53 protein-coding genes and 1 pseudogene (1 of these 54 only partly in view) are annotated in these 57531 nt (G+C 65.2%); 31 read left to right on the forward strand and 23 right to left on the reverse strand.

Annotated features, from left to right (window positions below):
• Window positions 1-104, reverse strand: a 104-nt coding sequence (locus B7Z66_07600) for a DUF768 domain-containing protein (GenBank protein OYV76644.1), incomplete at its 3' end; no start/stop codon positions are given.
• 419 nt (window positions 105-523) lie between these two features.
• Between B7Z66_07600 and B7Z66_07605 the strand changes: the two genes are divergently transcribed.
• Window positions 524-850: an anti-sigma factor gene (locus B7Z66_07605; GenBank protein OYV76645.1), complete on the forward strand. Its 327-nt coding sequence runs from the start codon at window positions 524-526 to the stop codon at window positions 848-850.
• Window positions 851-1627: 777 nt separating this feature from the next.
• Here the strand turns inward: B7Z66_07605 and B7Z66_07610 are convergent.
• The 3 genes from B7Z66_07610 to B7Z66_07620 form a co-directional block, all read right to left on the reverse strand.
• Window positions 1628-2122, reverse strand: a complete 495-nt coding sequence (locus tag B7Z66_07610; protein OYV76646.1) for a hypothetical protein — start codon at window positions 2120-2122, stop codon at window positions 1628-1630.
• A 90-nt stretch (window positions 2123-2212) separates the two neighbouring features.
• Complete coding sequence (locus tag B7Z66_07615) at window positions 2213-2722, reverse strand: adenosylcobalamin biosynthesis, GlcG-related protein (GenBank protein OYV76647.1); 510 nt, start codon at window positions 2720-2722, stop codon at window positions 2213-2215.
• 411 nt (window positions 2723-3133) lie between these two features.
• On the reverse strand, window positions 3134-3511 hold the full coding sequence (locus tag B7Z66_07620) for a peroxiredoxin (GenBank protein OYV76648.1): 378 nt from the start codon (window positions 3509-3511) through the stop codon (window positions 3134-3136).
• 698 nt (window positions 3512-4209) lie between these two features.
• Here B7Z66_07620 and B7Z66_07625 point away from each other — a divergent pair.
• The 6 genes from B7Z66_07625 (at window position 4210) to B7Z66_07650 (ending at window position 9521) form a co-directional block, all read left to right on the forward strand.
• A complete protein-coding gene (locus B7Z66_07625) occupies window positions 4210-5148 on the forward strand; it encodes a multidrug ABC transporter ATP-binding protein (GenBank protein ID OYV76695.1) in 939 nt (312 codons plus the stop codon).
• Window positions 5145-5906 (forward strand): sugar ABC transporter permease, encoded by a 762-nt coding sequence (locus B7Z66_07630; protein OYV76649.1) that lies wholly within the window; start codon window positions 5145-5147, stop codon window positions 5904-5906. The genes B7Z66_07625 and B7Z66_07630 overlap by 4 nt, the downstream gene beginning before the upstream one ends.
• 166 nt (window positions 5907-6072) lie before the next feature.
• Window positions 6073-6876 carry a hypothetical protein gene (locus B7Z66_07635; GenBank protein OYV76650.1) on the forward strand — a complete coding sequence of 268 codons (804 nt, stop codon included), beginning with the start codon at window positions 6073-6075 and terminating at the stop codon, window positions 6874-6876.
• Window positions 6877-7054: 178 nt separating this feature from the next.
• Complete coding sequence (locus B7Z66_07640; protein ID OYV76651.1) at window positions 7055-7387, forward strand: peptidase M4; 333 nt, start codon at window positions 7055-7057, stop codon at window positions 7385-7387.
• Between the two features lie 146 nt (window positions 7388-7533).
• The gene (locus B7Z66_07645) at window positions 7534-8196 is read left to right on the forward strand and encodes a DNA-binding response regulator (GenBank protein ID OYV76652.1); all 663 of its coding nucleotides are present in this window, start codon (window positions 7534-7536) and stop codon (window positions 8194-8196) included.
• Window positions 8193-9521: a hypothetical protein gene (locus B7Z66_07650; protein OYV76653.1), complete on the forward strand. Its 1329-nt coding sequence runs from the start codon at window positions 8193-8195 to the stop codon at window positions 9519-9521. The genes B7Z66_07645 and B7Z66_07650 overlap by 4 nt, the downstream gene beginning before the upstream one ends.
• A 57-nt stretch (window positions 9522-9578) precedes the next feature.
• On the opposite strand, the gene B7Z66_07655 is transcribed toward B7Z66_07650, so the two are convergent.
• Entirely contained in the window at window positions 9579-10214 is a 636-nt protein-coding gene (locus B7Z66_07655; GenBank protein ID OYV76696.1) for a hypothetical protein, read from the reverse strand.
• 65 nt (window positions 10215-10279) lie between these two features.
• Window positions 10280-11104: a hypothetical protein gene (locus B7Z66_07660; GenBank protein OYV76654.1), complete on the reverse strand. Its 825-nt coding sequence runs from the start codon at window positions 11102-11104 to the stop codon at window positions 10280-10282.
• A gap of 284 nt (window positions 11105-11388) precedes the next feature.
• Here B7Z66_07660 and B7Z66_07665 point away from each other — a divergent pair, with 284 nt between their 5' ends.
• From B7Z66_07665 to B7Z66_07720, 12 genes and pseudogenes are all read left to right on the forward strand, one after another.
• Window positions 11389-12180: a hypothetical protein gene (locus B7Z66_07665; GenBank protein ID OYV76655.1), complete on the forward strand. Its 792-nt coding sequence runs from the start codon at window positions 11389-11391 to the stop codon at window positions 12178-12180.
• Window positions 12181-12338: 158 nt separating this feature from the next.
• Window positions 12339-12911, forward strand: a complete 573-nt coding sequence (locus tag B7Z66_07670) for a hypothetical protein (protein ID OYV76656.1) — start codon at window positions 12339-12341, stop codon at window positions 12909-12911.
• A 180-nt stretch (window positions 12912-13091) separates the two neighbouring features.
• Window positions 13092-13643: a 3-methyladenine DNA glycosylase gene (locus B7Z66_07675; protein OYV76697.1), complete on the forward strand. Its 552-nt coding sequence runs from the start codon at window positions 13092-13094 to the stop codon at window positions 13641-13643.
• A gap of 39 nt (window positions 13644-13682) precedes the next feature.
• Window positions 13683-14438, forward strand: a complete 756-nt coding sequence (locus tag B7Z66_07680) for a chromosome partitioning protein ParA (GenBank protein ID OYV76657.1) — start codon at window positions 13683-13685, stop codon at window positions 14436-14438.
• A 223-nt stretch (window positions 14439-14661) separates the two neighbouring features.
• Complete coding sequence (locus tag B7Z66_07685; GenBank protein ID OYV76658.1) at window positions 14662-16044, forward strand: hypothetical protein; 1383 nt, start codon at window positions 14662-14664, stop codon at window positions 16042-16044.
• Window positions 16041-17045: a hypothetical protein gene (locus B7Z66_07690; GenBank protein ID OYV76659.1), complete on the forward strand. Its 1005-nt coding sequence runs from the start codon at window positions 16041-16043 to the stop codon at window positions 17043-17045. Before B7Z66_07685 ends, B7Z66_07690 begins: the two co-directional genes overlap by 4 nt.
• Before the next feature lie 9 nt (window positions 17046-17054).
• A complete protein-coding gene (locus B7Z66_07695; GenBank protein ID OYV76660.1) occupies window positions 17055-20099 on the forward strand; it encodes an acriflavine resistance protein B in 3045 nt (1014 codons plus the stop codon).
• A gap of 679 nt (window positions 20100-20778) precedes the next feature.
• Window positions 20779-21101, forward strand: a pseudogene (locus B7Z66_07700) (hypothetical protein).
• Between the two features lie 15 nt (window positions 21102-21116).
• Window positions 21117-21662, forward strand: coding sequence for a hypothetical protein (locus B7Z66_07705; GenBank protein ID OYV76661.1), 546 nt, complete (start codon window positions 21117-21119; stop codon window positions 21660-21662).
• A gap of 72 nt (window positions 21663-21734) precedes the next feature.
• Window positions 21735-22871, forward strand: a complete 1137-nt coding sequence (locus B7Z66_07710) for a L,D-transpeptidase (GenBank protein OYV76698.1) — start codon at window positions 21735-21737, stop codon at window positions 22869-22871.
• A gap of 198 nt (window positions 22872-23069) precedes the next feature.
• On the forward strand, window positions 23070-24911 hold the full coding sequence (locus tag B7Z66_07715) for a DNA helicase RecQ (GenBank protein ID OYV76662.1): 1842 nt from the start codon (window positions 23070-23072) through the stop codon (window positions 24909-24911).
• 189 nt (window positions 24912-25100) lie between these two features.
• Complete coding sequence (locus B7Z66_07720; protein ID OYV76663.1) at window positions 25101-25556, forward strand: DUF188 domain-containing protein; 456 nt, start codon at window positions 25101-25103, stop codon at window positions 25554-25556.
• A 171-nt stretch (window positions 25557-25727) separates the two neighbouring features.
• Here the strand turns inward: B7Z66_07720 and B7Z66_07725 are convergent, their stop codons facing one another.
• Genes B7Z66_07725 through B7Z66_07735 form a run of 3 tightly spaced genes read right to left on the reverse strand, consistent with a single transcriptional unit; the run spans window position 25728 to window position 27536 of the window.
• Window positions 25728-26498 (reverse strand): hypothetical protein, encoded by a 771-nt coding sequence (locus B7Z66_07725; GenBank protein ID OYV76664.1) that lies wholly within the window; start codon window positions 26496-26498, stop codon window positions 25728-25730.
• Window positions 26495-26896: a biopolymer transporter ExbD gene (locus B7Z66_07730; GenBank protein OYV76665.1), complete on the reverse strand. Its 402-nt coding sequence runs from the start codon at window positions 26894-26896 to the stop codon at window positions 26495-26497. The genes B7Z66_07725 and B7Z66_07730 overlap by 4 nt, the downstream gene beginning before the upstream one ends.
• Entirely contained in the window at window positions 26883-27536 is a 654-nt protein-coding gene (locus tag B7Z66_07735) for a flagellar motor protein MotA (protein OYV76666.1), read from the reverse strand. Before B7Z66_07735 ends, B7Z66_07730 begins: the two co-directional genes overlap by 14 nt.
• A 478-nt stretch (window positions 27537-28014) precedes the next feature.
• Between B7Z66_07735 and B7Z66_07740 the strand changes: the two genes are divergently transcribed.
• Window positions 28015-29274: an ATP-dependent RNA helicase RhlE gene (locus B7Z66_07740; protein OYV76667.1), complete on the forward strand. Its 1260-nt coding sequence runs from the start codon at window positions 28015-28017 to the stop codon at window positions 29272-29274.
• 513 nt (window positions 29275-29787) lie between these two features.
• Here B7Z66_07740 and B7Z66_07745 read toward each other — a convergent pair.
• A complete protein-coding gene (locus B7Z66_07745; protein OYV76668.1) occupies window positions 29788-29991 on the reverse strand; it encodes a cold-shock protein in 204 nt (67 codons plus the stop codon).
• Window positions 29992-30023: 32 nt separating this feature from the next.
• Between B7Z66_07745 and B7Z66_07750 the strand changes: the two genes are divergently transcribed.
• Window positions 30024-30224, forward strand: a complete 201-nt coding sequence (locus B7Z66_07750) for a hypothetical protein (GenBank protein OYV76669.1) — start codon at window positions 30024-30026, stop codon at window positions 30222-30224.
• A gap of 262 nt (window positions 30225-30486) precedes the next feature.
• On the opposite strand, the gene B7Z66_07755 is transcribed toward B7Z66_07750, so the two are convergent.
• Window positions 30487-31380 (reverse strand): hypothetical protein, encoded by an 894-nt coding sequence (locus tag B7Z66_07755; GenBank protein OYV76670.1) that lies wholly within the window; start codon window positions 31378-31380, stop codon window positions 30487-30489.
• Between the two features lie 458 nt (window positions 31381-31838).
• Here B7Z66_07755 and B7Z66_07760 point away from each other — a divergent pair, with 458 nt between their 5' ends.
• Window positions 31839-33065, forward strand: a complete 1227-nt coding sequence (locus tag B7Z66_07760; GenBank protein ID OYV76671.1) for a hypothetical protein — start codon at window positions 31839-31841, stop codon at window positions 33063-33065.
• A 74-nt stretch (window positions 33066-33139) separates the two neighbouring features.
• On the opposite strand, the gene B7Z66_07765 is transcribed toward B7Z66_07760, so the two are convergent.
• From B7Z66_07765 to B7Z66_07790, 6 genes are all read right to left on the reverse strand, one after another.
• A complete protein-coding gene (locus B7Z66_07765) occupies window positions 33140-34033 on the reverse strand; it encodes a fructokinase (protein OYV76672.1) in 894 nt (297 codons plus the stop codon).
• 134 nt (window positions 34034-34167) lie between these two features.
• A complete protein-coding gene (locus B7Z66_07770) occupies window positions 34168-35169 on the reverse strand; it encodes an oxidoreductase (protein OYV76673.1) in 1002 nt (333 codons plus the stop codon).
• 185 nt (window positions 35170-35354) lie between these two features.
• Window positions 35355-38402 (reverse strand): transporter, encoded by a 3048-nt coding sequence (locus tag B7Z66_07775; protein OYV76674.1) that lies wholly within the window; start codon window positions 38400-38402, stop codon window positions 35355-35357.
• Window positions 38402-39448 carry a hypothetical protein gene (locus tag B7Z66_07780; protein OYV76675.1) on the reverse strand — a complete coding sequence of 349 codons (1047 nt, stop codon included), beginning with the start codon at window positions 39446-39448 and terminating at the stop codon, window positions 38402-38404. Before B7Z66_07780 ends, B7Z66_07775 begins: the two co-directional genes overlap by 1 nt.
• A 1-nt stretch (window position 39449) precedes the next feature.
• On the reverse strand, window positions 39450-40877 hold the full coding sequence (locus B7Z66_07785; GenBank protein ID OYV76676.1) for a hypothetical protein: 1428 nt from the start codon (window positions 40875-40877) through the stop codon (window positions 39450-39452).
• On the reverse strand, window positions 40874-41398 hold the full coding sequence (locus tag B7Z66_07790) for a hypothetical protein (protein ID OYV76677.1): 525 nt from the start codon (window positions 41396-41398) through the stop codon (window positions 40874-40876). Before B7Z66_07790 ends, B7Z66_07785 begins: the two co-directional genes overlap by 4 nt.
• Window positions 41399-41814: 416 nt before the next feature.
• Here B7Z66_07790 and B7Z66_07795 point away from each other — a divergent pair, with 416 nt between their 5' ends.
• The 4 genes from B7Z66_07795 to B7Z66_07810 all read left to right on the forward strand — a co-directional run bounded on the left by B7Z66_07795 (window position 41815) and on the right by B7Z66_07810 (window position 46729).
• Window positions 41815-43977, forward strand: coding sequence for a hypothetical protein (locus tag B7Z66_07795; protein ID OYV76678.1), 2163 nt, complete (start codon window positions 41815-41817; stop codon window positions 43975-43977).
• Between the two features lie 110 nt (window positions 43978-44087).
• Window positions 44088-44756, forward strand: a complete 669-nt coding sequence (locus B7Z66_07800) for a rhombosortase (GenBank protein ID OYV76679.1) — start codon at window positions 44088-44090, stop codon at window positions 44754-44756.
• A gap of 230 nt (window positions 44757-44986) precedes the next feature.
• A complete protein-coding gene (locus B7Z66_07805) occupies window positions 44987-46381 on the forward strand; it encodes a protoporphyrinogen oxidase (protein ID OYV76680.1) in 1395 nt (464 codons plus the stop codon).
• Window positions 46382-46486: 105 nt separating this feature from the next.
• Window positions 46487-46729 (forward strand): thioredoxin family protein, encoded by a 243-nt coding sequence (locus B7Z66_07810; GenBank protein OYV76699.1) that lies wholly within the window; start codon window positions 46487-46489, stop codon window positions 46727-46729.
• Window positions 46730-46732: 3 nt separating this feature from the next.
• Here B7Z66_07810 and B7Z66_07815 read toward each other — a convergent pair whose 3' ends face one another.
• Window positions 46733-47020: a hypothetical protein gene (locus B7Z66_07815; GenBank protein ID OYV76681.1), complete on the reverse strand. Its 288-nt coding sequence runs from the start codon at window positions 47018-47020 to the stop codon at window positions 46733-46735.
• Window positions 47021-47183: 163 nt separating this feature from the next.
• Here B7Z66_07815 and B7Z66_07820 point away from each other — a divergent pair, with 163 nt between their 5' ends.
• Together B7Z66_07820 and B7Z66_07825 are read left to right on the forward strand one after the other, a co-directional pair.
• Window positions 47184-49841 carry an aminopeptidase N gene (locus B7Z66_07820; protein OYV76700.1) on the forward strand — a complete coding sequence of 886 codons (2658 nt, stop codon included), beginning with the start codon at window positions 47184-47186 and terminating at the stop codon, window positions 49839-49841.
• Window positions 49842-49941: 100 nt separating this feature from the next.
• Window positions 49942-50229: a hypothetical protein gene (locus tag B7Z66_07825; protein OYV76682.1), complete on the forward strand. Its 288-nt coding sequence runs from the start codon at window positions 49942-49944 to the stop codon at window positions 50227-50229.
• Window positions 50230-50372: 143 nt separating this feature from the next.
• Here B7Z66_07825 and B7Z66_07830 read toward each other — a convergent pair whose 3' ends face one another.
• The 3 genes from B7Z66_07830 to B7Z66_07840 all read right to left on the reverse strand — a co-directional run bounded on the left by B7Z66_07830 (window position 50373) and on the right by B7Z66_07840 (window position 52999).
• Window positions 50373-50837, reverse strand: coding sequence for a hypothetical protein (locus tag B7Z66_07830; protein OYV76683.1), 465 nt, complete (start codon window positions 50835-50837; stop codon window positions 50373-50375).
• A gap of 320 nt (window positions 50838-51157) precedes the next feature.
• Window positions 51158-52198 carry a hypothetical protein gene (locus B7Z66_07835; GenBank protein OYV76684.1) on the reverse strand — a complete coding sequence of 347 codons (1041 nt, stop codon included), beginning with the start codon at window positions 52196-52198 and terminating at the stop codon, window positions 51158-51160.
• 90 nt (window positions 52199-52288) lie between these two features.
• Window positions 52289-52999: a hypothetical protein gene (locus B7Z66_07840; GenBank protein ID OYV76685.1), complete on the reverse strand. Its 711-nt coding sequence runs from the start codon at window positions 52997-52999 to the stop codon at window positions 52289-52291.
• Window positions 53000-53179: 180 nt separating this feature from the next.
• On the opposite strand from B7Z66_07840, the gene B7Z66_07845 reads away from it, so the two are divergent.
• Window positions 53180-54409 carry a hypothetical protein gene (locus tag B7Z66_07845; protein OYV76686.1) on the forward strand — a complete coding sequence of 410 codons (1230 nt, stop codon included), beginning with the start codon at window positions 53180-53182 and terminating at the stop codon, window positions 54407-54409.
• A 55-nt stretch (window positions 54410-54464) separates the two neighbouring features.
• Entirely contained in the window at window positions 54465-55016 is a 552-nt protein-coding gene (locus tag B7Z66_07850) for a hypothetical protein (protein OYV76687.1), read from the forward strand.
• Window positions 55017-55028: 12 nt separating this feature from the next.
• Here B7Z66_07850 and B7Z66_07855 read toward each other — a convergent pair whose 3' ends face one another.
• Entirely contained in the window at window positions 55029-55229 is a 201-nt protein-coding gene (locus tag B7Z66_07855) for a hypothetical protein (protein ID OYV76701.1), read from the reverse strand.
• Window positions 55230-55819: 590 nt separating this feature from the next.
• Here B7Z66_07855 and B7Z66_07860 point away from each other — a divergent pair.
• Entirely contained in the window at window positions 55820-57148 is a 1329-nt protein-coding gene (locus B7Z66_07860; protein ID OYV76688.1) for a hypothetical protein, read from the forward strand.
• Between the two features lie 51 nt (window positions 57149-57199).
• Here the strand turns inward: B7Z66_07860 and B7Z66_07865 are convergent, their stop codons facing one another.
• Window positions 57200-57531 carry the final stretch of a hypothetical protein gene (locus B7Z66_07865; GenBank protein ID OYV76689.1) on the reverse strand. Its footprint extends 916 nt past the window's final position, so only the last 332 of its 1248 coding nucleotides appear in the window; its start codon lies beyond the right edge, outside the window; it ends in the stop codon at window positions 57200-57202.

The following is a 57531-nucleotide window of genomic DNA, read 5'->3' on the forward strand; positions in this document are numbered from 1 at the left end:
AGCCGCCCTGCCCGCGCTTCGTGGCTCTCGATGTCGGGATTGGCGCCGGGAGGAATGTTTTCCTCGATCCAGGTCTCAGCCCACCTCAGGAATCGCTTGCTCATGACTGCCCACCCATCTCCCGCGTCGTTTTCGGGACCGATTTTCCGGGACACTGTGACCCACCCGATATTTCGGCCCGAGTAAATAAAAGCTTACTGCATAGCATTAACTGCCTCAATAGTCGGTCGGTAAAGAATGGGGTCCTTCTGGGTTCCTTCGAATCGTAAAGATCAAATGACTTGTGTGCGTGGCTAAATCACTTTACGAGGTATGGTCTTTGTGGGCACTATTCGGAAAACAAGGGAAAGTGCGGCTGTGTTATTCCTAAACCAAACGCATAACGAATCGGGCAAAGGGACGCGCCGCCATTTGGCGGTTTTGAAGCCCGGGTTTTTTTATCAAGGTTCGGCGGATTCGTTTGGCCTTCGTTAGCGGCGCGCCCCTTACCGTAACGTTATGTTGCATCAGTCAAAGGAGAGCGATGGTGATTAACCTTGAAGGTGTAGTTTCGGCGAATTGGCGCGACGTTCCCGCGAAGGAAATATTTCCAGGGATTCGTATGCGTATCCTCTGGCAGGGTACGAACGGCTCGAAGGCCAAAATTCTCGAAATCGACCCTGGCGCAAAATTCACGATCCTCGATACGCACTCTCCCGGCCCTGAAGAAGTCTTCGTGGTATCTGGTGTGTTTAACGATGGTGTCGACGATTATCCGGCTGGTACTTTCATTCACAATCCCGCTGGTTCAGCGCACGTTCCTCAGTCAAAGCAAGGCTGCGTAATCTTCGTGTTCTTTCCTGAGGGTTGAGTCCATGAAACATAACCCTGCGCTCAAGCGGGAGTGCGCAAAAGCGCGCCGCCCCTTAACTTCGCGTTAAGTTTTAGGAGAGAAAATCCCATGCCTATTGACCCGTCTTCATTCGACCAGAACGAAGCGTGGATTCTATTCCGCTTAAACGGTGCACCTATTCGTACAGAAGCAGACGGAGATTTCAATGCTATGGCAATCATGGAGGTGACTTCGGGGATGATCTTCGGCATGGAATTGGTCCCGATTGCGCACAAAGAAATCTCAGAACTCCAAGCACGGAAACTCCTAAATTCTTCAGCCAATCAGGCGGGTGGCCGGCCGGTGTCTCTTTTTATTGCTACTGAAGAACAAGCGGCTCAAATTTCCACAGCCGCGGAAACAATGAAAATTGAAGTAAAGCGCGTCGCTGCAAGTGATTTTTCAGAAATTACGAAGGAGGCAAGAGATGGCTTCGCCAATCATGTTTCCTGTGGCAGCGCGCCATGAAATCTAACAAGGCGCCGAACCCCACGCAGAACTGGGACGCCGTTCTGTACCCTACGCGCCTGCGGCGCTCCGGCGCGGGTAACCTTCGGCGTTGGGAAACCAGAAGGTGGGGACCGTCCACCAGTGGGCTTAGTGCGGCACGCGGCAGGTCCGTGCCCGCAACACCGGTTTGAGCTGCCGGTGTCGGAAGGGCATGAGGATCAATGGGCCAGAGTAATTGAACGATCATGCATCCAAGTACTCCGGCCCGTTGTTTTCCCCAGTGACATTACGAAGTTTTCGCGATACTCAGGGCTTCAGATAATTGTAGCCGTGATCCTGAAGTTGCATGATGCGCACGAGGCCGCCCGGGACTACGACCGCGGAAGGCAATAGCGGCGGAAGGTGGCCGGTTTTCTTCTCGATGCTCAGCATTGTGGCGTGACATGCGTCGAACTCGACCCCGGCTGCTGAAAGGCCAGCAACCCGCTGCGCGTCCGGGCTGTTCTTGAACAGCATCTTGAGCCCCGGTCCGTAGGCTACAACGACTACCTGAATCTTGTCTTGTCCAAAATATTTGATCACGTTATGAACGTTGTTCAATACCAGGCCCCAGCGTCCGGGGTCGCCCTGGCTTACTTGAATTACCAGATGCTGCTTGGCGAATGGGATCTCCTTGACGACCTGGGCCTTGTTGAAATCGTAGTTCTTGAATAGCGACCAATCTTCGGCCCGGGCTGTTTGCAGCCACGTCAATGCTACCAAGGATATAATTGCAGGTAACGCGATGCGGATCGCTTTCATTTGTTGTCCTCCATGGGTGATATTATTGGTGATATTACTGTTGGGTATCACTCGGCTCGGCTTTATCAAAGATCTACCCAGAAAACGGGCTTACTGCATCTCAAGCGCCTGATGCACGGTCTTAAGCCCGGCAGCCGCACAGTCTTCGTCGGTTTGCGCGCTCGGGGTGCCGCTGACGCCTATCGCCCCGTAGAAAACGCCACCGGCTTCTATGGGTATAGACCCTCCCACGAACAGCAGGTGCGCGCCTGCGTAGCTCAAGGGTGCGTGACGGGTCTCCTTCTGCATTACCGTGCCTTTGGCGTTAAACATCGCACTGGTATAGGCCTTGTCGTAACTGATTGCCAACGACAACGGCGCCGCAATTGTATCCCGCAGGACAACTTGGGTTATGCCGTTGCGATCAACTACCGTTGCTGTTACTTGGAAGCCTTTATGCCGGCATGCGGAGATCGCGCCGCGCGCCATCTTCAGGGCTGTGCCTAGCGTAAGGCGCGCAACCGTGACCGTGAGCGGCTTATCTGCCCGAGTGGTACCCGGGGCCAGCGATATTGCCGAAGCCGCGAGTATCGCGATGCGTACCTTTGCGCTATTCTTCAATGGCCTCTCCTGACAGGCACGGATCTTTCGTGCGCGGTACGCACAGCGAGAGTTGTTCAACGTCAGTGTGTGTTCCGCGCGCTGGCGTCTTGCGGAAAGACGCCGCAGCCGGATAAATATTCCGTGCAACACGCGGGAGCCGACCGTTACGCTGTACCACGACGGCGCCTACTTGCCCTGGTCCGCCGGTACCCTCCGCGGTGCCCATCGCCTTACGGGGCGGGAACAGTCGGCGCGCGGCTACTCGGCCACGTTGACCGGTAGGTTTATGCAGGTGCTTGGGGCACCAGCGGGCATATCCAGGCCGGGGCGCATGGGGATATGGCGTACCAACGATAGTCCCAGCCCCTGCGTTGTAATGAGGGTGGCACTATAACTTATGGTCCCGAGCCTCATTGTTCCACTGCTGCGCTACCAAGTGAGCACCCGTCCCGCCGCGCCCAGGCTCGGTAGTGCCTGGGTGGGCGTGAGCAACGGCATGGGCTGGGCGAGATCCTCCGGTGTCATCCCGTTGAGATCGAGGGACTGAGCGCAGCCAATGAGTTGCACGCCGTTGTCGACGGCGAGCTTCATGAAGTCCGCAACGCTCTTGCCGCCTTCGAGCGGGAAGATACGCTCGGCTACGCCGGACTTGAGCAGTTTAGTCGCGGGGCCGGTAAAATAGAGGATCACGTTCTGTTCCCCGGCCGCGGCTGCGGCGGCGAGGAAGAACGCAGAAGGAAGCCGCATGGGGTTTTCCGGTCCTGTGATGAGAATGATTACCAAATCTGGGGTTTCTTCCGAGGGCATGAGCGTGCCTCCTGTAGGCTGCGGGTTGTGAGATAGCCAGCACTCCGTGAGTGGTGGCTACACTAGAACCTATCTCAAATGCATCTTGGTCGCCCTACGGCGTTGCGGACCCTGCTGCGGTGCTCATTACTGGGTGTAAACTGCGTTCCTCGCAGGGCCCGCGCCTTGCCTGAACGCCCGATCTGCGATTTTGAGATAGGTTCTAATAATAGATCCATCGTCGCGAGATTGGTGCCATGGCGATCAACGCGATCCGACGCGTAGCGCGACATGGCTAAAATGTCAGGCTGTTCGCCAGCGTATAGATCCCCATGATCACACCCCCTATGCTTTTAAGTCCCCAGCGGTTTCCGGGAAACATGCGAGGTCCGGCCTATGCTTGGCGAACAAGGCGCCAGCGTAGCTAAACGACCACGCTTTCAGGAACTTCATACCCATGATTCCTCTGCAAGGTCGGGGCGACAAGCACATGGCTCGCACAACCAACGCCGGCTTCACCCGAGCCTTGACCCGATGGCGCCCAATCGGTTTTACTTCAATGCGTTGCGCTAGACTAACGCAGCCTGACGATAGTAGGAAGAGATTCCGTTTATCGCGTCGGGCGGTACTGTTCAAACAGGCAGGTCCGGCTCTCGATAAAGGGGCGTGATGAATCAAGGTGGCGTGTTCTCTGTCGCTGTGCGTAGGATGTGGTGCTGATGGCGAAGTCCACGGAAGCGATCGTGTCCGTCGTCAACCTGTCCAAGACCTACGCCAATGGTTATCAGGCGCTGAAGAATGTCAGCCTGGAAATCGAGCGCGGTGAGATTTTGGCCCTGCTAGGTCCGAATGGCGCCGGCAAGACCACCTTGATCTCAATTATCTGCGGAATTGTAAGCGCAAGCGGCGGCACAGTAACGGTGGGTGGGCATGACATTGTCACAGGTTATCGAATAACACGTAGCATGATCGGCTTGGTGCCCCAGGAACTGACGCTGGGCGCCTTCGATTCGGTCTGGAACACCTTGTGTTTCAGTCGCGGCTTGTTCGGTAAGAAGCCGGACCACGCGTACATCGAGCGTCTGCTGAAAGAGCTTTCGTTGTGGGATAAAAAAGACAGCGCACTCATGACGTTGTCGGGCGGCATGAAGCGTCGGGTTTTGATTGGTAAGGCGTTGTCGCACGAACCCACCGTGCTGTTTTTGGATGAGCCCACGGCTGGCGTGGATGTGGAGCTGCGCAAGGACATGTGGGCGTTGGTGCGCCGGCTACGCACTGCCGGCGTCACTATCATCCTGACCACGCATTATATTGAAGAGGCCGAGGCGATTGCCGATCGCGTAGGGGTGATCAACCACGGCGAGCTGTTGCTGGTGGATGGCAAGCTGGCATTGATGCACAAGCTCGGAAAACGCCAGATGATAATCGAACTCGATGAGCCGCTAAGCGCTGTCCCAAGCACCTTGTCAGGTTGGCCGTTGGAACTGTCAGCCGACGGAAGTCAGTTGGTCTACACCTATGACCCGCATAAGGAACATACCGGTATCAGCGGATTGCTACAGGCGATGAACGCGGCTCGTTTGCCGCTCAAGGACCTGCGAACCACCCAGAGTTCCCTGGAAGAGATATTCGTCAGCTTGGTAAAAGGCAAGCCATGAACACCTATGCCGTTAGAGTCATCTACAAACACGAAATGTTGCGCGCGTGGGAAACCCTCCTGCAGAGCTTTGCGTCCCCGGTTTTGTCGACGTCGCTCTACTTCGTGGTGTTCGGTTCAGCGATCGGGTCGCGCATCGAACAGGTAGAGGGCGTGCCGTTCGGTTTGTTCATCGTTCCGGGCCTGATGATGCTCGCGCTGCTGACCCAAAGTATTGCAAACGCATCGTTCGGTATTTTTTTCCCGAAATTTACCGGTGCCATTTACGAGGTCATGTCGGCGCCGGTTTCATTCTTTGAAATACTGCTCGGCTATGTGGGGGCTGCAGCCACCAAGTCGCTCATCATAGGCTTGATTATTCTCGTAACCGCGAGTTTTTTCGTGCCTTTGCGGATCGCACACCCAGTCTGGATGGCGGCGTTTCTGATATTGACCTGCGTCTCATTCAGCCTGTTCGGTTTTATCATAGGGCTCTGGGCGAGCGACTTTGAAAAGCTGCAGCTGATTCCACTGCTGGTAATTACCCCGTTGGTGTTTCTCGGGGGCAGTTTTTACTCGGTCAGCATGCTTCCGCCCGCGTGGCGGACCGTCACGTTGTTTAATCCGGTGGTATATCTTATCAGTGGGTTTCGTTGGAGCTTCTTCGAGGTATCCGATGTAAGTGTCGCCCTGAGCCTGTCCGTGGTAATGGCGTTTCTCGTGCTGTGTCTGGTGACGGTATGGTGGATGTTTAAGACCGGCTATCGCCTGAAGCAGTAGGGCGTCCGCCGTGGGGTTTTCCGTTGGACGCGTGCTGTTGGGCTATGCTGGGCCAGGTGCGGACCATTTTCCTGTGGGACCCGTGTTACCGTAGAATAACGAGCGAAGTTGATCACCTCTCCGGGGCGCTGGCACCTCGGGCGGCGCCGGGGGTACGCGTACGACGATGAACTGGATCAGCACAGCGCTTGCGGTTTTTTCCGGAGTTCTCGCGTTCGCGATCGCAGCGGTGCTGGTCCGCGACCGCAAGCAGAAGCGCGGCGCATATGCGCTGGTGTTGCTGATTTCGTTTGTGGGTTTGCAGGGCTTGTCCAGGGAATATGTATTCCCCAAGCTGAATGTCTGGGCCAACGTCCGCGAGGCCGAATCGCTGCCGCAACTCGCGGTGCTGAGGCGGTCTGACCCACAGACTTACGCGAGCGTGCTGACCTTTGTCAGAGGCGCCCTCGACCGGTCGGTGGACGATCAGGCGATCCTGGAGTTGGTGAGTAACCACCTAGCCGGGCTTGCCCAACAGCGGCTACCGAATGCGTCCAACGCAGCAGCGGTTGCCTACCTCAAGGTCGTGCTGGCCGAAATGCACGCGCTCAGCGCCTCCGGGGGCGCGGATTGTTACCGGGTTCTCGATCCGGATCTGTCCAGACCGCTCAATGGCCAGGAGCTTTTCCCCAGGAGACTTCGGGAGCGGGCTCTGATGGCGCTGACCGAGATCATCGCGACTGCAGCGGAACACCCGCAACCCATACCCGGCGAATCCGAGGTGATGCCCGCATTGGGGCCAATCTATGGGCAGTTGCGGCAAGAAACGGGGGCCGACCCGCGGGCTCTCCTATATCCGGGTGCGGCGGCAATCGACGACGTGAAGGCCTGTTCAATGGATGCGCGCCTGTTCGCAAAGATTCTGAAGCTTCCTGCCAGCGACGGGGGAAGAGTCATTCGCTTTCTGTGGTCCCGGGTACCCGGCTCGTGAAGACACGTCTCGATTAGGCAATAGGGCTCCGTACGGGGCCCTGCGGGCCGCTGGCCCGGGTCGAGGTGTGGCTGGTAGGCCGTTAAGGCTGGCTTAATTCCCGCCCCTTATCCTGTGTCTCGACGGTCGGATGGGTATCCGGCCGGACTTGGGAACAACAGATCCGGAGGGATAGAAAATGACTGATACGACTCGACGTGGAAACGGCAAGCGCCTGGTGGTGGCCGGTTTGATGGGCACGGCACTGGCGTTTGGAAGCGCGTGGGCGCTAGCCTCGGCCGGGGAGCATTCGCACGAGGGCGCGCAGATCACGAAGGAACAGGCCCGCGACATCGCGCTCAAGGCCTATCCTGGCAAGGTCACCGATGCCGAGCTGGAGAGTGAGAAGGGCGGCAGCGGTCTGCGCTATTCTTTTGATATCCAGCACAATGGGGTGACCCATGAGGTCGGGGTCGATGCGCGCACCGGCCGGGTGTTGGAGAACAGCGCGGAGGGTCCGAACCCGGATTGATCCGCGCGGCCGCGACCGCTGGTCGTGGCCGCTTATCCGGCGGCATTGGGTGGCGGCACGGCCGGAGGACGCGGTGGCTCAGCTTCGCTGCCGGCGCGCGTGGAAGCCGGCGGCTCTTAAGTTTCGGCAAGGTTGGGGGACACCCGGTGCGGGTATTGGTCGTCGAGGACGACGCGATGATCGGCGCGGCCGTGCAGCTCGGCCTGCAGGGCGAGGGCTATGCGGCCGATTGGGTCCGGGACGGGCTGGCCGCCGGGCGGGCGCTGCAGGATGTCGGCTATGATCTGGTGGTGCTGGATCTAGGGTTGCCGCGCAAGGACGGGCTCGAACTGCTGGCCGAGTTGCGCAAGCGCCAGGATCGGGCACCGGTCCTGGTGATCACCGCGCGCGACGCGGTCGCCGACCGGGTGCGCGGGCTGGATGCAGGCGCCGACGACTATCTGGTCAAACCCTTTGACCTGGATGAACTCAGCGCCCGGGTGCGGGCGCTGCTGCGGCGCAAGGACGGGCGGGCGAGCCCGCAACTGGAAATTGGAGACCTGCGCCTCGACCCGGCGGCGCACGAGGTGTGGTTGCGGAAAGATCTGGTGGCGCTCTCGGCCCGTGAGTTCGCGCTGTTGCGGATCCTCATGGAACGCCCGGGACGGCCGCTGTCGCGCGCCGAGCTCGAGGACCGCCTCTACGGATGGGGGCAGGAAGTGGAGAGCAACGCCGTCGAGGTCCACATACACGCCCTGCGCCGCAAACTCGGCGCGGAGTGGATCCGTAACCTGCGCGGGGTGGGTTGGCTGGTTCCGGATCACCCGTGAGGTCGATTCGCAGCCGCCTGCTGTTCGCCTTGCTCGCGGCTTTGACGCTGGCGTTGCTCGCCGGCGCCTATGCCACCTACCGGGTGGCGCGCAGCGAAGCCGATGAGCGTTTCGATTCCCAACTGCGCCAACTCGCGATCTCCTTGCGCGACGGCGACTTCCGGGGCGCTCCAAACATCGATACGGACGACGAGCGCGAGGACACCGATATCGTGGTGCAGGTGTTCACGGTGGACGGGCGGCGCCTCTATTCTTCTGCGCCCGCGAGCGCGCTTGCACCGCCGCCGCGCATGGGATATTCCAGCATACGTTCCGGAGCGGCGACATGGCGGGTCTATGCGACCACGAACCGCGGGCACGTCATCGAGGTGGCGCAGTCGCTGGATGAGCGCGAGGAGACCGCGGCACACGCGGCGTTGCGCGTGGTGTCGCCGTTCTTCGTATTGTTGCCGGTGATGGGGCTGCTGGTGTGGGGGCTGGTCGGGCGCGGCCTTGCGCCGCTCGCCGGGCTGGCCGATTCGGTAGGCAGGCGCGACGCCGGGGATCTGCATCCGCTAGGCGAGGACGGCGTGCCCCTCGAGGCCCTGCCGCTGGTGCGCGCGCTGAACGGTCTGCTTGCGCGGCTGGGCGCAGCGCTCGGCGCGCAGCGCGCGTTTGTTGCGGACGCCGCCCACGAACTGCGCACGCCGCTTGCGGCGATTACCTTGCAGGCACAACTTGCCGGGCGCGCGCCGGGCGCGCGCGAACGCGCCGCAGCGCTTGCTGATCTGGATGCCGGATTGCGCCGCGCCAAGCGCGTGGTTGAGCAACTCCTGACCTTGGCGCGCAGCGAACCGGGGGAGACCGGACACCCGTTTCAGCCGGTGGCGCTGGCCGCGCTGGTCCGCAGCGTTGCAGCCCGTCACTTGGCACTGGCGGAGTCCAAGGGCGTGGATCTCGGAGTAGCCGCGGAGCAGCCCGGAGTGCGCGTCTCCGGTGACGCGCCGGCCCTGGATACCCTGCTCTCCAATCTGATCGAGAACGCGGTGCGCTACACCCCGCCCGGGGGCCAGGTGGATCTTGCCAGTGGTGCCGGCCCGGAAGGTCCCTGGCTAACGGTCTCGGACACGGGGCCGGGCATCCCCACCGCGGATCGCGCCCGGGTGTTTGAACGTTTCTACCGGAGTCGCGACGCTGCGGGTCCGGGCGCCGGGCTGGGGCTCGCGATCGTACGCGCAGTGGCCGGGCGGCACGGCGCCGAGGTGCGGCTGGAGGATGCGCCCGCCGGCGGCCTTACGGTGCGGGTCGTATGGAGCGGACGCCCGCCGCCGCCGGCCGCTGAGTGAAGCGGCTCGAGGGCTACAGGGCCATGCCGCCGTGCCCGCCCCGCGCGTCCCCGGCACTCAGGCCACGGGTCCGTAGGGGGTCAAGTGCAGCATCGTGAAATGGCCATGTGCATTCTTCCAGTCCAGCGGAATCGGGGGCCCGGCCTGAGTGGTGCTGGAACCGAACATCGCCTCGCGGTACTCGAAGCCTTCCGGCAGCGTTACGCGGGCAGGATGGGCGATCCCTGACACCGGATTGCGGATCGGCTCACCGCTGGCTTTGACGATGCCCGCTACCGCAAAGCGTCCGGTGCAGTTGGCCAGATCGCATTCAAACTCGATCGGCGCGAAGCGTGGATCGTGGATGGTGTCGATCATGGACGCGAATACATTGAACATCGTTGCGCCGGGTTCGGTTTCCTTGCCCGAAAGGATAGTGAGTAACGCCTCGCGCTGACGTGAGTCGGCGCGCTCGTCCACGATGGGGAGGCACTCCCCGCGACCCTCGTGTATGGGTCCGGGCCAGGCCAGCAGGCTGACCCAGCGCAGCCCGTCCAGGCGCACGTCGCCGAAGTGGCCTTTTTCGATCTGCATCGCCACCGCCGCGCGGCAATCCCCATGGGTAGGCAGTGCGTTGAACTGACAGGGACAACCCCAGTCGCAGTTGCAGGTCGAGATCTCCGGTCCTTCGATGCTCCAATCCACGTATTTCATGGTCATTCCCCTTATGCGTTCCCTATGAAGTGCATCGTGCGGTCAGGTGCTCATCCCGGATCCGTTCACGCATCCATCGATACCGGAGCCAGAAGCACCCAGCCACCCCACCCGATCAGCAATGCACCGGAAATCCGTGCCGTCCAGCGGCCCGGAACGAGCTTCTCGGCCAGCACGAAAATGGATAGGAGTGCGGCCCATAACAGGTTCATCACTCCCCCCACGAACAGCAGTCCCATCAGCGCCCAGCAGCAGCCGACGCAGTAGGCCCCATGCGTCAGACCCATGCGCCACGCCCCGCGCGGTCCGGGGCGCCAGCGGGTCAGCACGAAGGTCAACGGCGTTTGGCATGCGTGCAGGCACCGTGTCTTGAGTGGTGTCCACTGGTAGGCGCCGGCGGCCGCGAGCACCAATCCGCCCAGGGCGGCTTGCGGGATGGCGCCCATCGGTGCAAGCAACCGGGTGGATTCCAGGCGCCACTCCAATAAGGTTGCGACCAGCGAGAATCCGCTCCAGACCAGGATGTAGCCGGATGCGAACAGCAACACCCGGAGGTAGTGGCCCGGCCGGCCGCGCTGCCGGCGGCTGACCGCGAGGAACAGCAGCAGCATCGGTATGGCCCCAGGCAGCATCATCGCGACCATCATCGCTGCCCACATGATGAACACAAGCAATGCGTGTTGGATGTCCCAGTGGGCCATGGCACCGGCCGGGTGGGACGCGTGTCGCGCCAAATCGCCCATGGCCGGCATTGCGCCGGTCAGGTGAATCAGGTACAGCCACGTAAAGCCCGCGATGGTGAGTGCGACGGCCAAGACGGTGGCGCGTTCGGCCGTGGGCACCCAAGGTACCCTGCCATTGCCCACGACCGCTGCGTCGCTCTTCCCCATACGGTTCCTCCCGCGGCCAGCAGAGAAATGGCGGTCTTCTTAAGTGGACCGGTGGGGCCGCTCCCCAAGCATAGGCCTCGCCCGTCCCGAGGACAACGGATGTGGCTGCGACGCCGGCCCTATCGGCGCGGCCCATGGGTTGCGGGGATGTAGCGGCCCCTGCCGGCGCGCCCGGCGGCGACCTAAGACGATGAATTCGGATATGATAAGGGCCGCCCCATACGACCGGCGTTTAGCGTGCCCGCGACTCGGCGGGAGCCCCTCGATATGCGGCAGCCGGTCGCGTGGACGATCTGGGAGGGCACTGCTTGGAACGGGGATATCAGACCGGATTTTCCAGTAAGAGCGCTGCCATGTTCGATGTGGACGGCCGCCAGCACAAGGCGCGGACCATGGTGGCAGTGCTGGAGGATTATTTCGACGGTCCCGTTAACCAGCGCTCGGTGCTCAATGTGGGCGGCTCGGCGGGCATCATCGATGATTATTTATCCCGGCACTTCAAATCGGTGGTGGGGATCGATATCGACGCGGATGCCATCGAGCACGCGCAGCGCAGTTTCTCCAATCCGAATCTTACCTTCGAGGCCGGAGACGCGATGAACCTCCGTTTCGCGGAGGGAACCTTCGATGTGGTGATTTCATCCCAGGTCTACGAGCACGTTCCAGATGCAGGGAAGATGATGGAGGAGATATACCGGGTACTGAAACCCGGCGGGGTTTGCTATTTCGCCGCCAGCAACCGGCTCAGATGGAACGAACCCCATTACGATCTTCCCTTGCTCTCGGTGATTCCCCGTCCGCTCGCGCACCTCTATATGAGGCTGGCCCGCAAGGGCGATTTCTACTACGAGAAACACCTGAGCTACTGGGGCCTCAAGCGTCTGATTCGAAGATATTCCCTGTTGGATTACACCCGCGCGGTCATTGAGCGTCCGGAGCGTTTTGCGACCGACTACATGATACGGCCGGGCAGCGCCAAGGCGCGGCTGGCGGCGTTCGTCGCGAAGTATTTTCTCTGGGCAGCGCCAGGGTATATCTGGGTTCTGCGCAAGCCTGATCCCGCCTCGCCGCGGTAGTTTCGGTACATTTGCGCGGGACATGGCCACCCCGGTGCGGATGGTTGGCCGGCCACGCTTGGCCAATCCCAGCGGTGGAGGCAGTGGCAAACTTTATTCGGTTCGGCGATCGGCGGATCAATTTTCGTTCCCAGTGTGAGCTGCAAACAGGAGAGTGTATGTCCAGCGAGGGTTTTCATGTCCATGGGGCCCACGAGCACGCGGTCGAACATTTGGCCCAACATGAGGGCCCCGGGTTGGCGCAGTACGTGGCGATCTTCACCGCTATCCTCGCCACCATCGGAGCGATTGTAAGCTACCACGTCAGTGCGACCCAGAATGAGACGATGCTCCTGAAAAACGAGGCGGTACTGGAGGCGACCAAGGCGTCGGATCAATGGAATTTCTATCAGGCCAAGAGCACGAAGGCGCACCTGATGGAGCTGGCGGCGGACATGTCGACGGCGGACCGGAAGGCGCATTACCTCAGTCTTGCCGCCAAGTACGAGGGACAGAAGCAGGCGATCCGGCAGCAGGCCGAGGCGCTGGAGGCGAAGTCGATCATGACCGATGCGCGCAGCCAGCATCTGATGCGCCCGCTGCACCTGTCCGAGCAGTCGATCGGCCTGATTCAGATCGCGATCTCCCTGGCGTCCATTACCGTGCTGACCCGCAAGCGCTGGCTGTTCGCGGTGGCAGGTGCTGCGGCTGTTTTGGGCGCCGGTCTGGCGGCCATGGCATGGATGGCGTAGGTCCCCAGGGGCTCGGGCCGCGCCGGATCGATACACCGTTCTGGCGCCGAAGTGGGGGTAGCGCGCCGTGGATGATTCTCCAAATTCGACCCTGGTGGTTGGGTTCCGGAGTGGATGCTCGGTAGCGGCGATGCGCGCACGGCGGGCTTGCGCATCGGATGCACTTTATTGGATCTGCGCATGCGCATGCTGAAACGCTCATTCTACGATCGGGATACGCGGGTGGTCGCCACGGAACTGCTCGGGAAGTACCTGGTCCGCGTGGCTGGTGGCGTGGAGCGCATCGGGCGTATCGTGGAGGTGGAGGCCTACCTGGGGCCACACGACCGTGCCGCCCACTCCTCGCGGGGGCGCACGGAGCGCACCAAGGTGATGTTCGGCCCGCCGGGGCACGCCTACGTCTATATGATCTACGGAATGTACTATTGCATGAACGTGGTGACCGAGCACACGGGCCATGCCGCGGCGGTATTGCTTCGCGCCCTGGAACCGGTACGGAATATCGAGGCGCGCACGCAAGGCCCGGGACTGCTGTGCAAGGCCATGGGCATCGACAAACGGCTCAACGCCCATGATCTGGTCAGCGACGCGTTGTATATCGCCGCGCCGGCACGGGCCAAGCCGGTGACCATCGTCAAACGCCCGCGCATCGGGGTGGACTATGCTGGATATTGGGCGCGGCGGCACTTGCGGTTCTACGTCAAGGGCAGCCCGTTCATCTCGCGCCCGTAAGCGCAGGCGCCGGATCCGGTGACAACGGCAGGAGGTCCAATGAACAAGCGCGCGGCAGAGAATCTTCGGACGCTGGCCATAGACGTGGGTGGTTCGGGGTTGAAGGCGGCGATCCTGGACGGGCGCGGGACCATGTGCGGTGAACGGGTACGGGTTCCCACCCCGCGGCCGGCAACCCCCGAGGCGGTGATCGGAGCGATCCTCGCGCTGGTGGCGCCACTGCGTCCGTTCGACCGGGTCTCGGTAGGTTTCCCCGGGGTGGTGGTGGAGGATGTGGTCCGCACGGCGCCCAATCTGGATGGGGACTGGGCAGGGGTGGCGCTGGCGGCGGAGTTGGGCCGGGCCCTGGGGGTACCGGTGCATGCCGCCAACGATGCCGATGTCCAGGGTTATGGCGCCATCAAGGGGCGCGGCGTGGAGCTGGTGCTTACCCTGGGTACCGGCCTGGGCGCGTCCTTGTTCATGGACGGGCGCCTGGTACCGAACTTGGAATTGGGCCATCACCGGTTCCGCAAGGGCGAGACCTACGAGGAACAGTTGGGCAAGGCGGCCCGGAAAGACATCGGGGACCCGAAGTGGAATAAACGCCTCGCCAAGGCGATCCGGCGCTTGCGCAAACTGTTCAACTTCCGCCGGCTCTACATCGGCGGCGGAAATGTGAAACACGTCACGATCCAGATCGACGATGACGTGCGGCTGGTGCGCAATACGCTCGGCATCACCGGTGGCATTGCGCTTTGGGAGCCGCGCCGGCGGCCCCCGCGCCTCGCGAGTGTGACGGTGGGCGACCCATAAATATGACGGATACCGACGCCTCGGGCTACCCGCGGCCCCGGTTTCCAGGAAACCTATTCGGCCGGACGCGGTCCGAGTCCTTGGGCCGGCCGTACGGGGTCGCATAATCCCGTGCCCTACGCCTAACTTGACTGGAATCTGAATGCCGCCTACCCCGGCTCTACCATCGGCCTTGACCGTCGCGTCCTACCTTGGGGCTCTGTGCTACCCGCCGGGTAGCGTGGTGGCGGCGTATGACGAGGGCCGGTCCGCAACGCGCGGGTCCGGCGGCCGCGGACCGCGTTGCCGCGACCGGCGCAACGCGCCGTGGCATGCCCGGCACCGCTGGTGGCTCCCGTCCCTGATGGTGCTCTGCCTGGGGGTCGCGCCGATCGCCCGGGCCGCCACGCCCCTGACCCTCCCGCACGCAGTGCGCACCGCGCTGGCCCACCAACCCAGCTTGCAGGCCGACGCGCGCTTGACCAAGGCGGGCGAGTTCCGGATGCGGGCCCACCGCGGGGTGTTGTTTCCGCAGCTGGGCGTGCAGGCCGGCGATCTATACAGCAGCAACCATAACGGCACGACCGACTTCGTGGCGGCGAATGGGCCCCGGGAACTCACCTCATTGCTGGTCCTGCACCAGATTCTTTACGATCCGGCCGCCACGGCGGCCGTGGATGCCGCGCGCGCGCGCGCGGCCTTCGCCCGCTACCGTGCCCTGCGCAACCGCCTGACGGTGGCCCTCGCGGTGGCCCAGACCTATTACGATCTGCAGGCGGCGCAGGCCGCCGCGCGGGTGTGGGACGCCGCGGCGCGCACCAACCGCAAGGTGGTCGCGGTCACCCGGCAGGCCTTGTCCGCCGGCAACCGCGCACGCATTGATCTGTTGCGGGCCGAGGCGGCCCTCAGCCAAGCCGAGGGGGCACAGTCCCAGGCGCGCGCGCGTGCCGCCGGCGCCCGCCAGCTCCTGAGCCTGATGACCGGCCTGGCCCCGTTACCACCGGTGCCCGCCGCGACCCCGGTTGCTGAGACGTTCACCCTGCCGCCACCGGGAGAGGTGGAGACCGCCGCGTTGCGGGATCAGCCAGTCTTGCACATGGCGCGCAGCCAGGAGCGTCAGCAGTCGGCGTTGGTGCGCCAGGCGCGTGGCGCGCGGTTGCCACAGATCGGGGTACAGGCGGCCTACGGCTGGGACACGCTGGGGAGCCTCCGGCAGCGCACGCTGGGTTGGAGCGCGGGGCTGGAGTTGACCGCACCCTTGTTTGCCGGCGGGACCCTGCGCGACCGGGAGGATGCCGCGCGCCTGGAACGGCAGGCAGCACATCTGCGGTACCAACAGACCCGCCTGGAGGTGCGCGAGGCGGTCTCGACGGCCTGGAACGATGCGCAGGGTGCCCTGGCCGCCTACCGGTCCGCGGTGGCGGTGAGCCGTACCAAGCAGGAGATCTGGCGTGACAGCGAGGCGGGCTACCGGGCCGGCCGAATGGGGAGCCTGGCGTTGTTTCTGGCCCAGCAGGACTGGTTGGATAGCCGGATCCAGGCCTTGGGGGCGGCGGCGCAGCTGCGGTTCGCGTTGGTGCGCCTGAACTTGGTGGCGGGCCGTTTGCCCGCAAGGGAGGAACCGTGAGGGTTCTGGTCATCCTGGCAATGTGTCTGGCCGCCGCCCCGGCGTGGGCCGGCGATGGGGACTGGGTGCCGGTCCAGCAGCGTACCCTGACGACCCAGTATCGGGCCTACGCACAGATCCAACCGATCGGCAGCCTCACCGTCCACGCATTGCTGGACGGTACCCTGAGCGGCTTTCACCTGGTGCCCGGCACCGCGGTGCGCAATGGTCAGTTGCTGGCGCGACTCACCGGTCCCGGCTTCGCAGCGGCACGCTCCGCAGTGGCGGGTGTCCATTCGGAACTCGTCCTCGCGCAGAAGCGGCTCGCCTCCGTGCGGCGCACCTACCCGGCGTTGAGCAGCCGCAACGAACTGGCGGCGGCGCAGGTCAAGGTGAACGAAGCGCGCCAGCAGCTGCAGGCGGCGCGCGCCCGCCTTGTTTACCTGGAGTCGGGGGCGGTGATTCGGGCACCCGGGGCGGGGCGGGTGATAGAGACCTTCGTGGTGGATGGGGAACAGGTGGCGCGTGGCGCACCCCTCCTGCGTCTACAGGCGCAAGGCGGCTTGTGGATCAAGGGGGTCTTCTACGGCGCCGATGCCGCGGCGCTCACTCCGGGGATGCACGGCACGTTCACGCCTGCGGACGGAGGCACGTCGTTCCTGGTGACGGTGCGCAGCGTGCTCGACCCGGTGCGTCCGGACGGGGGGCGCGCCGTGGGTTGCGAACCGGACCGGAAGTCGGCCGGCTGGGTCAACGGGCAGGCGGGAACGCTGGTATTGGATGGTGCGCCGCAGCGCTGGCTGCTGGTGCCCACCGGCGCCCTGATCATGCGCGCCGGCACTTGGTGGGTGCTGGCGCACGACGCCCAGGGCGAGCGCCGCGTGCAGGTCACGCCGGGGCCCGAATCCGGCGCGTGGACCGCGGTACGCGGTGACCTGCGCGTCGGCGCGCCGGTAGCGGTGAACGGCGCCTACGGGCGTTTTCATCGCGACTTCAGCCACCACTTCCAGAACCCGGATTGACCCGGCATCATGGCGCTACCCGACAGCGTGCGAGGAATTCTGCAGCGCCCGGTCCTCTGGGTGCTGGTCTACGGTGCGCTGCTGGTGTACGGCGTCTACGCATTCCTGCACATCCCGGTGGAGGTGCTGCCCAACTTCCACTATCCCGTGATCAGCGTCATCACCCACTACCCCGGGGCCACCGCTGAGGAGCTGGAGAACACCATCGCGCGGCCCCTGGAGAGCGAACTCCTGGCGCTGCCGAATCTGGTGATGCTGCGCACCGTGATGGGGGAGGGCACGGTGCAGACAGACGTGCGGTTCCGCAACGGCACCAGCGCCGAGCAGGACTTGCAGGCGGTCTACAGCGCGGTGGATCGTGCCCGCTCGCGCTTGCCGACCGGCGCGCGTCCCTACGCGGAGATCATGGGTGCGGCCATCGATGAGGTGGCGGACTACGCGGTGCAGATCCCGGCGGGGGTCGCGCCCATGCGCGTGCAGCGCGCGATCAAGACCCGCATCGTGCCAGCCTTGCGCGCGTTGCCCGGCGTGCGCCTGGTGGAGGTCTTTGGCAGCGGCGACGAGGCCCTGTGGGTGCAGCCGGATCCGCTGGCGATGCGCCATTACGGGGTGGGTTTCGCGGCCCTGACCCATGCCCTGAATCAGCAGGTGCTGCTGGGTCCGGCGGGCTATTTGTCCATCGGGCACCAGACCGTGTTGCTGGAGGCGCGCCATTTGCCCGAGCGCGCCAGCGAATTGCGCATGGTCCCGGTGCCGGGGCCGGCGGGCCCGATTCCCCTTGGGGCGCTGGCGCGGGTGGTGAGTGCGCCGGTGCCGATCCGCTACGCGGTGGATCTGGATGGCCGGCCCACCATCGCGATGATTGTGTTCAAACAGCCCGGCGCCTCCACCGTGCCGGTGACCCACGCGGTGGCCCAGACCCTGCAGCGCCTGCAGACCCAGCTTCCCGGCGGGGCGAGCTGGACGCGCGTCTACAGCCAGGGGCATCTGGTGGGCCTGATCTACCACGATCTGGTGCGCAACCTGCTCATCGGCGGACTGCTCGCAGTGGGGGTGCTGTTCTTCCTGCTCGGCACGCATCGCGGGGTGTGGGTGCTCGCGCTGAGCATTCCCATGGCCCTGCTGATGGGGATCGCCGGCCTGTATGCCGCGGGCCAGAGTCTCAACCTGCTGACCCTGGGGGCCTTGACCGTGGGGGTAGGCCTGCTGGCCGACGACGGCATCATCGTATTGGAGAGCATCTATCACCGCTGGGAGCAGGGCGACGGGGGGCTTGCCGGCGTCGCGCGCGGGTTGCGGGACATCGCGGGGCCGGACGTGACCGGGACCCTCACCACGGTCTCCGTGTTTCTGCCGTTACTGTTCGTAGGGGGGCTGGCGGGAATCTTCTTTGTCCCCTTCGCTTTGGCCATGGGATTGTCGCTGTTGGCGTCGCTGCTCATCTCCTTGACCTTGATCCCGTTGCTGCTGAGCCTGGTGGGTTCGCAGCCGCACCAGCGGGCGGCGGGCGCGGCGTGGGTGGAATGGCTGGCGGATCGGAATCAACGGTTATTGAACTGGACCCTGCGCCATCCGCGCGGCAGCTTGGCGGGCGCGGTGGCATTGTTTCTAGCCAGTCTGGTGGCCCTGACGGTGGTGCCGATCCACTTTCTCCCGCTGCCCAACGAAGGCGTGCTGCTGGAGAGCTTCACCCTGCCGCCCGGTTCGTCCTTGGCCCAGACCCAGGCCGCGGTGAACCAGATGACCCGGCAACTGCGCGCCGATCCGGATGTGGAACACGTCTTCGCGCGCATCGGTTCGGCGGGGTCGACCAGCTACACCGAGCACAACTTCGCCGGTGAGATCCAGGTGGTGCTCAAGCCCAAGGTGGCGGTGCAGAGCCTCGACGCGCTGGCCGCGCGCCTGTTGCGCGAGTCGCGTGTCCCGGCGGTGCAGCGCAGCGTCGACACCCCCACCATCGAACGAGTGGGGGAGAGCCTGTCGGGCTTGCCGCAACCGTTCGTGATCCGCTTGTTCGGGAGCCACATCCCGGAACTGCGCCGCCTGTCCAAGGAAGTGGTGCAACGCCTGCGTGGCGTCCCGGCGTTGGCGGACCTGTTCAACAACGACGCCTATCCCGTCACCCAACTCCAGATCCGCCCGCGGACCGCGGCCTTGGCCTTGTACGGTGTGACCCCGGCGGCGCTCTACGCGCAACTGCGCCCGGCGCTCGGCGGCGAGGTGGTGGCGCGCATACCCCAGGGCAACTACCACCTTGACCTCTACGAGCGGCTGGCGGATGCACCGCACCTGGGGCTGCAGGGCCTCGCGGCCTTGTTGATCCACACCGACAAGGGCTGGACGCCATTGGGACAGTTGGCGCAGCTCACGCTGGTGGCTGGACCCAACCAGATCCGCCACGTGAACGGCGCACGCGCGCTGGATATTCTGGGCACGCCCACCGGGTCTTTGGGAAGTGCCGTCACGGAGGCGCGCGCGGCCCTCAAGTCCCTGCATCTGCCCGCCGGGTATCGGGTGGCGTTCGGTGGGCTGTTCCCGCGCCTGGAGAAGGCCGCGGCCGGCCTCGGCATCGCGGCGCTGGGGGCCTTCGCGCTGATGGTGGGCATCCTGATATTGCAGTTCGACGGGCTGCGCCTGCCGGGAATCCTGCTCCTGCAGATGCCGTTGGCGTTTACCGGCGCCGCGCTCACCCTGGCGGTCAGTGGCCGCGGATTGAACGCCATCGGCCTGGTGGGCATCCTGACCCTGGTGGGGATCAGTCTCAACCACGGGATCGTGCTGCTGCACCGCGCGCGGCGCAACGAGATGGATGGCATGGACGTCGAGGCAGCCATCCGCGAGGCGGTGCGGGTGCGGTTCCGGCCGATTCTGCTGACCACCCTCACCGCGATACTGGGAATGCTGCCCACCGCCCTGGGTTGGGGTCTGGGCGCCGCGCCGGAGCAGGGCTTGGCGCTGGTGATCCTGGGCGGTGTGGTGTGGAGTTCGCTGCTGAGCACCAACCTGATCCCGGCCCTGTACCTGCACTGGCATCGCCCGCCTGCCCACGCCTGAGGGCTGGGTAAGCCGTGGCGCCGGCCCTAAGCCTACCCCCGGATCGTCGTGACCCTGCGTGGTCGGAGCCCCGTTGGACGGGGCGCGGCTCAGGTTCTGCCCCGTATGGGCGAGGTCGCCACTTCCGGTGGACCATGCGGGTACCCGGTAGGCGGTCCGAACGATCGGGTACCAGCGGCGCCGGACCGGCCGCCACGGTCCAATTCCGATTAGGCGAAGCCCTTTTTCTCTAGCCCGCCACGGGTCCGGCGGCGTCCCGCCGTGTTGTCTTCGGGTCCCTACCTAGGGCAATATGTAGTGTGGATGGCTACATACATAGCCATAGGACGTGGTGTCGTTTTGTCACGGTCGTCCTCAGCCTGGCGTCCTCGGTGAACTTCCCGCCCGGCACCGCGATCCAACCACCATGACAGTGATGGGTTTGCCGGCCGTTGGCCGCTATTGGAGTCAGAGTAGGCAGAGCCGGTCCAGGCGCCGTAGTGATCCGGCCGCCCCGCGGCGCGGCGACTGACTGGGAAGTGCCGACCGTAATCGGCGAAGGAGCATGAAATGAAGGCTAGCTGGCTGGCGTTGGCGGCGTTGGTGATCCTGTTGGGCACCGGGCCGGTGCGGGCGGCGACCCTGGTGGACGGGACCGTGCGTATCGAGCAGCATATGGCGGGGGGGCCGGCCATGGTTTATGGCGGCTTCGGGTTGCGCCGGGTGGATCGGGATGAGTGGCGTGGTGACGGCGGCGGTTGGCGCGGTGGCTGGCGCGGTGACGGCGGTGACTGGGGTGACGACTGGGGTGACGACTGGGGCCCGGTATGGGCTCCCCCACCGGTCTATTATTATCCGCCGCGGACCCGCATCATCGTGACGCCGCCCCCGCCGACCCGGTATGTTGCGCCGGAGCGGCAGTATTTCTGGTATTACTGCGAGGGCCCGAAGGGCTATTACCCCTATGTGAAGACGTGTCCGGGGGGTTGGATGAAGGTGGTGCCGCGGGCGCCGCGGAACTGACGAGAGGAAATCCGTATGAATCACAGACTGACGGCGTGGGTGCTGGTAGCGGCGGTGGGGTCGCTCGGCGGCTGCGCGACGATCCCCACGGGTCCCAGTGTCATGGTGCTTCCCGGCCATGGCAAGTCCTTCGATCAGTTCCAGGAGGACAACGCCGTGTGCCGCCAGTATGCTCGCGCCCAGCTCAACGGCGTCACCGCCGGCCAGGCGTCCAAGATGAATACGCTGGAGAGCGCCGGAGCGGGTGCCCTGCTGGGCGGCGCCCTGGGCGCCGCCATGGGGGAGGGCCGGGGCGCGGCGATCGGCGCCGCGAGCGGCGCGGCACTGGGTACGGTGGTGGGTTCCTCCAACGGATCCCAGGACGCCGGTGGCATACAGCAGCGCTACAACTTTGCCTATGAGCAGTGCATGTACGCGAAGGGAAATCAGATTCCGGTGCGTGGAGGCTTCCGGGGCGCGCCGCGCCGCAGTCCCCATTATCCGCCGCCTCCGCCACCCGGCGCGCGCGATTACCCACCACCGCCCCCCGGTGCGGCTCCTCCGGGTGAGGGTGGCGATTAGCGGTCCGCAGCGGCCGGGCCCGTGGGGGTCCGGCCCGCCGGCGACGGGAATCCCGAGGTGTTGTCCATGGATCTGAAAACGCGGGGTGTGGTCCCTGCGGCGCTGCGAGCGTGTGCCTTGGCCGGGATCGGGATCGCACTGACCCTCGGGGGGGCGGCGACCCGCTGCCGCGCGGCGTCCTTTCCCTATCCCAGCGGCGCGGCCAACGTGGTGGGGCACATCAGGGTGGTCACGGCACGCGCCGATACGACGCTTTTGGATATCGCGCGCCACTACGACGTGGGTTACAACGAGATCGTAGGGGCTAATCCCGATGTGAACCCCTGGTTGCCCGGGGCCGGCACCCGGGTGGTGGTACCCACGGAATATGTACTGCCGCCCAAGCCCTGGGTGGGGATCATCGTCAACCTGCCCGCACGCCGGCTGTTCTATTTTCCGCCGGTTACGAAGCGCAACCCCGTGGCGCGCGTGTATACCTTTCCCGTGGGTATCTTCCAGCACGGCTGGCCGGACCCGCTCGGCCGTACCCGGATCGTAGCCAAACAGCGGATGCCACGCTGGGTGGTGCCCGAAGACATCCGCCTGCAGCACGCCCGGCAAGGTGATCCGCTGCCCAAGGTGGTGCCCCCCGGGCCCGAGAACCCGATGGGGGAGCTGGCGTTGCAGACCGGGTTCCCGGAGATCTACATCCATGGGACCAGCCGGCCCTGGGGGGTGGGGATGCGGCCGAGCCACGGCTGCTTCCACCTGTTTCCGGAGGATGCCGTGACCCTGTTTCGCGCGGTGCGCGTGGGTACGCCGGTGCGTATCATCGACGCGCCCGACCTGGTGGGCCAGCGCAGCGGAATCACCTTGTACCTGGAGACCTTTCCGCCTCTGCACAGCTACCAGCATGGGGGGTCGGATCTGCAGCGCACCATCGATGCCATCACGGCCTATATGGTGCACACCGGTCAGCATTGGTCCGTGGACTGGTCCCGGGTGCGGCGTTTGGCCGGGCGCGTGGATTCATTGCCGACGCCGGTTTCTGTGGGATCACCCACGCTGCATCGGATTCTGGCCGCGGTGCCGGCGCAACCTTACGGTTTCCTGCCCTATGGCGTGGATGCCAACAGCGCCGCGCCACCGCCGGATGTTACCGCCAGCGCCGGTTCCTCCCTACGGGCCGATCTGCCACCGCAGGCACGAACGCCGGCCACGCCACACTAGCTCGTGTTTGTCGCCGGTTTCCGGCCGCGATTGCCGCCGTCCGCGTCGGCTGCGGGGACCCTCTGCGCGCGGTCCCGCGGCGCCGCAATGCCTGGACGACGGACACCCGTGGGCAATCCGGGTCTAGTCCTGGCAAACGTCCCCGCAAGCCCGGTAGCATGGTCCCGTCCATAGTCCCCCACAGCCGGGAGCCGGTCCTTGCCGTCCATCCAGCCTGATGAAACCCCGGAGCATCGGGCCCGCGACATCCTGCGCCGTGTGTTCGGCTATGACGGGTTCCGGCTCCACCAGAGGGAGATTATCGACCACGTCATCGGCGGTGGTGACGCGCTGGTGCTGATGCCCACCGGTGGGGGAAAGTCCCTTTGCTATCAGATTCCGGCCCTGGCCCGTTCCGGCACCGCGATCGTCGTCTCACCCCTGATCGCCCTGATGCAGGATCAGGTCACGGCATTGCGCCAGTCCGGTGTGCGCGCCGCGTTCCTGAATTCCTCGCTGAGCCAGGATGAGGCGCGTGCGGTGGAGGCCGCGTTGCTGGGGGGACGGTTGGATTTGCTCTACGTGGCGCCGGAACGCCTGCTGATGGACCGGACCCTCGACCTGCTGGAACGGGTGCCAATCGCGCTGTTCGCCATCGACGAGGCGCACTGCGTCTCCCAATGGGGCCACGACTTCCGCCCCGAATATATCCAGCTGTCGGTGCTGCACGAGCGTTTTCCCGGTGTGCCAAGGATCGCGCTTACCGCGACCGCCGATGTCCCTACGCGGCGCGAGATCGTTGAGCGACTGGGATTGCAGGGTGCGCGGTCGTTCGTGAGCGGTTTCGACCGTCCCAACATCCGCTATCGCATCATGGAGAACCCCGGCAACGCCAGGGAGGCCCTGCTGCGCTTCATCCGCACCGAACATGACGGGGAGGCCGGTATCGTCTACTGCTTGTCCCGCAAGCGGGTGGAGGAAATCGCCGCTTGGCTGGCCGGCAACGGGCTGCTGGCGCTGCCCTATCACGCCGGAATGGGCTCCGAGGCGCGGCAGCGCCATCAGCAGCGCTTCGTGCGGGAGGACGGGGTGATCATCGTGGCCACTATCGCCTTTGGAATGGGCATCGACAAACCGGACGTGCGTTTCGTTGCCCATCTCAACCTGCCCAGGAGCCTGGAGTCCTACTATCAGGAGACTGGGCGCGCCGGGCGCGACGGTCTCCCGGCGGATGCCTGGATGGTGTATGGCCTGCAGGACGTCATCACGCTGCGGCGCATGCAGGAGGGTTCCGATGCCGCTGAGGCCCACAAGCGGGTCGAACGCCACAAGTTGGAGGCGATGCTGGGGTTCTGCGAGCTGACCAGTTGCCGTCGCCAGGCCCTGCTACGCTATTTCGATGACCCTCTGGAACGGCCCTGCGGCAACTGCGATACCTGTTTGGAGCCGCCACAGACTTGGGACGCCACTACTGCTGCCCAGAAAGCCCTGTCCTGCGTGCACCGCACCGGTCAACGCTTCGGAGTGAACCATCTCATCGACGTGTTGCTGGGCGCACGCAATGAACGTGTGCAGCGTTGGGGACACGATCGGCTCAGTACCTACGGCATCGGGACCGAACTGGACCAGATCGGCTGGCGCAACCTGTTTCGTCAGTTGATCGCCCGCGGATTGCTGGCGGTGGATCTGGAGGGGCACGGTGGTCTGGCGCTGACTGAGGCCAGCCGCCCGGTGCTGCGCGGGGAACAGCGGCTCATGTTGCGCGAAGTGGCGAAGGCCGCCAAGGCCGCGCGCCGCGACCGCGTGGCCGCCGTTTTTGCCACCGCGGCACAGCAGACCCTCTGGGCGGCGCTGCGCCGCCGCCGTCAGGAACTGGCGGAGGTCCAGGGGGTGCCCGCCTATGTGATCTTCCATGACGCAACGCTCCGCGAGATGGTGGAACAGCACCCGGACACCCTGGCGGGGATGGCGCGGCTGCCGGGGATCGGAGAGCGTAAGCTCGCGGCCTATGGCGGGGATTTCCTGGCGGTGATCCGTGACCACGTTGGCGGTGCGCCGTGATGGCGTGTGTCATCCCCGTCCGGGGCGCCGGGGGGCATCCGCGCGGGCATCCTGCGGCGCTTGGTGTGCAGTCCAGGCGCCGTGGTGCGGCCGGCTTGTCGGATTCGCCGCACCCGGCCCGGGCGCCCGGCCGGTACGCCCGGCCCATGCGCATGCCTGCGCCATGGGGTGTTCAGAGGGGTCGCGTCCATGCGGGTATGGATTGACGCGGACGCGTGTCCGGCGGTAGTGAAGGAAATTCTGTTCCGCGCCGCGGAGCGGGTGCGCGTCGAGCTGACGCTGGTGGCGAATCAGCCCCTGCGGGTTCCGCCGTCCCGGTACATCAAGGCCATTCAGGTGGCCCCCGGTTTCGACGTAGCGGACAACCAGATCGTCCTTTTGCTCCAGCCCGGGGACCTGGTGGTTACCGCGGATATCCCGCTCGCCTCCGAGGTGGTGAAGAAGGGCGCCTACGCCCTCAACCCCCGGGGTGAGTTCTATTCCGAGGACAACATCCGGCAGCGTCTGGCGATGCGCAACCTGATGGACGAACTGCGCAGCAGCGGCGTGGTCAGCGGCGGGCCGGCGCCGCTCAATCAGCGTGACCGTCAAGCGTTTGCCAACCAGCTCGACCGCTTCCTAACCAAACACCATTCGGGTGACTGAATGGCGGGGATTGCATCCGGGTTTGACGGGGTGCCGGTAGATACCGGTTCGCCCGATCCGGGTACCGCTGGCGGCGGGCCGCGTTTCGGATGGTGCATCGGGATTGCGCAGTGGCTGTTTCTGGATCAGGCGCCAAGCAATTCCGCGGGATGAGCCGCGTTTGCTCATGCCTCAATATTCGGTGTACAGCTTCCGGTAGCCGTAGAAATTCATATAGATCACCAGTTCGATATGGGCGGTCTGACGTTTCAGGTCAGTGGGGAATGGGGCGAATGGGGCGGACATGCGCACGATCCGTTCCGCGTCGTGGTCCAGAGCGTCGTTACTCGATGAATGCAGGAGCTTGAGATTCACCAGGCCTCCCTGACGGTCGATGATCAACCGCACCACCGTGACGCCGGTCAGGGCGCCTGGGTAGTTCAGGTTGCCGATCGCCTGGAGCTTGCGCAGAACGGAGGCGATGTAATAGTGGGCCACCAGCGTGTGCGGGTCATGAATCTGCAGCACCGAGCGGCGACTCGCGGTGGCGTCCGCCACCGCGTCCGCGACCTGGGATCGCAAGGTCGCCCAATTCAGGGGCGGATGGCTGGGTGCCGGTGGGCGCTGGGCGCGTGGCACCGGCATTGTCCCGCGCGGCTGTGCCGGCACCGTCCGCGGCGGGGCGGTGGGCAACGCGGGCTGACGACGCACCGTGGGCCGTGGCGGGACCGGTGCCGGCGCGGCGGGCCGGGCAGGCGCGCCGCCCGGCGCGGCGGGTAGCTCGTAGATACGCGCCTCCACCGGCTTGGTGGGGGCGACCGGCACCATCATCGGGCTCTTGAGCAGCCGCCCCACGCCCAGCAGGCCGAGCAGCACCAGCAGCACCGCCACGGCCAGGACCCAGGCGAGGCGGCGGGCAGGGTCGTCGGGCGCCCCGGGGCCCAGTAGGACCGCCTCACTCATGGGCGCTTGATGGCGATCAGGAACCGGTTCGCGCCTGCCTGGCGGGCCGCCAGCATCGCGCGCACCACCACGCCGTTGCGGGCCGCGCGGTCCGCGGAGACGATCACCGCCGGATCGGTGCCCTTGAGCAAGGGCTTGAGGGTAGTGGCCAGGGTGTCCACGGTGACCGGCGTGTGGTTCACAAAGATGCGGTTTTGTTCCGTGACCGTCAGGGTCACCGGCTCCTCGGTCTGCATGGTCTCGGCCTTGCCCTTGGGCAGATTCACCGGGAGCGAGTGCAGATTCTGCATCGTCAGCGAGGCGAGCATGAAGGTCGCGAGCAGGAAGAACATCACGTCGATCATCGGGATGATCTCGATGCGTCCGCGCCGGAATTCCCGGGACTTACGCCGCTTCATGACGCATCTCTGGATCCTGCGCGCTCAGACGCACCCGGTCCACCAGCCGGGTCCCGATCCGCTCCATCTCGTCCAGCGTCCGGGATTGCAGGCGCGAGAAGAAGTTGAAGCCGAACAGGGCGACCAGGGCGATCAACAGCCCCAGCGCGGTGGCGATCAACGCCTCGGCAACGCCGGAGGTCACCCCGTTGGGGTCTACCAGCCCCTTGCTGCCGATCAGATTGAACGCATGCATCATGCCGGTGATGGTCCCAAGCAGGCCCAGTAGCGGTGCCGCGGTGACGATGGTCTCCAATATCCAGAGCCCACGGTTGATGGCGCGTTCGATCGCCTGCGCCTCGTCGCTGGCACGCGATTCGGTCCACCATACCGGTTGCGATCGGTTCTGCAGGATGACGCGCAGGAACCGCGCGAAATGGTGGTGGGGGTTCAGGATCGTGACTTGGTGTTCCAAGTCGTTCCAGCCGCTGGCCAGGTTTTCCACCAGGCGCAGGAGGACCGCAGGCGGGCGCGTGTAGCGCAGGTATACGTAGGTCTTATCAAGCAGAATGGCCACGGTAATGACGGCCAAGACCAGCAGCGGGTAGATCATGGGCCCGCCGAAACGCAGGGCGTTCCAGGCTTGATAGAAATCTTGCATGGTGTGTGTCCGTTTGGAGTCGGGTTGGTACCACGGTTGGGCTGACGGCGCGGAACGTCGTTGGGTGCTTGACCGGCAGGCGGATCCCCGGCCCGCCGCCTGACGATCGGGACCTGTCCCACTCGTCAGGAATGCGGGACAGCTCTACGCCTATTCTACGCCTATGATATTCGATCCTAGGGTCCCGAGGGCAGACGGGAATGGTTATGATTTGTAAAGGGAGCCGCCCCCAGTGGCCCCGTCCCTACGGATCGGGCTGTCCCGACGCCCCCGCCTGTGGTAGGCTAGCGCCCAAGTTTGTCGCGGCGCGGCCCACCGGCCGTGCCCGGAGTACCCGCAGGGCACGCTCCTTCGCTGCTAGGCCGGTACCGCAAACCGGTCGCGGTATGCCCCCTCATAAGGCCATTCTTCGCTGACCCTGTAGCCGTCCAGGTGTTGGCCTGGGCTGCCTTGCCAGCTGACTAGGAGTATCCATATCATGTCATTTGATTCCCTCGGCCTTTCGGCCGAAATTCTGCGTGCGGTCGCCGCACAGGGTTATACCGTCCCCACCCCCATCCAGGCCCGCGCCATCCCGGCGGTGCTTGCGGGGCGGGATCTCATGGCCAGTGCCCAGACCGGCACCGGCAAGACGGCTGCCTTCACCCTGCCGATACTCCACCGCCTGACGGCCACAACGGGCGGCCGGCGGGGTGTGCGGGCCCTGATCTTGACGCCTACCCGCGAGCTTGCCGCGCAAGTCAGGGAAAACGTCAGCGACTACGGCCGTAGCCTTCCGGTGCGCTGCGCGGCGGTATTCGGCGGCGTCGGGATCCAACCCCAGATCCAGGCCCTGCGCCGCGGGGTGGACGTGCTGGTCGCGACTCCCGGCCGCCTGCTGGATCACCTGACGCGCCGGACCGTGGACCTGGGTATGGTGGAAGTGTTGGTGCTGGATGAGGCGGACCGCATGCTGGACATGGGTTTCCTTCCGGCGATCGAGCGGATCTTCCGCGAGCTGCCGACCCGCCGCCAGACCCTGCTGTTCTCCGCCACCTTCCCCGATGCCATCAAGGCCCTGTCGCGCCGGTTCCTGTCGCAGCCGGAGACCATCGAGGTGGCGCGGCCCAACGCCACCGCGGCCGGGGTTGAGCAGTCGGTGTACTTGGTGGATCAAGCCCGCAAGCGCGCGCTGTTGTCCTATCTGGTGGGATCCCAGAACTGGCGCCAAGTGCTGGTGTTCACCCGGACCAAACACGGTGCCGATCGTCTTGCCAAGCAACTGGAGCAGGATGGAATCGAATCGGCTGCCATCCATGGCAACAAGAGCCAGAACGCCCGCAGCCGGGCGCTTGCCGCCTTCAAGGCACAGGGCGTCCGGGTGCTGGTGGCCACCGATGTGGCGGCCCGTGGGTTGGATATCGATCGCCTGCCGCATGTAGTCAATTTTGAATTGCCGGACACGCCGGAGGATTACGTGCATCGCATCGGGCGCACCGGGCGTGCCGGGGAGCCCGGTACTGCGATCTCGCTGGTCAGCGCGGATGAGACCTCTCAACTTGCAGCCATCCAGCGGCTATTGAAAAGGGACATCCCCGCCCAGGTGATGGCCGGGTACGAGCCCGGGCCCGCGACGGGTGCGTCCCGCGTCCGGGCGCGCGCCCCCGATCACCGGCCTGTGGGCCGCCCCGATGGGCGACGGCCGCAGGCGCGCAAGGGCGGTGGTGCCCGTCGTTCCGCCGCGAATTCCCGTTACTGAGCGCGTAACGGAGTAAGCCAAGCTCCGGCCCGTGTTCCCGCCCCCAAGGGGCGGGATGGTGTGGCGGTAGAGTCTCCAAGCAATTCACGGAGCCGCGGGAATGCAGGCTCGGCCGCCGCCTGTCGGGGCTCTCCTGAGCAATGCGGGATTCCCCGTGCCGTCCAAGCGCCGCCGGGGAATTCCCATGCCGGGACTTCCCGGCGGCGGTGTCACTGCAGAACATCGGTGAGAAATGCCGGATGAAATATCGGCAGGGGCGCCGGGTATGAACGAGCGGGAGACATGCAGCCGGATGATGGACCTGGCGCTGTAGCTTCGGTCGCGCAGGGCCGGTGTACGTGACGGACATTCGAGGACGCCGAAGTATCACACGGCCCCCCGGCGCAGCACAGCCACCCCGGGTCCGGCGGTGACCTCCCAGGGGGCGCAGCGTGCAGCCGACCGTCTGCCGCGGCAGACCGGGGCGGGGTCCCGCGTAGCGCGCGGGACCCCGCCCCGGTTAGAGGGAATGCCTTAGACCGGTGTTACGTTGGCCGCGGCCAGACCCTTCGGGGTCTGTTCGGTCTCGAAGGAGACCTTTTGCCCCTCGGCCAGGGTCTTGAATCCGCTGCCGGTAATCGCCGAATGATGGACAAAGACGTCTTTGCCGCCGTCGTCCGGGGTGATAAAGCCGTAACCCTTACTCTCGTTGAACCACTTCACAGTTCCAGTCAACACGGTAATGACCTCAAATTAAGATAGGACACGGGGTGGCGCGCAGCAGGTTCCTGAAGGATTGCGAATGGGAGTTCAGTGCGAAAGGGCAGAAGGACTTCCGGATCGTTGGACAAGAACCACTGCAACGTATCCGGGATCATACGGCAGGGCATCAACGGGCGCCACTATTTTTTATCGGCGTTTTTATCGGCGTAATCAACGGGGCGACCGGCCAGTCGGATGGGGGTGTGTGAGGTTGGGCGCGCGTTTTGGGGCAACGGCGCCGGGTCCGTAGGTACGTCCTGTCCGGTCGGCCCGCGCGCATTTTCAATACGGCGGTTGTGCCGCTCCACCGCGGGGTCGGAGACCCGCGCGTGCCCTACCCGGGGGAGCGGAAGGGCCCCGGTCACGCGTTGCGGCGCCCGGGCGAGGGCGGTGCGCGAACGTGCCCCGGACGAAGACGGATCCGGCGGGTGCCCAGGCTCCGGGCCGGTGCGCGGATCGTGCAGCAGCCCCCTACGGCCCGGTTCGTGGCGGAGCCGGCCGCTGTCGATCGGCGGGTACCGCGTAGGGGCGGTCCGCGCGGCCGGGGCACGGCATCAGGTGGATCGCGAACAGCCATGGCCAGAACTTCCCCGTCACCAATAGGCGGTCTCCGTTGGGGTCGTATGCGATTCCGTTAGGCTCCGCCACCGGGCGGTGCCATTGGTTGGTGTCCAGCAGCCCCGTCAGGCGGATCCAGCCGGTGACCGTGCCGGTGGCGGGGTCGATGCGGGCGATCCGATCGGTGGGCCACACGTTCGCGTACAGGTTCCCACGGATATATTCCAATTCGTTCAGTCCGGTCACTGGACGGCCGGCGTCCCGTACGATTCGTTTGCCGATGACCTGGAAGGTCTCCGGGTCCAGCAGACGCAGGGTCGCGGATCCGTTGCTCATGATGAGCCGCTTGCCGTCGAAGGTGATTCCCCAGCCTTGGCCGGCGTAGTGGAAGGTCCGCAACTGCGCGAAGGTCTTCGGGTCGTAGACGAAGCCGAGGTGCGATTGATAGGTAAGTTGGATGAGCTGGCCACGAGCGACGGTCAAGCCCTCGCCGAAGACCTGTGCAGGCAAGGAACGCCGCCTGAGTATCCGGCCGGTTCCCAGGTCCACTGCGCGCAGCGTCGAACCGTCGCGTAAGCCGGTGCTCTCATAGAGTACCCCGTGGTCGAATACCAGGCCCTCGGTGAACGCGGTGGAGTCATGGGGAAAGCGTTCCACGACCCGGTATTGGCAGGTGGGCGCGGGGTGCGGCGCGCCGGCCGGCGCAGCCGCAATGCTGGGCGGACCGGACATCCCGGCCAGCAACGCGAGAAACACCGGCAGTCGGATATGGTGAGACACGCGGGCGCGAATCCTGCTCAGCCCCATGACGCCCGGCGGCCTGGGCGGATTCCGGTGCCGGCGGTGTGTGAGGACCCGCGGGCCATCCCGGGCGCGGTTGAATTCCGGCGTGAATTGTAACAAAGCGGCTCCCGGTCGGACAGGACGCAGCGTGCCGCTGTTGCGGCGCGCGCCGCAACAGGGGAATAACAACGCGGCCTGAACGTCGCGCCGGCCTCGATCGGGTCCGTCGCCAGCAGCGCGCCGTTGCGTGTACTATCGACCACAGGTCTTGGCTTGCTACCCGCGCTCGGTCTCTCCAACGGACCGGGCCATGGGGTACGCCCCGCTGTTTTCTAACGCGGGCGGAGGTCCGGACGCCGGTTGCGGGATGCTCCGGACGTTTGGTTCCAGGCCGAGACGCGCTTGCCCGGGGCAGTGCCGCCCGGGTGTATGTCTTATTAAATACAACGGGGGGATTAAACATGAACATGGTATCGAGACGGATGACTTGGTTCGCGCCGGGCTTCCTGGCTGTTGCGCTGCTCGTCACCGCGGGGACCCACGGCGCGTGGGGTCACGAGGATGGCGACAATGACGCCACCGCCAATATCGCCACTGCGCTGGTCAGTGCTCCGGTGGTTTCCAACGGCATCGTCGCCGGTGCGCCCACCGAGATCAATTTGTTCCTGAACGCGCCGGGGATTCCGAATCGCCTTGCCTTTGACGCCACGCACTTTGGCCACCAGATTCCGGCCGGGGGTTGGATGGAGGTAAAACTGGGCGGCTCGTTCCAGCGCAACGGGGTGGACAATGGCCTTCCCTTTGTGCCGATCAACAGCAACGCGTTCTTCATTCTGACCACGGGACACCCGCAGGATCCGATCGTCGCCGCCGCAGGCGCTGGCGTGCAGCACGGTAACTATTTGATCATGGACAGCGGCAACAAGGTGATCAAGATCGTGCCCAACGGCGGCAACGGCGAGAACGGGCTCGAAAACGCGCGTGCGGATCAGATCGGGTTCAAGGTGATCCATGTGCGTCCGGGTGGCAACGGTTCGGGTCCCGCGCCTTTCACCAACGGGCCCGCGGGTAGTACCGGAACCGTCACGGTGCGGATCTATGATTCGAAAGGCGAGCAGGTGGAGTACGGAAAGCGCGCCGTGGAGTTCATGGCGAGCGTCGGCCGTCAGGTCTTCGTGACGAACGACGGGTTGGTGACCGGCAATCAGGGCAGCCCGGCGTCGACGACGGCGGAATTGGTGGAGTCCACCAATTTCCAGCATGTGGCGCCCGGGTCCATGCTGGTACATACGGCCAAGGCGGTGCCGTTCTCCGCCGGGGCTCCCTATGCGCCGCGGTTTCTGCTCTTTGAAGCAGCCGCCCTGCAACCGAATCCGTTCATCCCGCAAAAGGGGATCGCCGGGGTGGGGTATATAGTGGACGCGCACCATCCCTGGCGGGCGCGTCTGGTGCAGGACAGCAATGGGAACGGCAAGGCCGACGCCGGTGATCAGGTCATTGGCCGCATCGTATTCAAGGGCCCGGGCGGATCCAGCCGGGGCCAGATCCTGCCGAGTGACGTCCTGACCACTTCCGGTGACGGCGTGACGGGGGCAAACGGAAGTGTTCTCAGTGTGCCGGTGCAGATGGGATCGCACCGCGGTGTCTATCAGGTGAAGGTCTCCCTGAATCGTGGCGGCAAGGCCGTGAATACCATCATCGTCCAGTAATTCCCGCCTACGGAACCGGGCCAGCGCTGCGTATCACGGCGCTGGCCCTTTTTTCGCACGCCAGCCAGAACCGCTCACCAGAGCCACGCAGCCCCGCGTGCGCCGCTGGAGTCCCCATGCCGGGGTGGCAACAGGCGTGTATTCACCCGATCCGAGAACACGTGGTGCTGCCAGAGGCGCGGCACCGTTTCGTACAGGTATCCCAGGTTGGAGAGGCCGCCGCCCAGCACGATCACATCCGGGTCCAGCAGGTTGATCACGTGCGCCAGGGCCCGGGCCATCCGCCCGGCGTAGCGATCGAGGCTGTGCCGGGCGCCGGGATCGCCCCGTTCCGCGTGGGCGGCGATTTCCGCCGGTGCAAGCCGCACCCCGGTGGTCCGGTGGTGGTCGTCCGTCAAGCCCGGACCGGATAGGAAGGTCTCGATGCACCCGTGCCGTCCGCAGTAACACGCGGGGCCGGGCCGCTCATCGTCATTGGGCCACGGTAGCGGGTTGTGACCCCATTCCCCCGCGATGGCGTTGATCCCGGCCAACAGCCGGCCATGGGCGACGATGCCACCGCCGGTTCCAGTACCCACGATCACACCGAATACCACCGCGCAACCGCCGCCCGCGCCGTCGGTGGCCTCCGAGAGTGCAAAACAGTTGGCGTCGTTCTCCATGCGCACGGGGCGCTGGAGTGTGTCTCCCAGATCCCGCAGCAGCGGTTGACCGTTGAGACATGGGGTATTGGAATTGCGCAGCCGCCCGGTGGCCCGGGACAGGGCGCCTGGGGTCCCGACGCCCACGGACCCTGGTGCATCGAGTTCGCGCTCGGCGTCGTGTACCAGCGCGGCGATGGTGCGCAGGATCCCGGGGTAGTCCCCTTGGGGAGTAGCCACCCGGTGGCGCAGCCGTTCGACGCCCGTGGGGTCCAGGGCGATGATCTCGGTCTTGGTGCCTCCCAGGTCGATGCCGAACCGTATCATCTGGAGTCAGGGCTGAGCTTTCGTGACCGGATGCCGCGGGTGGAACCGGTCCGGCTGGAATCGCCCGGCGCGCGCGGATCGGAGCCGGTGGAGCGTGCGATTTCCTTCCACCACGTCGCCACCGCGGGGCTGTCTCAGGGCGCCTCGGGCGCGATCTTCACCAGGACACGGCCCTTGGATTTCCCCGCCAACAGGTCTTCGAACGCATCCGGCAGCCCGTCGAGCCCCACGGTTGCCCGGACCACTGCCTCCAGGGAGCGCGGGCGCAGGTCGGTGGCGAGCCGCTGCCAGGTCCGCCGGCGCAGGGGCAGCGGGCAGTTGGACGAGGTCACGCCCAACAGGCCGATGCCTCGCAGGATGAACGGCATTACGGTGGTGTGCAGGGCAGTCCCGCCCGCCATGCCGATGCTCACGATGTTGCCCCAGGGACGCACGGTGCGGGTGAGCCACGCCAGCATCTCCCCGCCGACGTTGTCCACGGCGCCGCCCCACTGGGCACCCTCCAGGGGACGGCCACGCATTTCCAGCTCCTGACGGCTTACCACATGGCTGGCGCCCAGGTCCTTGAGATAAGGGGTGGCGTCTGCCTTTCCGGTGACCGCGATCACCTCGTAGCCCAAGCCGGCGAGGATGTCGACGGCGAAACTCCCCACGCCGCCGCTGGCGCCGGTTACCACGAGCGGGCCAAGATTCGGAGTTTGATGGTTGTCCTCCAGCCGCTGCACCGCCAGGGCGGCGGTAAAACCGGCGGTGCCGAGGGCCATGGCCAGGCGCGGATCCAGGCCCGCGGGCACGGGGATCACCCAGTCCGCCGGGACCCGGACGTACTCGGCATAGCCGCCATCGTGGTCCTCGCTCAGGCCGCAGCCGGTGACCAGGACCGCGTCCCCTTCGCGCAGGCGCGGGTCCTGCGACGAGACGATAGTGCCGGCGACGTCGATTCCACCCACGAGGGGAAAGCGGCGCAGGATCTTGCCCTTCCCGGTGCCCGCCAATGCGTCCTTGTAGTTGATGCCGGAATACGCGGCGCGCAGCACCACTTCACCGGGGGAAAGATCGTCCAGGCGCAGCGATTCGACTCCGGCGTGCACGGTGCCGTCCTCATTGTGGATACGGAACGCGCGGAAGGATTCCATGTGGACTCCCTGCCTGACCCGGCACGGTCGCCGGTCTCCTGCCGTGGGCGTCGCGGCACGCGCCAGGGTGTACCCCCTGGGCGTGCCGCGACGTACCGTCGACTACGCTGTGACGGCGCGGGCCGCCAGAGTCAGGCCGCGCCGTCACAGCGTCATTGTACCGGATCGGCGCGCCCGGGGCGCGATCAGTCAGGGGCCAGCCGCGGCCGCGGGAACAGCCGGAACAGGACCGGCATCACCAGCAGCACCAGGGGCATCTGCACCACCAGGCCGGAGATGATCGCGATCGCCAGGGGTTGCTGCATGGCGGAACCCTGGCCAAGGGCCAGGGCGAGGGGGAGCAGGGCCAGAATCGCCGCCAGGGTGGTCATCGCGATGGGCCGGCGCCGGTGGATCCCGGCCAGGACGAGGGCCTCGTTTTCCTCCTGGCCGACGATCTGTTCCTGGTATTCGGAGAAATAGAAGATGGCCACTTCCGTGACGATGCCCACCACCATGGTCATGCCCATCATCGAGGAAATGTTGAGTTCGCTGCCGGTGATCCAAAGCCCGATGAACACGGCCGCGATCGCCAGCAGGGGCATCATCAGAATGGACAGGGCGATTTGGAAGCGTTCGTAGAGGAACAGCAGGAGCAGGAAGATCAGCGCCACCGCCGCGACGAAGACCGCCATGAGGCCGCGGAAGGCGATCTGCTGTTGTTTGTAGAGGCCGCCGAGTTGGTAATAGACGCCCTTGGGGATCGCACCGGCGCTGTTTAGCACCTTCTTGACCGCCCGTATCGTGGAACCCATGTCTCGGCCGCTGATCCGCCCCGTGACTGCCACCATGCGTTTCAGGTTCTCACGGGTGATCTGGGGCTGGCCCACCACGGTGTGGATGGTAGCCACCCGCCGCAGCGGGAACAGGTGGCCGTCGGCGGCCCGCAACCACAGGTTGCCGACCTGCTGCTCGGTGGTGCGCATGTCCTTGGGGACCCACACCCGGATCCCGATCATCTTGATGCCCTTCTGCACGTGGGTGGTGACCACGCCGGTGAGGTAGGCCTCCAATTGTTGCGTTATCGCTTCGGGATCCACTCCCTCCAGTGCGGCCTTGCGCCGGTCCACCCGGATGTCGAGCGCATCTCCGGCGAGCACGATGCCCTTGCTCACGTCCACCACGCCGGGGATCTTAGCGATCGCCCGCGCAATCTTCGGAGCGGTGTCGAGGAGCTTCTCCGCATTGTCGCCGAACAGTTTGATCTCGATGGGCTGCGGCACCGCGGTGAGATCGCCGATCAGGTCCTCCATCAACTGGGCCATTTCGATATGCAGGCCCGGCACCTTGGCGAGCACCTGCTGGCGCACCTGTTCCATGACCACTTCGATGTTCGGCCGCGGTGGCGGCTTGAGCCGCACAAAGAAGTCCCCTTCGTTGGCCTCCGTGACGCCGCCGCCCAGTTGCAAACCGGTGCGCCGGGAATAGGTGTCCACCCAGCGGTTGTGCTGCAGGATCGCACCGACTTGGCGCAGCAGCCGGTCAGTCTCCGTCAACGACGTGCCGGGTGGGGCACGGTAATCCAGCACGAAGCCACCCTCGTCCATATGGGGCAGGAATCCTGAACCCACATGCCCGTAGCACACATAACCCGCCAGCAGGAGCGGCCCGAGCCCGATCAGGACCAGCCAGGGGCGCGCAAAGCTCGCTTCCAGCACCCGGCGGTAGTGCCGGTCGATGGCGTGCTTAAACGCGCCGCCTTCGGGCTGTTCCGCGTCCCGGTCCCGCAGCAGGTGTTCCGCCAGCAGCGGTACCGCGAGCCACGCCACGAGAAACGAGATCAACAGTGCCGACCCCATGGTGAGGGACAAGGCCTTGAAGAACGCGCCGGTGACGCCACTGAGAAACGCCAGCGGTATGAAGATGATGATCGTCGAGGCGGAAGATCCCGCAAGGGGCCGGCTGAACTCCAGCACTGCGCGCTTGAGGCGCTCGTGCAGCGCCCCCTCGGCGCCGCGCCAGCGGCGGATGATGTGTTCCACCATGACGATGGCGTCATCGATGATCAGTCCGACCGCCGCGGCCATGCCACCGAGGGTCATGATATTGAAGCTCATGCCCAGGACATAGAGCAATAGAACGGTGGCGGCCAGCACCGCCGGAACCACGATGATCGCGATCAGCGTGATGCGCGCGTTGCGCAGAAATACGAACAGGACCACTGCCGCCAGTGCCGCGCCGATCAGGATCGCGTCCCGCACGCTGGTGGCCGAGTTGACGATCAGTATGCTTTGATCATACCAATTATGTATGGTGACCCCTACCGGGAGCTTGCTGCGGTAGGCCGCCAGCTTGGCGCGGATGTCGTGCACGATCCGTACCGTGTTGCCCCCCGGCTGCTGGTAGATGTTGACCAGCACGGCGTTGTGTCCATCGGCGGTGACGCGTACCCACTGGGGCACGGTGGAGCGCGATACGGTGGCGATATCCTCAAGCTCCACCAGCCCGTTGCTACCGCTGCGCAACACCGTGTGGCGGATCTGATCGAGACTGGTGAAGCGGGTGTCCGAGAGCACCAGGTAGAGTTTGTAGTGATCCTCGAGGCGGCCCACGGCGCGCAGCACGTTGGATGCAGACAGCGCCTTCACCACGTCATCCATGCTCAGCCCGTAGCCCTGGAGGCGGGCGGGATCGACGCTGACCCGGTACTCCGCGCGCTGACCGCCCTGGATCCCGATGCGCGCCACGCCGCGGATGGTGGAGAGCAACGGCAGCAGCTCATAACGCGCGATGTCGTGGAGCTGGACCAGGTCCAGGCTCTTCGATGTGAGGCTGTAGGCTGCCACCGGGTCCACGGTCGGGTTCATGCGGCGCACGTTGAAGCGCGTTCCGGGAGGCAAATTGGGCAGGATCTGGTTGATCGCCGAGGCCACCTGCTGCTTGGCCATCGGCATATCGTGGCCCCAGTCGAAATTGACGTTGAGTTCCGCGCTGCCCCGGCTGGTGGTGGAGCGCAGACTGCGTACCCCGGGGACCCCGCGCACGGCCAGCTCCACCGGCTGGGTTACCTGGATAACCATCTGCTCGGCGGGCCGATCGCCAGCGTCGATCAGGACCATGATGCGCGGGAAGTTGACGTGCGGGAACAGCGCCACGGGTAGTTTGAATGCGCTGACCGCCCCGCCCACGGCGAGGATCAAGATCAGGAAGAGTATGGAGCGCCGGTGATGCCGGGCCCATTCCGCGAAGCCCATCAGGGCTGCTCCCGGACCGCGGCGCCGTCGCGCAGCTCGTAGTTGCCCAGCACCACCACTGGCGCTCCCGGCCGCAGCGCGCCGTGGATTGCGATCAGGCCACGATCCTCAGTCCCGGTGGTGACGTCCACGCGGTGCGCGATGGCGTTGCGTACCACGAAAACGTAGCTGCCCTTGGCGTCGGTGAGCACCGCGCTGCGCGGCACCGCCAGGTCCTTGGTGCGTGAGATCACAATGGTGCCCTGCATGACCATGTCGAGCATCAGGTCATGGGCATCCTTGGGGTTCACGCGCGCGATGACGTCCACCAGCCGCGTGGCCGGATTGATCATGGCATGGAGGGTCGCGATGGTGGCGTCGATGGTCACGCGGGGGTCGAACACCGGACTGAGGATCACCGGCATCCCCGGCTTGAGTTTCTGCGCGTCTTCCGGCTCCACCCCGAGCGGGACCAGCAGGTGATCCCGCCGTGCCAGGATCAGGGCATTGGCGTCGGCTTGTACCCGCTCGCCCTGGTTGACATTGACCTGAGTAACGATCCCGGTGAACGGCGCGCGGATCACTTCGATTCCCTGGCCGGCGCCGAGCTTGCGCTGCGCCGCCAGGGTCGATTGGGCATCGCGCAGCTGGCGTCGCGCGGCATCTACCTGGGCGCGGGTGGCGAGCTGCTCGGCGAGCAGCCGTTGTAACCGCTGCAGTTCGCTTTGGGCATAGTCCACTGCCGCCTTCGCTTGCTGATAGCCCATGCGTGTGGTGGGCGCGGTATCGAGTTCCAAGAGCGGCGCACCCGCCGCCACTTCCTGGCCTAGGCGGACCCACAGGCGGTTGATCAGGCCGGCGCGCGGCAGGTTGATGCTGATACGGCTATCCGGGTCCGCCTGCACATGTCCGAAGGCGGTGAGGCTTTGGGTGAGTGTCACCTCGCGCGCAGGTTCGGTACGCACCAGGACGCTCGATGGGGCGGCGGTCTCGGTGGTGGCGTGCGCCGTCATGCACAAGGCCAGCAGCCCGGTGGTGAAAAGACTGGAAGTCCAACGCAGGGTCACGTCACTCTCCTGTTGTCGGTTGTGCGGGCGCGGCCCAAGCCGCGCCGAGCAGCGTTTGCAGCGCCACCCGTGTTTCCAACAGGGACTGCTGCAGGTTCAGCGCCTCGAGTTGCTTGTTGAGCAGCGTGTTCTCCAGATTCAGGTAGATCAGGGCTCCCAGGTCCCGGGCCTCATAGGCGCGGCGCGCATGATCCGCCATGGTTTGGATCGTTGGCAGATTGCGGTTCACGGCCACCAGTTGCTCACTGAGCAGCTGGTGGCGTGTCCATAGGAGCTGCACCTGCGCGTAGGCCGCGTCGAGCCGCGCCTGATATTCCTGGCGCAGCTTGGCCCGGGTGGCCCGTTCGATGGCGACCTGACCCCGGTTACCGTTGAGTATCGGCAGTGTGAGGGTGATGCCGAGGCCGGTGCTGTGGATATCACTGTTGTCCCGGGACCGGGTAACGCCCACGTTCAACGCGGGAAACTGGGCCAGCACCGCTTGACGTACGCGCTGTTCCTGGCTTTTGTAGCCGGCTCGCAGGGCGAGCAGATCCGGGCGGCGGCGGGGCAGGTTCGCCAGGGCGGTGCGGATTTGCGCCGCAGTGATCGCTGCCACCGAATCTGTGGCAGTGAGCCGCAGGGGCGCCTCCGGCGCGAGACCCAGGAGCACATTGAGGGTCTGGCGGGTCTCACTGAGCTTGCGCTCCATGTCGTTGACCCGCGTGTTGGCGTCGAGGAGCGCAGTCAGATCGGTACCCACCACGTCCAGGGTCAGGTTGCCCTGGCGCAGGGCCTTGGACGAACGGGCGTAACGCTGGGCGTACAGGGCCTGGAAACGGCGCAACAGCGTGAGTTCCGCCTCCTGCGCCGTGACCTGTATGAACAGGGAGCGGGCCTGCTGGACTACCTGCCATTCGCTCCATAGCAGGCCCAGGTCCACTTGGTGTACCGCGGAACGCGCCGCGGAGACGCCCGCCCAGCGGGTGATCAGGGTCTTCAGGTCATAACTCAGGCCGACGCTCAGCGCGTTGGTGAGCCCCGGGCCCCGGTTGGTGGTGAAGTCCGGATTGATCGAGAGTTGCGGGTCCGGGAGCAGCCGCGCGTCGAACAACTGTGCCCGCGCGACTCCGGCCTGTTGCCGCGCCGCCTTGAGCTGGGGATTGTTCACCGCCGCGAGGATCGCAACATCGGTCATGTCGAGCGGGCGCGCCGGGTTGAACGGGTGGGGGCGCAGCCCCGGCAGCCGCAGGGTGGCCGGATCCACCGTAAGTTGGGGCACGGTGCGGGCGAGGTCCGGACCCTCCGGCAGCGGCTTGGGGTGGTAGACCGCGCATCCCGAGAGCAGCACGCCGGCCAGCAGCAGTGGGGTGAGCCGGCGTCCGGCCGCCAGACGAGGGCGCGGTGGCCGCGATGGCGTCCGGGGCATGGGCGAAGTTGCCGCAGTCATGCCGGATCTCCATCCCGGTCTGCGGCAGTCCGGGGCGGGCGGCGCCAGCGCTCGGTGGCCACGTACAGAACCGGGATCAGGTTGAGGATGAGGAAGGCGCCGGTGCCCAGGGCCGCCGGTACCAGCGCCAGGATACTGGTCAGGTGGGTGCGCAGCAAGGGACGGATCCGCACCTCCACGGCGCGGTGGATGGCGGTCGCCGCGTCCAGGCCCGCGCGCCGCGGCTGTCCCGCGCAACTCAGCGGCACGATACCGTTGTTCACCGTCACGCTGACCAGGGTGACGTGACGCAGCCGATCATTACCGTCAGCCCCGAAGATTGGTAGGCCTGGCGCGGAGACCAAGCGCACGCGGCGTAACGGGTGCAGACCCGCCATGGTGTGTTTGATCGGGCGGGTGACGGGCAACGTCATATCCCGGGAGGTGCCAGCAGGATGATGGGTCACCACGTCGGTCAGCGGATAGTTCGTGTTGAGGAACAGGTCTACCGGGAGCGCCCGGCAACTCGCGGCGCCACCCATCGTGGTGACTACCGGAGGCGGCGCGGCGGGCGTCTCGGGTTCCGTGGCCTGGGCGGGTCCAGGGTCCCTAAGAGGCCAAGACGTAGTGCTAGCCCCAGTGCTGGCCGCCCAGCGGGCCCGGCGCGGTTTACGCCCGGGCACCACGGCCCGGAAACCAGGCGCTCCAACAGAGGGGTGCCCCAAAGGCGTCGGAATGGTGGACATCAGGGACGGTCCGGAGGACCCAGCGAGGCGGGGGTGCGTGACATATCTGGGGGTAGACCGTCGCCCGGCGGGAAGATTCACTACGGATTCGGATCGACGGCCCCCCCCGGGCGAGGACCGGGACGTAAGTCACGGAACGTTCACTTGAGAATCCCGTCGCGACGCCGATAGGGTGAAGAGCAGCCCCGGCCCAGCAGTCCTGGTTTGAGGCCATGTCGTGGCCGGTCCTGGATGGAGTGACCCGTAGCGGGTCGCTCCCGCCGTGCTGCGGTGCTACGAACCGGCCGTGGCCCACGGCCGGACCCCGGGCGGCCGATCACGATTCGGACGACAGGTATAGCGTGACGAATACACGACTCACATCCAAGGCTTGCCATTCCGGTACGGCAGAGGCCGCTGCCCATCGCGGGAGCGACGCCGGTGGGCCGGCCACCCTGGCCCGGGACTCGGCCACCTCCGTGGCCAGGGGTATCGCCGTGCGGATTACCTTGATCTACTTCGTCATCGCGGCGGGGTGGATCCTGTTTTCGGACCCGCTGTTTGCCAACGTGGTGCCGGGTTCTGAAACCTTGGCCATCCTGCAGGGCGTCAAGGGCTGGGTGTTCGTACTGGCTACCTCCGGCCTGCTTTATGCGCTGGTGGGCGGATATACCCACCAGCTTGCCATGTTCACGGAACGGGCGCGGCACTCGGAATGGCGCATACGCCACATGATCGAGTCGGTGCCGGACATACTTTATACCATGGACTTGCCGGGGTTCCGGGTTGGTTTCATCAGCACCAACGTGGCGGCCAACCTCGGTTTCGATCCGGACGAGTTCGCCGACAATCCGCATTTATGGCGCAATCAACTCCACGAAGGCGATCGTGAACGTGTGGTGGACGAGATCCTGGACCGACTCGCCCATGAGGGCGCGTTCACCGTCGAGTATCGCATGTGGCACAAGGACGGGACGAGTGTGCGTTGGTTCCGCGACAATGGCCGCATCGAGAACCGCGATGTCAGCGAGTCCGCACGCTATTTCGGGGTATTGACCGATATCACCGCCCACCATGAGGCCGAAGCGAAGATCCGCTATCTGACGAATCACGATCCTCTTACCGGCCTGTTGAACCAGCATGGCCTGGGTCTGGTGCTCGACAACCTCCTGCGCCTGGAGGCGCGCCAAGGCGGGGAATTGAGTTGCCTGTGCTTGGCGGTGGACCGATTCGGCCACATCAACAACGCCTTTGGCCACAAGGCCGGCGACGAGATACTCAGCCAGGTCGGGCGCTATCTGCATGACGCCTTGCGCGGCAGTGATGTGGTTTCCCGGTCGCGTGACTGCCTGCTCGCCCGTTCCAGCGGTGGCCGGTTCCTGATCGTCCTCCCGGCGACCGGCCTCACGGGCGCGGGGGCGCTTGCCGAACGCCTGCTCGGCGGCATCGATGAACTGCCGATCCGGTATGACGGCGATGTGCTGCGCATCACGGGGAAGATCGGAATCGTCGGATTCCCCGATCACGGCACCAACTCCACGGACCTTCTGTCCCGGGCCGAGAATGCCTTGCACCGGGCCCGTGCCGCCGGCCCGGTTCACGTCTATGACGTGAACGAGCAGCTGGAGGATGCCTTGTCGGCGCGTTGGGTGGAGCGGATCCACAATGCGCTGGAGAAACGCCAGTTCCTGCTGCATTTTCAACCAATCCTGCATATCCCCAGCGGAACCGTCCACCACTATGAGGTCCTGGTGCGCATGAAAGAGCCGGATGGCACGATTACCCTGCCATCCAGGTTTATCAGCGTGGCGGAGCGGTTTGGTATCATCGACCGGATCGATTACCAGGTCCTCGAGATGACTATCGACTACCTGGAACACCTGCATCCCCGCTATCCGGATATCTCGCTCGCCGTCAACCTGAGCGGCGCCCACATCGGAGATACCCGGCTGCTCGGCTGGTTGAGGGACCGGTTGGCGCGCAGCCATGTGGACGGCCACAAACTGATCTTCGAGCTCACTGAAACTGCTGCGATAGATGATTTGCAGCAGGCACGTGCGCTGATGGACTCGCTCCGCGAGCTGGGATGCCGGTTCGCTCTGGACGACTTCGGAATCGGCTTCACCTCCTTCGTCCATCTCCGGTCGCTACCAGTTGACCTCGTCAAGATCGACGGCAGCTTTATCCGGAACCTGCCCTCGAGCCGGGAGGACCAGGCGTTGGTAGAGGCGATTACACGGGTGGCGAAGGCCTACCGGAAGGAAGTGGTCGCGGAATTCGTGGAAGACGAGCCGACGCTGGCGTTACTGCGCCGCTTCCACGTGGACTACGCCCAGGGCTACCATATCGGAAGGCCTGCGGCCATCTCGCCCGAGGATATGGCCACGGTAGGCTGATTTGTGCGGTCCGCACCCGGCTGCACCGGGGTTGTGGCTTTGATTGGTGGATCCGCGCCGAAACCGCGATAATCCCTGATCCCCATTCTTTAATGGATACGGATGCTGGCATGGAAGACCGCCCTGGTCCCCTGGGTGAGGGAGTGACGCGATGCTCAGGCGGGCCCCGGTGGGGCACGGTCCATACGCTCGCCGGGGCCCTCTTTCCTCTTTCCCTCGTGGTGTTGACCGTAGTGCTCCAGTGGTTCGCTCCGTGGACCACCGACGGGCTGCGCTACGATCGCAACGGGATTCTACATGGCCAATGGTGGCGGCTGATCACCGGTAATTTTGTCCACCTGAACTGGCCGCATCTGGCGCTGAACCTGCTTGGCCTGATCTTTATCTGGGTGTTGCTGGCGCGTGAATGGTCGCCCTTGCGGTGGCTGGTGTCGGTCCTGCTCTGCAGTCTCTCGGTCGGCCTGGGCCTGTTGATGTTCGATCCCCGGCTTGACTGGTATGTAGGTTTGTCCGGTGTCCTGCACGGACTGTTTGCCATCGGGCTGGTAACGGATGACACCTTGCAGGGCCTCGAGCGCTACGGACTGCTCGGCGCGCTGTTGCTCAAGATCGGATGGGAGCAGTTCCATGGAGCGACCCCTGGGGTGGCCGAGATGATCGGCAGCGCGGTGGTCGTCCAGGCCCACCTCTATGGCGCCGTTGCGGGCTTGCTGGTCGGCGGGGTGATGCGGGTCGGCGGCGGACGGATGCGGCCGATGGGTTCCGGCAACGGCACGTGAACAGCGCCCGCACATGCCGCCGCTGATGACCCCGATGCCGGCGCACCCAGACAGTCCCTGACCACCCGGGAAGCGCTATCGCTGCATCTCTGGACGGAGGTTGAAAATGGTCAGGGACGGCCCGTTCAAATCGTTTTGCCGTCGTACCGCGATGCGACGGGCGTGTGGAGCCTCACCATCCGGGGTGTTCAACGTGGCCTGATCCGGGATAATGTTGGCTTAGGCCGCGCGTGGTCAGAGGCGAAGGGGCGGGAGCGGTGACGATAGATGTGGCGATCATCGGGGCCGGAATCTCCGGGCTCAGCACCGCGCATTTTCTGGGCAAGGGCGGATGCAAACCCGTCGTGTTGGAACGGCGCACAGAGGCCGGCGGGACAATCCGCAGCGAGCACGCGGAGGGCTTCCTGATGGAAGCCGGCCCCAACAGTACCGCGGAGACCACCCCGGTGATCGAGGAACTCCTCGGGGACCTCGGGATCCGCGCGGAGAAACTGCCCGCCGCCGGGTTTGCCCGGCATCGCTACATCCTGCGCGGTGGGCGGCTCCACCCGCTGCCCACCGGCCCGGGCAGTTTCCTGACAACGCCATTGTGGAGCCGGCGGGCCAAGCTGCGGCTGCTGCTCGAACCCTTCGTGCGCCGCGCTGGCCACGAGGAGACGATCGCCGAGTTCGTGCGGCGCCGGTTGGGGCACGAGTTCCTGGACTATGCCGTGGACCCGTTCGTGGCGGGGATCTATGCCGGAAATCCCCGGCGCTTGAGCGTGCGGGCCGCGTTTCCGAAGCTCGACGCCTTGGAACAGCGTTACGGTGGGTTGATCAAGGGAACGCTGATCGGCGCGCGCGCGCGCCGGAAGCAACCCACAGCATCGCGCGCATCGGCGCCGTTGTTTTCATTCCGCACAGGGATGGCGACTTTGCCGCGGACCTTGGCCGCATCCCTCGGCCCGGCGTTGCACCTAAATACCCGGGTACGGAGCGTGGCGCCGGCGGCGCGGGGCTTCAAGGTCGTTTCGGAACACGACGGCCAAATCGCCGAACAGCGCTACGACGCGGTGGTGCTGTCGGTGCCGGCGTACGCCGCGGCGGAGCTGCTGCGGGACTGGATGCCGGAACTCGCCGGACGTCTGGAAGAGGTCAAATATCCGCCGGTGACGGTAGTGGCGCTGGGTTACCGGAGCTGCGATATCCGCATCGGTCTGGATGGTTTCGGGTTTCTGGTTCCGGAGATCGAGGGGCGCGGGATCCTCGGTACCATCTGGAATTCCAGCCTGTTTCCGGGTCGCGCGCCGCCGGGGTCCGCCATAGTGACAACTTTCATCGGTGGTGCCCGCCAGCCGGAGTGCGCGCTCCAACCCGACGAGGAGATCTTCAGGGTCGCTCATGAAGAGAATGCCGCACTGATGGGTATCGGCGCGGCACCGGTGTTCCGGCGTCTTGCCCGCTGGCGCAAGGCGATCCCACAGTACAATCTGGGTCACCTCGAACTGATCCAGGCCATCGCACAGGCTGAGCAGACCTTCCCCGGGCTGCGCCTGTGCAGCAATTTCCGGGATGGCATCTCGGTGGCCGATTGCATCGCCAACGGCAAGCGGACCGCCGAGCGGCTGCTGAGGGCAGACTCCTAGGCTGGATTTTCCGCTGGTACGCGTCACAGAATGCCGAGGCGCATCGGGCACTACGTCGAAGCGCGGGTATGCTCCGCCATGATCTTTGTGAAGAGGGTATTTGCCATGCGGCTGACCGTCTACGGGCGTTCCCATTGTCATCTCTGCGAGGAGATGCTTAGTGCGCTGCGGCCGTTCCAAGAGCGTTACGGATTCGCGTTGGAGGTCGTGGACATAGACGGTGAGCCGCAGCTTGAGGCGCGGTACGGTGCCAAGGTCCCGGTTTTGGTCACCGCCGACCGCGAGCTATGCCACTACTTTCTGGATGAGACGATGCTCATCCGTCATCTGGAAGCCGGCGATCCTTAAAAGCTAGCGGGGCGCGCGCCAGATCCCGAAGGCGTCCGGTCCCGGCGGTTGCGGCTGCGCCCGCTCTTCCGCGCTGCAGATGTCCTGCATGACGTGGCGCGAGAAGGCGGCCAATTGCTCCAGGACGTCCTCCTTGCCGGCCGCGGGCATGTCCAGTTTTCCCACCCGGTAACCGATGATGGCGGCCAGGTACTGGATTGCTACCCCAGGCTCGCGGGCGTTGCTGTCGTGGGCCGCCAGGGTTTCCTGCACGGCGCTGATCAGCTGGTCGGAGAGTTGAAGTTGGCTCATGGCGCGGTTCCACCGAGATTTGCAGGGCGCCATTGTACGCCAAGGAGGCCACGACCGCGACCGCCGCGGTCCCGCGCAGGCCGCAGCGGCGGGAACCGACGAGGTGTACAATCAGGAGTGCCTCGGGCCGTCGTTGCGGTCCGCATTTTTCGGGGATTGGACCATGTCTGCAGTGACGCCCCTGCGCACCGCGCAAACCACCTACCTTAAAGACTACCGCCCGCCGGACTACCGGATCGAAACGGTAGACCTGCACTTCGAGTTGGGCGAAACCGAGACGCGTGTGCGTTCCCGGCTGCTTCTGGTCCGCGCGTACGACGCCACGCTTCCCGTCCGGCCCCTGGTGCTCGATGGCGAGGGCCTGGAACTGATTTCCGTGACGGTCGACGGCCATCCCCTGGCTCCCCACGAGTATGCGCTGGACGCCGGATCCCTGGTCCTGCCCGGATTGCCGCCGCGGTGCACCGTGGAGATCGAGACCCGGATCCACCCCCAGGAAAACACCACGCTGGAGGGCCTATATCAATCGGGCGGGAACTTCTGCACCCAGTGCGAGGCAGAAGGTTTTCGCAGGATCACCTACTTTTTGGACCGCCCCGATGTGATGGCACGCTATACCACGACCATCGTCGCTGACCGGACCCGGTACCCGGTGTTGCTCTCCAATGGCAACCGGGTGGCGCAGGAGGAACTGCCGGATGGCCGGCACTGGGTGCGTTGGGAGGATCCGTTTCCCAAGCCTTCCTATTTGTTCGCTCTGGTGGCGGGGGACCTGGCGTGGATCGAGGACCGGTTCGTGACTCGATCCGGGCGCAACGTGGAGTTGCGCCTCTACGTGCAGAGGCACAACCTGGACAAGACCCGTCACGCCATGGATTCGCTCAAGCAGGCGATGGAGTGGGACGAGAAGGCCTACGGCCGCGAGTACGACCTGGACCTGTTCATGATCGTGGCGGTGGACGACTTCAATATGGGTGCCATGGAGAACAAGGGCCTCAACATCTTCAATTCCGCCTGCGTGCTGGCGCGGCCGGATACCGCCACCGATGGAGACTTCCAGGGCATCCTCGGGGTCGTGGGCCACGAATATTTCCACAACTGGTCGGGGAACCGGGTGACCTGCCGGGATTGGTTCCAACTCAGCCTGAAGGAAGGGTTCACGGTGTTTCGGGACCAGGAATTCAGCGCCGACATGACTTCGCGCGGCGTCAAGCGAATACGGGACGTTAACGCGCTGCGTACCGCCCAGTTCCGCGAGGACGCCGGGCCCATGGCGCACCCGGTACGGCCCGATTCCTATCAGGAGATCAGTAATTTCTACACCGCCACGGTTTATCAAAAAGGGGCGGAGGTGGTGCGCATGGTCCACACCCTGGTAGGCGCGGAAGGTTTCCGCAAGGGGACCGATCTGTATTTCGACCGCCACGACGGCCAGGCGGTGACCACTGATGATTTCATCCGCGCGATGGAAGATGCAAACGACGTGGACCTAAACCAGTTCAGGCGCTGGTACCAACAGGCTGGGACCCCGGAGTTGCATGTGCAGGGAGCGTACGACGCCAAAGCACAGACCTATGCCCTTAGCATCGCCCAGAGCTGCCCGCCGACTCCTGGACAGCCCCGCAAGGAGCCGTTCCATATCCCGCTGGCGATGGGTCTGCTGGGCCGCGATGGGCAGTCCTTGGCGCTGCAACTGGCGGGCGAGACGCGTGGCGTCGCGGGTACTCGGGTGTTGCATCTGCGCGGTCGTGAGGAGACCTACACGTTTACCGGCATCACCGAAGAGCCCGTGCCGTCGTTGTTGCGGGGATACTCAGCGCCGGTGAAGTTGCGCTTGACGCGCAGTCACGAAGAGCTGGCCTTCCTGATGGCCCATGACCCGGACGAATTCAATCGTTGGGATGCCGGGCAGGAACTGGCCGTGAAGGTGCTACTTGATCGGGTCCGGAATCGGCAGGCGGGGCGCGGCCTGGACACGGGAGGCGTGTTTATGGATGTCTGCGCCCATACCTTGACGAGTGCCGGGCTCGACCCGGCGTTTCGGGCCCAGGCGCTCACACTGCCGTCGGAAACCTACGTAGGCGAGTTCATGGACGTGATCGATCCGGATGCCATCCACGCGGCGCGCCGCTCGCTGCGGGTGGCCCTGGCCAGTCGGTTGCGGGGAGAACTGCTCCGCGTGTACCGGGAGAATGCCGACACTGGGCCGTATCGCACCGATGCCGTTTCGATGGGTCGGCGCAGCCTGCGCAACCTGTGCCTGGGTTACCTGATGGAGCGCGAGGATGACGAAGCGTTGGCGCTGTGCGTGGAGCAGTTTCGCGGCTCCGGCAACATGACCGATGTGTTGACTGCGTTGGCGAGTCTTGCCAGCTGCGAGCGCCCGGAGCGGGAAACGGCCCTCGCTGAATTCTATGCGCGTTGGAAGCACGACGCCCTGGTGGTGGACAAGTGGTTCGGGATACAGGCCACCGCGTCCCGCTCCGGGGTCCTGGGGGAGGTGAAGGCGCTGATCTGCCACCCGGCCTTCAACATCCGCAACCCCAATAAGGTACGGGCTTTGATCGGTGGCTTCTGTCAGGGTAACCCGGTGGGGTTCCATGCTCCCGATGGGAGCGGCTACGCCTTCCTGGGAGATCAAGTGCTGGCGCTGGATTCGCTGAACCCACAGATTGCGGCACGGCTGGTGAGCGCCCTCAGCCGATGGCGGAAGTACGATGCGGCGCGGCAGGCCCTGATGCGGGCGCAGTTGGAACGGATCGTGGCCGCGCCGGGCCTGTCCCGCGATACCTACGAGATTGCCTCCAAGAGCCTTGCGTAACCCGGGCCAGCTAGCCGTGGCCCATTGGCCATCCCGGGTTGCACTACAAATCATATCCTAAAGAAGGCGCGCCGGAGTGAGGGAACTTCACCCACCCGTCGTGGCCCAACCCACTGAGAACTCATTGGACCGCCCGCCGTACGGTGGCTCCCTCACGACGGGGGAGTGGATCGTCGCCATGCGCCGGACCCGATTCGCGATCAGGCTGGAGATTAGGATTATGCAGATTGCAGCACTTTTAGTGGGGGTGTGGATGATACTCGCCGGCGGGATCCTCTCCCTTGAAGACAGTTTCTCCACCCCGGAGATTTCCACCCTGGTGGTCGGCGCATTGCTGCTGTGGGTTGCCCACTTGGCGGCCAAGCGCGGGGAAGCCGCGTACCACTGAGTCCGCGTGTGCCGCGCCAGCCAGAGGGTCCCAGCCCGCCGGTGAACGCCAGGGTTGGCCGGGCGGGGTATAAGACCCGATCCAGCGCATACCACCTATGCCGGTCGCCGCGCTGATGTGCGGCGACCGGCGCCCGGGCGCACTTATTTCGGTTTCGCGCCCATGTGGATCGGCTCGCCGGTGGCAAGAGAATTCAGATAGCTGTCCAGCGCCACCATCTTGGAACTGTCGTAGTCCAGCGGCATGCCTCCGAGCCCACCTTGGATGCAGTGATTGACCTGCATGGTCATGGTGCGCACCTTGCCGGCCTTGCCGCTGTAGCGCGGAAAGATCGCCGCGGCATTCCGCAGACTGGGGATCCGCTTTCCGTTGGGTAGAATCCCCGCGCCTTTGCCGCCGTTCAGGTGGCAGCTCTGGCAGCTCCGGCCGTTGCTGCCCAGGGACGGTGCGGCGAAGAGCTTGGCGCCGTCGTGGATCGCCGCGCGCAACGCCGGCGCTTCGGGTCCAGCAAGGACCACGGAAGACGCCATCCCAAGCACCACCGAAATGCCTGCTGCAATACAACGACGCAGCATACGGCTACCGTTTAACTCATCCATTTTCGACATCGTTAACCTCCTGACGTGATAGTGGAACGCAAGATGGCGTGCTGCGGCTCACGATACTACAGGTGCCGCGCGGCTGGAAATGCGTTTGACGCCGGCGCGGTGTTGCGTAGCGCGGATAGTAGTGCCGGTGCCCTGACCGCCAGCCGTGCTACGTAGTTCAGTGCGCGACGCCAGGAGCCGATACCCAGGCCCCGGAGCCGCAGAACCGGTGGCGCCCGGTACCCTTGCAGGCTTTCCAAGGGGCCAAACCGCCGCGCGCATGCGCCGGTGGCTGATCCGCGCGGTGCCCGAACGCCCGATCCGCGATCTTGATAGAAGTTCTAAGCAGATAAATCCAGGACCAGTTGGTCGTATCCAGATGCGCCGTCCGGAAAGCTGTCCTGGTAACGGGCGATCTGTAGCGCTCCGGTGGTGTCGGTGGCGCGTACCCGCAGGCTATGGCGTCCGGGTACCGGCGTGTTCCACACATAGCGCCACAGGGACCACACCCCGGGCTGGGTACCGGTCACCAGTTGGCAGGGGATCCAATTGGCGCCGTCGTCCAGGGATACCTCGACGCTGCGGATGCCGCGCCGGCCACCGAAGGCTACCCCCGTGAGTGCCAGCGGCTGTGTGGCTTTGGCGTGCCTGCGCGGGTCGAAGCGGGACATGGTTTTCACCGGGACTTCCCCGGCCCAGCCGCGCTTTTCCCAGTATGAAGTGGTGGCGGATTCTTCCAGGAGGCGGATGCGCTTCAGCCAGCGGGGCTGCTTCATCCCGTAGAGGTCCGGCAGGATGGCACGCACCGGGAAGCCATGGCCGGGTGGTAACGGCGTGCCGTTCATCTGTAACGCGAGGAAGGCATAGTCGTCCAGCGCGCGTTCGATGGATACGCTGGAATAGAATCCGTCGAGTGCCTCGAACATCACGGACCGGGCGGTGCCGATCCCGCCCGGCGCCCGTGCCAGCATTTCTTTTAGCGGAACCACGCGCCAGCGCGCGTTCCCGATGAGCGGCCCACCCACCGGGTTGCCGATGCATTCGAAGGTATAGAGCACGGTGTGGCGCGCCCGTGCGTTGAGGTCGTCGTAGCCGATATGTCCCGTCGCGCCGCTCCTGCCCTGCAGTTCCAGGGACCAGTGCTGGCCGATGTCCTGTAGCTGGAACGCCGGACGGTAGGCGGGATCCACCGCGACTAGATAGAAGTCGTCGTTGGGGGTGATGAACGGGGTGTGTTTTTCCACGGTCGGTTTGAAGCCCAGCGCCCGGAATTCGTCGAAGCATCCCGATAACAGCGCGAGCGCGGCGGAACCGCCCAAAACCTTGAGGAAGCCACGACGGGCGGTGAAACCCTGGACACCTTCTGCTCGGTGCTCCGGCATGGGCAGTCTCCGGTACGGATGGGCGGCCGCGGGGCCGCGCTGGGCCCATTGTTGCACCCCAGCGTTGGGATGGGTAGAAAGCGCGTTTGCTTAGCGGGGAGGCTGCGCTACGGCCCGCAGCCCGGCCCACAGGATCGCCAGTTCCTGGCGGAACAGATGTCCGATGCCTTTCGGGTTGGACGCACGCAGGGACAGCGGAACCCCGAAGAAGATCGCAAGCAGCGCGACCAGGGCGGTGGGGATCAGGGTGTTGGGCGGCAGTTCGCCGGAGCGCACCGCGTGTTCCAGTTGCGGTGTGATCAAGGCCTCCAGCCCCTTGGCGGGACGTTCGTCGAGTTCCTCCCGTTCCTCCCGTTCCGGGAGGGCGAGGCGACATTCAGCACGGGTCAACGGGGGCAGGGTCAGGCGTTCCCGGGTCCGGGCCTGCAGGGCGATGACTTCTCCCCAGGTCCCGGGGTGTTCCTGCATATGCCGGGCCGCGAAGTCGAACAGATCGTGGATGGCCGCGAGGCCGCTGTAGCCTGCCGCCCGGCCGTGCCACGTGGCCTCCAGGGCCCAGAGCTGGCCGAAGTAATGGAGCAGGTCGGTCTTGGAATGGAAATAGTTGAAGAAGGTGGCTTCCGAAACCTGGGTCGCCTCACATAGTTCCCGCACCGAGAGCTGATCCAGCGGGCGCGCCTCGAGACGTTCCAGGGCGGCGTGGAGCAGTGCGAGTTTGGTCTGGGCATATTTGCGTTCCCGTAATGGGAGGTTGCCTACGGCCATGGGATTTAACATCTCTTTCAGGTTTTGGGTTTCCAACCCCTGATTCCGGGGCGGATGTCCGCGAGAGCGGCCGGCCCTCCCGCCTCTTGCCACCGGACCGGGGGATAGTTGGGGAGGGCCATAAAGTTGGGGTTAAGTATAGTTCGTCTTGGGCGCGGGGCGGAATCGCCGCAGTGGGCAGCCATTGGGAGCTCGGCGGCGTGCGCGGGTCGTGGCGTGCGCTGGCGGGGCGGGGCCTGGGTGTTGGTCGCGCCGCCTACCGGACCATTCCAATTCCGCTATGATGCGGATATGACCGTCCGCTGTATCGATGCCGTTCCCCGCCCGGCGTTGGGCCACGCGCCGGCTGGGCCACCCGTGCGCGCCGTCCGGACCGGCGTGGAGCGCAGGGGTTGCAGTGCGTGGTCGGTGCTGGCAGCGGTTTGGTTTCTGGTGGTTGGTCCGATGGCCCGGGCCGGACTACCCGACCCTACTGCGGCCTACCGTGTTGGGCACCCTGCTACTGCGGTCCAGGCGTTGCGGCGGTCGGCAGCCGCCGGCGATGCGCGCGCCCAGGTATCGTTGGGGGTCCGATACGATTACGGACGGGGTGTGCCGCGCGACCCCGTCCGTGCCCTGCGCTGGTACCGGCGTGCCGCGGCCCAGGGCAACGTCATGGGCCAGTTTAATGTGGGATGGCACTACGAGCGGGGCCTGGGGGTCCGGCGCGACCCGGTGCTGGCGCGCTACTGGTACCGGAAGGCGGCCACGGGCGGCAGCGTGCAGGCCCAGGTGCTGCTGGGCGCGATCTACGATGAAGGTCGTGGCGTACCCCGGGATTACCGTGCGGGGCTCAAATGGTATCGGATGGCGGCACGGCAGGACTCCGCCCTGGCGAAATTCAACGTGGCGTGGCACCTGGACCTGGGACTTGGGGTGCCCCGGAACCGCCACCAGGCCATGGAGTGGTATCACGAGGCGGCGCGCCAGGGGCTGGCACTGGCGCAGTTCACGCTTGCCCAGCACTATGATCAGGGCGCTGGCGTGGCTGCGGATCCCGCCGTGGCCGTGGTCTGGTACCGGCGCGCGGCGCAACGTGGTTTCACGCCAGCGCAGTTCAACTTGGCCTGGGACTATGAGCATGGACACGGCATGTCGCGCGATTACGGCCAAGCGGCCTATTGGTACCGCAAGGCGGCGGAGTCCGGGGATGTCCGCGCCCAGCTCAATCTGGGGCGGCTCTACTACCAGGGCCGCGGGGTGCCCAAGGATCTGGTTTTGGCACGGATGTGGGTTGGGCTTTCGGCCGCGGAGGGGAACGCCCATGCCACGCAGGCACGGGCGTTCCTGGACCGCCTCATGACCGAGCCGCAGGTGGCGCAAGCGCAGGCGCTGGCGCGGCGTTGGTTACCGCAGCGACCGGTGTCGGCAACCCGGTCCGCGACCCTCGCAACCCCGCTTCCCTGAGGGTATCGCCGGAGTTTCCCGGTCCTGCCTTGCGCTTCCGCGCAGCCCTGCTAGCATGGGTTCCACGCAGGATCAGTCACGGGAGTCTGCAATGCTCGGCACGCACGGCGCCTGGGGTTGGGGAGTCGGTATCGTCGCGTTCGCTTTCGGCCTCGGGGCGGGCTTCGCGCTGGCCTATTTCGCCCTGTTTCGGGATCGGAGGGTCAAGGCCCTGCAGCAGGAACTGGAGGCCACGCAGGCCGCGTTCGATGCCTACCGCCGCCGGGTCGACAAGAGTTTCCGCAAGACCTCGGAGTTGTTCCAGGGCATGACGCGGCAGTACCGCGACGTCTACGATCACTTGGCGAACAGTGCAGAGGCCCTGTGTGGCACCGGTGCCGTGGCACCGCTCCTGGACCTCCCGGATGCGCTGGGCGCCCGCCCGGTGCGCGTGCCGACGGTGACCGGAGCTGCCGGGACACAGCGCCCCATATCCCGCGGCGGACCCGCGGTTCCACCGTTGTCCCAGCGTGGTCCTGAGGGGGAGGATCAGGCTGGCGATGTCCCGTCTACGGTTGATCTGGCGCACGCCCCGCTTCCGCGCCACGAGACCCGCGGCTCACCGTGATTCGCGGCGGACTCAGTGCTTGCGCGATAGCAGGCCCAGGTTGGCCACTACGAAGGGCGTCAGGTAGTTGAGTCCGATCTTGATCCAGATGGCGGTGTTCATGCCGTGGTGCAGGATCTGATCCCCGAGGTTGTAGAAGACCAGCCAGCTTCCCACTAGAAATGCGATGATAAGAGTGCGGCGCAGATGCGTCGGATCGGCGGCCGCGCCTATGAGGCATGCGCATTGGTGGGCGAAGGAGCTGTCGGACACAGTGGGCGGCCTCTCCGTTGGGCGGGGGATGTCTGGCCCAGGAATTTTGCCATGATTCCATATTCTCCGTCCCGGAAGAAAGTCACGCGTCGCTTGGCAGGGATGCGGGCTGGCGCGTGATCTCCGGGCCCCGGCCGTTGTTTTGGTTGTCCGGCGCACAACACCTTGCGGAATGAATGGTTACCCCGATGATGCGTCGCCTGGGCACGACAAACACCCGCGATCGAAGACACCTATAATATATACCTTGCCGCAGCGCTCTGATGCGGGTGTTTCCATTGTCAGCCACCGGGAAGTCCGCTAGCGTACGGTCACGAATCGTGCCTGTCCCTGCGGGGGCTCGCAGCCTACCAGTACTTTCGGAATCCGGTCCCGACGGCGGCTGATTCCCCGACCCTTGGACGTTACGTAGCGTGCTCCGTGCGTTCCCGGCCCGGGTGATCGGAACCCGCCGGATCGCGCTGCTGCCCAGTAAGCCCCGCGGTATTCACCCAATACCCTGTGGTCCGACCCTGATGGGGTTGGGCTGTTGCGAGGAGTGAGGTCTCGAAATGAATACACAGTTGGCCGCCGCGCGCGGCGCCGACCAGTACCAGCGGATCCTTCCGGCGGTGATCCTGATAGCGCTGCTGCTGGCGACCTACGCCACCTTCTCCGGTGGAACCCTGCGCCATTTGCTCGTGCGCGTGCAGACCGAACATTGGGCGCAGATCATCGTGCAGCCCAGTCTCCTGTGGGCGATGATGGGCTTTGCGCTGCTCGGTTTTCGTACCCTGCTATGGTTGCGTTATCGGCCGTTCGCGTCGGTAGACCCCGCCGCCGCCCCGATGCTTACGGTGATCATCCCCGCGTACAACGAGGGGCCGATGGTGGAGAAGGCCATCGACTCGGTCGCCAGCGCCCGCTATCCACACGGCTGCCTGGAGATCTTTGTGGTGGACGACGGGAGCCGGGACGACACCTGGGAGTACATCCAGCGCGCCGCCCTGCGTCAGCCGGAGTTGATCACCGCGGTCCGGTTCGCGCAGAACCAGGGTAAACGCGCTGCGCTGGCCGCGGGTTTTCGGCGCGCGCGCGGCGCGGTGGTGGTGACCATCGACTCGGATAGCGTGATCGAGCCCGACACGTTGCTGGCCATAGTCGGGCCGTTCCGGGATCCGAAGGTTGGGGCGGTGGCCGGGCGTGTGGCGGTCTACAACCGGTTCCAGGGGCTCATACCGCGCATGCTGCGGGTGCGTTTTTCCCTTGCCTTCGATTTCCTGCGCGCGACCGAGTCCATGTATCGCACCGTCTACTGTTGTCCCGGTGCCCTGGCGGGGTACCGCACGGCGGTGGTCCGCAAGGTGTTGGGGTGGTGGGAAAATCAGACCTTCCTGGGCGCGGTATGCAGCTTCGGTGAGGATCGCGCGTTGACCAACTGCATCCTGGAAGAAGGCTACGATACGGTCTACCAACGCAGCGCGGTGGTGCATACCATCGTCCCGTTGACCTATACCCGGCTCTGCAAGATGTTCCTGCGCTGGGACCGGAGCTACGTGCGCGAGGAATTGCGTCTGGCACGGATCGTCTGGAAACGCCCGCTCGGACCGCGCCTGATCGCGATCGTGGACAAGACGATTACCAACCTGCGTTATCCGGTAAGTTATGCAACCCTGGGTCTGATCATCGCCCTATCGGTCCACGAGCCCACAGCGATCCTGCATTTACTGGCGGCCGTCGGTATGATGTCGATGCTCTATATGCTGTACTACCTGCGCATGGAGCGCTCCTGGGACTTCGTTTTCGGCGTGTTGTACGCCTATTACGCATTGTTCTCCATGTTCTGGATCTTTCCCTATGCGCTCGTAACGGTGCGCGCGCGCTCGTGGCTGACCCGATGAAGGAGCGATGAAGGAGCCAGCGCGAGCAGCTCCCGGTGCGCAGGCACCCCTTTAGAACGTCGCCCGGTACCCGACCTTGAAGTAATAGCCGCTGTCCAATCCGGCAATGTCCGCCAGCTGGCGGCTGCGCCAGACACCGCCCGCCTGCGCGGCCACGGATAGCCGGTGCCGCAGGTAATAGCGCACCTGCAGCGAGGGGCTGAGAGTCGCCTGGTCGGCACCCGGATGGTGTTCCGCGCGATATCCGATTGCGAGCCGCGGATGTACCCGCCATTTCGGCCCCAGGGGATAGTGTGTATCCACTGTGAACGACGCGACGTCCACGCCGGGCGCTTGCCCATAGCGCATCGCGACGAGGACGGCATCGCCGCGCTTCCACAGGT

This window comes from Chromatiales bacterium 21-64-14, assembly GCA_002255365.1.
Classification (GTDB): Bacteria; Pseudomonadota; Gammaproteobacteria; order 21-64-14; family 21-64-14; genus 21-64-14.

Bases quoted from the DNA above. Each gene is read 5' to 3' on its own strand.
- B7Z66_07655 (OYV76696.1), bottom strand. From the start codon at position 10,214: ATGAAATACGTGGATTGGAGCATCGAAGGACCGGAGATCTCGACCTGC.
- B7Z66_07755 (OYV76670.1), bottom strand. From the start codon at position 31,380: ATGGGGCTGAGCAGGATTCGCGCCCGCGTGTCTCACCATATCCGACTG.
- B7Z66_07775 (OYV76674.1), bottom strand. From the start codon at position 38,402: ATGGGCTTCGCGGAATGGGCCCGGCATCACCGGCGCTCCATACTCTTC.
- B7Z66_07760 (OYV76671.1), top strand. From the start codon at position 31,839: ATGACTTGGTTCGCGCCGGGCTTCCTGGCTGTTGCGCTGCTCGTCACC.
- B7Z66_07835 (OYV76684.1), bottom strand. From the start codon at position 52,198: ATGCCGGAGCACCGAGCAGAAGGTGTCCAGGGTTTCACCGCCCGTCGT.
- B7Z66_07725 (OYV76664.1), bottom strand. From the start codon at position 26,498: ATGAGTGAGGCGGTCCTACTGGGCCCCGGGGCGCCCGACGACCCTGCC.
- B7Z66_07610 (OYV76646.1), bottom strand. From the start codon at position 2,122: ATGAAAGCGATCCGCATCGCGTTACCTGCAATTATATCCTTGGTAGCA.
- B7Z66_07705 (OYV76661.1), top strand. From the start codon at position 21,117: ATGAATCACAGACTGACGGCGTGGGTGCTGGTAGCGGCGGTGGGGTCG.
- B7Z66_07790 (OYV76677.1), bottom strand. From the start codon at position 41,398: ATGGGTGGCGCCGCGAGTTGCCGGGCGCTCCCGGTAGACCTGTTCCTC.
- B7Z66_07670 (OYV76656.1), top strand. From the start codon at position 12,339: ATGTCCAGCGAGGGTTTTCATGTCCATGGGGCCCACGAGCACGCGGTC.
- B7Z66_07675 (OYV76697.1), top strand. From the start codon at position 13,092: ATGCGCATGCTGAAACGCTCATTCTACGATCGGGATACGCGGGTGGTC.
- B7Z66_07625 (OYV76695.1), top strand. From the start codon at position 4,210: ATGGCGAAGTCCACGGAAGCGATCGTGTCCGTCGTCAACCTGTCCAAG.
- B7Z66_07770 (OYV76673.1), bottom strand. From the start codon at position 35,169: ATGGAATCCTTCCGCGCGTTCCGTATCCACAATGAGGACGGCACCGTG.
- B7Z66_07695 (OYV76660.1), top strand. From the start codon at position 17,055: ATGGCGCTACCCGACAGCGTGCGAGGAATTCTGCAGCGCCCGGTCCTC.
- B7Z66_07830 (OYV76683.1), bottom strand. From the start codon at position 50,837: ATGTCGAAAATGGATGAGTTAAACGGTAGCCGTATGCTGCGTCGTTGT.
- B7Z66_07740 (OYV76667.1), top strand. From the start codon at position 28,015: ATGTCATTTGATTCCCTCGGCCTTTCGGCCGAAATTCTGCGTGCGGTC.
- B7Z66_07785 (OYV76676.1), bottom strand. From the start codon at position 40,877: ATGACTGCGGCAACTTCGCCCATGCCCCGGACGCCATCGCGGCCACCG.
- B7Z66_07795 (OYV76678.1), top strand. From the start codon at position 41,815: ATGTCGTGGCCGGTCCTGGATGGAGTGACCCGTAGCGGGTCGCTCCCG.
- B7Z66_07605 (OYV76645.1), top strand. From the start codon at position 524: ATGGTGATTAACCTTGAAGGTGTAGTTTCGGCGAATTGGCGCGACGTT.
- B7Z66_07815 (OYV76681.1), bottom strand. From the start codon at position 47,020: ATGAGCCAACTTCAACTCTCCGACCAGCTGATCAGCGCCGTGCAGGAA.
- B7Z66_07640 (OYV76651.1), top strand. From the start codon at position 7,055: ATGACTGATACGACTCGACGTGGAAACGGCAAGCGCCTGGTGGTGGCC.
- B7Z66_07680 (OYV76657.1), top strand. From the start codon at position 13,683: ATGAACAAGCGCGCGGCAGAGAATCTTCGGACGCTGGCCATAGACGTG.
- B7Z66_07800 (OYV76679.1), top strand. From the start codon at position 44,088: ATGGAAGACCGCCCTGGTCCCCTGGGTGAGGGAGTGACGCGATGCTCA.
- B7Z66_07860 (OYV76688.1), top strand. From the start codon at position 55,820: ATGAATACACAGTTGGCCGCCGCGCGCGGCGCCGACCAGTACCAGCGG.
- B7Z66_07820 (OYV76700.1), top strand. From the start codon at position 47,184: ATGTCTGCAGTGACGCCCCTGCGCACCGCGCAAACCACCTACCTTAAA.
- B7Z66_07660 (OYV76654.1), bottom strand. From the start codon at position 11,104: ATGGGGAAGAGCGACGCAGCGGTCGTGGGCAATGGCAGGGTACCTTGG.
- B7Z66_07720 (OYV76663.1), top strand. From the start codon at position 25,101: ATGCGGGTATGGATTGACGCGGACGCGTGTCCGGCGGTAGTGAAGGAA.
- B7Z66_07635 (OYV76650.1), top strand. From the start codon at position 6,073: ATGAACTGGATCAGCACAGCGCTTGCGGTTTTTTCCGGAGTTCTCGCG.
- B7Z66_07850 (OYV76687.1), top strand. From the start codon at position 54,465: ATGGGTTCCACGCAGGATCAGTCACGGGAGTCTGCAATGCTCGGCACG.
- B7Z66_07735 (OYV76666.1), bottom strand. From the start codon at position 27,536: ATGCAAGATTTCTATCAAGCCTGGAACGCCCTGCGTTTCGGCGGGCCC.
- B7Z66_07620 (OYV76648.1), bottom strand. From the start codon at position 3,511: ATGCCCTCGGAAGAAACCCCAGATTTGGTAATCATTCTCATCACAGGA.
- B7Z66_07730 (OYV76665.1), bottom strand. From the start codon at position 26,896: ATGAAGCGGCGTAAGTCCCGGGAATTCCGGCGCGGACGCATCGAGATC.
- B7Z66_07765 (OYV76672.1), bottom strand. From the start codon at position 34,033: ATGATACGGTTCGGCATCGACCTGGGAGGCACCAAGACCGAGATCATC.
- B7Z66_07810 (OYV76699.1), top strand. From the start codon at position 46,487: ATGCGGCTGACCGTCTACGGGCGTTCCCATTGTCATCTCTGCGAGGAG.
- B7Z66_07630 (OYV76649.1), top strand. From the start codon at position 5,145: ATGAACACCTATGCCGTTAGAGTCATCTACAAACACGAAATGTTGCGC.